Origin of the sequence: Marinomonas shanghaiensis (assembly GCF_003259175.1) — a bacterium.
In the GTDB taxonomy this organism is placed as follows: Bacteria; Pseudomonadota; Gammaproteobacteria; order Pseudomonadales; family Marinomonadaceae; genus Marinomonas; species Marinomonas shanghaiensis.
On the sequence record NZ_QGOK01000008.1, the window covers coordinates 57,672 to 115,342 of the forward strand.

Below are 57,671 nucleotides of genomic sequence, written 5' to 3' on the forward strand. Positions count from 1 at the left end.
TCTCCTTGATTTAAACGCAGCCACTTCTCACCGCGTACAGCCAAAAGACCATTCGGATAAGTTCGAAACACGGTCACTGAAATGGTTCCGCTCAAACTGTTATTTTGATTAGCAGAAGCATTACCGGAGAAGTCTGTTCCTTGCTGTGGAAGTGTCGTATCCACCTTGAGCTCTTGTCCCAGCACCGTTGGATTCTCAATGGTAGCAGAAGAAGATTTGGAAACAGTCGCCGCATTGGCTTTTGTTGACGTCGTCGTTTCATTCAAATTTATTGTGAGGATATCGCCAACTTTACTGGCCTTTTGGTCACCGAAAAACACATCCCCCATACTAGCCTGATAAATCCCCCCAGTTGGCGCTTGAGAAGGCGTCATGCCATTTGGGTAAACGGGCGCATAATAAGGGTCATCGGATTGAATCGATTGACTGATTTGTGGTCCGTTCAACGGATCATTTGGATCAGGCACGTAACCTTTACGCGGTACTTCAGCAGCCTCTTCAGGTGGCGCCTCTTCGTCGGTTACCGCATCAATCACAGCATCCGTCACGGCCGCTGCCGCACCCGCCGCAGCGGCATTGGCTACCGCTTGCTCGTTAACATCCCAAGAAAGACAGCCTGACAAGCAAGCGCTGAACAAAATCAAGAAAACAAATTTAATCTTCATCATATTCCACACGTTATTATAATTGCTGTATTGCAAAACTCATCATACCGTCGGCAGAGGCAATCACTTTGGAGTTCATCTCGTAAGCTCGTTGAGTCGTAATCATGTTCACCAGCTCTTCAATAGAATTGACGTTCGACGCTTCCAACATCCCCTGAGCAATCGTACCCAATGAATCCGTGCCAGGTACACCTACAATCGGGGGACCGCTCGCATTCGTTTCCGTAAACAAATTCTGTCCTGCGGCATTAAGCCCGGTTGGATTGATAAAACCAGCGATATTGATGGCACCAACTTGCTGAGCATCGACATCACCACTGTTTCGCACTGAGACAATACCATCTTCGGAAATCATAATTTCAACCGCACCGGGATCGATCTGAATGCCTGGCTCAACCACTAAACCACCAGACGACACCAATTGCCCCTGACTGTTAAGCTGAAGGCTACCATCGCGCGTATAAGCGATGGTACCATCGGGCTGCAGTACTTGTAAGAAGCCTTTTCCTTGGATAGCGATATCAAGCTGCCTATCCGTCATATTGTAGTCACCGTTCGAAAAATCTTTTTGAGTCGCCCCAACTTTTACCCCTGTGCCTAACTGCAGACCAGAAGGTAATTCCGCATTCTGAGCACTCAAACCACCTGGCGCACGAACGGTTTTGTACATCAGATCTTCAAAAACCGCTCTGTCTTTTTTAAACGCCGTTGTTGATACGTTAGCCAAGTTATTGGCTACTACGTTTAACTGCTTATCCATCGCACTTAAACCTGTCTTACTCACCCACAATGCTGAATTCATAATCGCCTCTGTTACATTCCGTTATTCTTTATAGATTGATGATACTTAAACTGAACGCTGTAAGATTCGAGCAGAAGAGTCCGCATTATCGCGAATCGTATCCATCATTTTCACATTCATTTCAAAACGTCGCGCAAGGTTCATAATGTGGGTCATCTCTTCAACCGCATTAACATTGCTGCCTTCAATAAATCCGCTAACCAACTGCACATTTGGATCAGGATCAAACTCTTGACCATCTCGAGAATGTATCAAACCATCCTCTTCTTTGCGTAAGTTCTGCGGGTCGGGATTAACCAACTTAATCTGGTTAAGTACAGCGACTTCATTTTCCGCGCCACCTTGAGGAACAATCGAAATAGAACCGTCTGCTGTAATATTAATATTGTTAAACGGTGGTAGAAAAATCGGGCCATCCACACCAGCAACAGGCAATCCCCGTCCTGTCACCAATTGCCCCGCGGCATTAATTTGCAAGTCTCCAGCACGAGTATAGGCTTCCTGACCACTTTCGTCGTACACAGTAATAAAACCATCGCCTGTTACCGCAACATCGAGATTTCTCCCCGTTTGTATCATGTCACCCTGAGTATATCGCGTCGCGGGATTTTCAGTCATGGCATACACACGGCTTGGGTAATAGTCCCCATAGACCTGCATGGAGCGAGCCTGCTCAAAGTCAGAACGAAAACCCGTCGTGCTGACATTGGCCAAATTATTAGCATGTATTGTTTGGGCATTCATGGTTTGCACACCACCACTCATTGCCAAATATAAGGCTTTATCCACCGCGACACTCCTCAAAAATTCACATCACATTGCTAACTACTATCAAAAATCGTACCAACTTACACAGAGCATAAAAAAAGCAAAAAAAAAGCCGGAACAGCAAGGCCGTTCCGGCACCAAATCTTCTCTCTCCAGAAAATTAGCGGAGGTTAATTATCGTCTGTGTGACAGTATTTTCTGTTTCTAATGTTTTACTGTTTGCTTGGTAATTACGCTGCGCCTCAATAAGCGCAACAAGCTCAGACGTTAAGTCAACGTTAGACTCCTCTAACGCGCCCCCTTGAATTTTTCCAAATGTTCCCGTATTCGGACGGCCAATGTCAGCGGGGCCAGACCCCTTGCTTGCTAACCAAGAAGTGTGGCCAGTCGGCATAAGACCGTCAGTACTATCAAATGTTGCCAAGGCAATCTGGCCAAGTGTTGCCGTTTGTTGGTTGGTGTAATTAGCCATTAGAAAGCCGTCGCTATCAAAAGAGACACCCTGCAACTCTCCAGCCGAAAAACCATTCTGCTCAAAACTGTCTGTATTATTTAAAGCAAACTGCGTCGAACCCTTCAAATCTAATGGCGTAATTTGACCACGATTAGTAGGATCCACACCCATAATTTCTAATGTAATCGGCTGCGGAACACCAAAAGGAGGAAGCCCACGATAAGCCCCCAGCAAATTACCTGCTGGATCAAAAGAGACGGTCGTATTTTTTTCTAAAAAGCGCGTATCTTCACCCGTAAAAGGATCAACATAACTTTCCTTTCCATCCAGAGTGATTCGAAGCTCGTAGGTGTTATTTTCACCCTGCTTAATAAAGTAATACCCCATCGTGTGCGGTTCGCCCAAAGAGTCAAAAACCGTTCTGGTATTGCCATAATTATAAGTTTCAGGACTTAATGGATCGAACACTTCACGGGCCACTGCAGTAGGCTCTCGCACTTCTTCTGGCGCAAGAGCTGAAGCAATCGCCACACCACCCAATGTACCAGCTACTGCTAAAGGTGTTTTTGTTGCAGCGGCTATGTCTGCTTCACTAGGCTCTGTAGCACCTAGATACAGAAGCTCAAATGGCTGCTCCGCTACACCATCACCATTATAATCCGTACCACCTTCTGCAGAGTTAAAGGTTGCAAAAGTTTCCCCCAGAAACGCGGCGCCTGTCTCATCCGTCAAATTACCATCTACTGTCGCATGAACTTTATAGGTGTTTGGCAACTCACTTTTTGCATAATAATAAGTCACTATATGACTTTGTCCATTACCGTCTACAACGCCCTGAGTTTGCGTAAAATTATAGGTATCTGGATTCAGTGGATCAAAATCAGCTCGAATAAAAGCCGGCACATCGTCATTTTCTGAGTTCAAGTTGACCTGTAACTCCATTGCCGTGGTTGGCTCTGGCGGAATCCTATCGGTTGGCACCTTTAAGTCTTCCAAATTGCCACCAACAACACCATCTACCGCATTAAATCCTAAAACATTACTGCCAGTATTCGTGACCAAAAAACCATTTTCATCTAACTTAAAATTACCTGCACGCGTATAGGATTGAGCAATACCAGAATCTAAAACAAAGAAACCACTACCATCCACAGCAAGGTCTAGATTGTTATCTGTATAAGATATGTTACCCGCCGAAAACTCTTGGGAAACCTTACTCACACTGACACCAGAACCAATACTATTACCACTACCGGCACCCAGTACACTGGTGTTATATAGATCATCAAACTCAATACGCGACTTCTTGAAGCCTGTAGTATCGGCGTTGGCAATGTTATTACCGGTAACACTTAAATAATCAGCAGAAGCCTTAATGCCAGACAGTGCAGTATTGAATCCCATAATGCTCTCCAATTACCCTAATATTTCTAATTCGTTAGTAAGTTTGATTTTTCCGTGGTTTTCCACATTTAAAACCGTGCCATTTTCACCGTTAATGGTGACACCCTGAATCCGAGTGGGTAGCTGAGTGGTAAGTGCTGACACCTCACCCTTTTCATTGGTTGACGAAGCGGCAAAACGGTATTCACCAGGCGGCAAAGGATTTCCTTCATCATCCAGTTTGTCCCACTTAAACTCCCCTGAGTTCAGCGCAGCGGTACGGACTAAACGATTGTCTGCATCGTATATTTTAACGCTGGCAGATTGAGAACCATCCGGTATCACTGTTCTCAACTGAACGGACTCAAGACCCTCTGTCACTTTCACCTTACTTCCGTCCATTAAAATAGACTTTCCAACCAGAGTTGAGGCGCTAAGCGCCTGATTGGACGTCAACGAAGTAGCCATGTTTTCCAGTTGATCAGAAATACTGGTAAGCCTTTCCAACGAACTAAACTGAGACATTTGTGCCACCATGTCATTCGCGTCTTGTGGAGAAGTAGGGTCTTGCCCTTTCAACTGCTCAATATAAAGCTTCAAAAAAACATTTTGATCGGCTAGTGCGCTCGCTTCTTCCGCTTTAGACACATCAGGCTTTTCAATACCTGCTTTGGATTTAGCGGCATCGGTCCCATACTGGGAAATTAACCCGCCCAGACCTTTGGTATCAGATATGTTTGCCATATATCAGCTCCTATGACTGACCAAGCGTGAGCATTTTTTGCATCATACTTTTCGCTGAGTTCATAATTTCTACGTTTGTCTGAAAAGATCTGGAAGCGGACATCATATCGGCCATTTCTTCCATCGGATTGACGTTGGGATAAAAAACATAACCTTCTTCATTTGCCATCGGATGATCTGGTTCATATCTTGGTTGCAAAGGTGCGTCAGACTCCACAATGCCATCAATTTTCACTCCAACACCAGCACCACTGTTATCAGTATTAACATTGCCCCAGCCGTTTTCACGCATGCTGTCATTCATCATTTCTGAAAATACTGGTTTACGAGCACGGTATGTCTGATCCGCGGAACTTGCAGCACTGTCTACGTTTGCCATGTTGCTCGCAATTGTATTCAAACGAACCGTTTGGGCGCTCATCGCAGACCCAGAAATAGTGAAAATGTTACTTAATGACATAGTTATTAATTCCCAGTAAGCGCTTTTTTCATGCCGCTAATTTTTCTATCCAAGAACATAAAACTCGTATCAAATTGCAAAGAGTTTTGCGCATATTCTGCCTGCTCTCTTTGCATATCGACCGTGTTACCGTCTAACGATGGTTGATTCGCATTACGAAAAAGTAATTCTTCCGACTCACTAGCAACCCCTTCCCCTGATATATGCCGAGGATTGCTACCCGCAAGCTTCAATCGGCTACTTTCAGCGTTTAATAATGAATCAAATGAAATATCTCTGGCCTTATAGTTTGGCGTGTCAGCATTGGCGATATTATTGGCTAGAACCGCTGCCCTTGCGCTACGAAACTCAAGTGTTTTGTCGTGCCCCGCAAAGGCACTTGCAAAAGATATGGCCATTTGATCCTCAAAAATACGTCATCTATCTGATCTGTATTAAGCAATTATGGTGCCAAAATAAAAAACACTTAAAAATCAAAGACTTAAATTATATTCATCAAAGAGTGGCAAAAAGCGGCAATATCTAAAAGTAGAACAAAAGAAACAAAAAAGCCCATCCAGTTAAATCTGATGGGCTCTTTAGACAATAGACGAATATGCTTTGTCGTATTACAAGGACTTGGCTTTGTACACTATTCCTGGGTGACACTGTACGATTTCAAAGTAATCGGATAAACCGCTTAGCGCTTCTGAACCCCCAAGGAACAGATACCCTCCTGGCTTCAAACAAGCGTGCATTCTTTTCAAAATATCCAACTTCAGATCAACAGTAAAATAAATCAGCACATTTCGACAAAAAATCACATCGAATTTACCTAACGCAGAAAAAGACTCAATAAGATTCAAATACTTGAATTCAACTCGAGAACTTAGGTGTGGCTTAATCTTCCACGTTAAATCGTTTATCTTATCGAAATAACGTCGCTGCAAATCTGGACCAAGACCACGCGCAATGGCCAAACTATCATACTCACCTTGTTTAGCGTGCTGAAGAATATTAGTGCAAATATCCGTGGCCACTATTTTTTCACCCGCTTTTAATACGCCAGGGCGAGCCGACTTAAACTCTTCAATCACCATACTAATGGAGTAAGGTTCTTGGCCTGTTGATGAGGCCGCTGACCAAATTCTTAAAGGGCCAGACGTCATTTCCGGCAAGACTCTGTCTTTTAGTATGGTAAAAGGGTGAATATCTCTAAACCACAGTGTTTCATTGGTTGTCATCGCATTGATGACTTCTTCTTTCAGCTTGGAACTTCCGTATTTCTCTAACGCATCAACAAGCTGCTCAATCTTAGAAAAACCCTCTCTTTCTAAGACTTTACCCAAACGACTGGCGACCAGATACTGCTTGTTATCACTCAATGAAATACCACAAGCTTTCTGCAGATAGTCCCTAAACCTAATATACCCATTAGGTGTGATTGCATTTGTACTACTGAGCATTAAAACTCCATATTTTACAGGTTCCATTTAAGGCTAGACAAAGCATCTAGCCCAACCATTATTCAGACTGAACCTGTACCGTTTCTATCGCTAATCGAGCCAGCTCATCTGGCTGAAATTTCGCCAAGAAACCATCCGCACCGACTTTTTTAACCATTGACTCATTGAACACGCCACTCAATGATGTATGAAGCAGAATAAACAAGTCTTGCAAACGACTGTCATTACGAATAGAAGTCGTTAGCGTATAACCATCCATCTCTGGCATCTCTATATCAGAGATAACCATTGAGAATTCCTTCGTTACATCTTTCCCTTCCGCTACCATGTTTTGTAGGTAGGTAAGCGCCTCTCGTCCATCACAAAGAACCGTCGTTGAAAACCCCACTTGCTCCATACAGCGCTTAATTTGCTTACGCGCTACAGAAGAGTCGTCCACGATTAGTATATGATGTTTCTGCGCATTTTCTGTGACACCCGCATTCACAATACCTTCTGAGATATCCTGGCGAGTTGGTGCCACTTCTGAAAGAATTTGCTCAACGTCAATAATTTCAACCATTTCCTTATCGACTTGACAAACAGCCGTTAAATAATTGTCATTCGACAATCCTTTTGGTGGTGGCTGGATATCGCTCCAATTCATGTTAACAATGCGCTCTACGCCACGCACTAGAAATCCTTGAATACGACGGTTGTACTCCGTAATAATCACAAAGCACTGGCTGATATTTTCCATTGGGCTTGCTCCGGTCGCCAACCCCAAGTCTAAAATAGGAATGGTGCCACCGCGTATATGAGCAACGCCCCTAACGACTGGCGAGCTGTGCGGCATAGTCGTTAATTTAGGGCACTGAAGCACTTCTTTGACTTTAAAGACGTTAATGCCATAAATTTGCTTACCATTTAAGCGAAACAACAGCAATTCAAGTCGGTTTTCTCCTACAAGCTGCGTACGTTGGTTAACAGTATCCAGAACTCCAGCCATAAACGCCTCCAAAATGTGTAAACATTATAATGAGGTATCACCTCAAAATTGTTAAAATGCATCATCCAATGATAAAGTGATTTTTACTTTTTTACTAACTATCTTATTTATAACCCAATCATAAACAAAGAGAGTGAATCATGCGAATAATAAGGCTAACACTAGCCTTCATTTGTCTCCATACAGGCCTATCATTCGCCTTATCCACTGAAGAACAAATTAATCACTACATCAATCAAGTAGAAATCCCTCGATTGACAAAAATATACTCCGAGGCCGATATCAGCATCACCTTAAATAATCTCGCTGCGCTAAATTATCTACCCGAATGTGAGGACGAAGCAATTCAAATCAGCAACCAAAGACCCGAAGCCATCAAACGCACAAACTATGAGATCAGCTGTAACTCACCTACTTGGAAATCCTACATCCCCGTCACACAGGAAATTTTGATTCCCGCTATCAAGACCACAACTCCGATTAATCGTGGACAAGTTATTACTCAATCCAACACAGACATAGGTAACGTTGATATATCCAGCCTAAGAGGACAAGTTTACACCAAAAATAACCCACCCTACGGTCTGGTCGCTTCACGCAATTTACGCATTAACACCTTCGTAACCGACGCGCTTGTAGACCAACCTACGCTGGTCAAAAAAGGCGATCTCGTTTTAATTACCGCAAGCAGTGGCACTATTATAGTCAGAATGAACGGTGTTGCTTTGGAGAATGGCGTAAAAGGACAACAAATACGTGTCCAAAACACCAGCTCTGAACGAATTATATACGCCAAAGTTGTAACTGACAGTGAGGTTCTTGTAAACTATTGAGTACAGACTGATCGGCGACTTATCTAAATGCTTTTTTTCTGGGCTTTTCATTAAAGTTTCTGTAGACCCAGCCGACAATATAGACAGGCAAATCATAAAAGGGCGGAAAACCCAATGGCAATACACTTTACAGGTCTATCAAACCAGAGCACGATCAATAAAAGCGAACGATCGCAAAAAGACGATGCGACAGGTAGTGCGACAGAAAAGCAAAGTACAGTACAAAGTGGCGGTACTTTAGCTAAGGATACCGTTAGGCTAAGCGGTACGGCACAGATTTTGCAAAATCAGCAATCTAAAATTAATAGCATGCCTGATGTCGATATGGATAAAGTTGAGAAAATTAAAAGTGCAATCGCTGCTGGCGAATACAAAATTGATACACAGAAGCTAGCGAATAATATGGCTTCTATGGACTCGCTATTCTAGACTGTGATTTAAACACAGTCTCTAAACGGTTTGTCTTATGATCCCCATTGCCCCTATATTTGTCAGAAGCAAAGAGATATTAGAAAAACTCTCCTTGCTTCTTGATGATGAGCGTTCTGCCTATGGTGAGTTAGACAGCCAGACCATTATAAGTTTGGCGGAACAAAAACAAGCACTGTTAGATGAAATGAATCAACTTAATGAGAAAAGGGTTAATATTCTCATTAAATTTGACGTTGTTGACCGAAAAAAGCCCACCGAAGAAGCCTTCAAACACTGGCTTAGCTTGCAAGATAGCGCCATGGACAATGTGCGCCTACTTATGCAAGAGTGCGAAACCTTATTAAGACAATGTAAAACCAAAAACAATACCAATGCCCGTATTTTAAATACTCTACAGAAACGCAACAAACATCTCTTCGAACTGCTTCAAGGCCATAATAGTAAAAATAAAGTGTATACAGCCAGAGGCTCTACTCGCCCTATCAGCAGCAAACACACCCTAGGAAGGGCTTAAAAAGCCATACGAATCAATACTATACTTGGCTCTAATTTGTATTTTAGGCAAAAGTAAGGTATAAAACTCTCTTTAAAATACGTCCTCATAGGTAAACGGGATATACCGGCCGCCTCCTAAGCAGCTATTCCAGGTTCGAGTCCTGGTGAGGACACCATTTGCCATCCGTTTTCTGGCAAACTAACAACAAAAAAAGAGCCTAAAGCTCTTTTTAATGAAAAACACTTTTCAACGCAGAAGTTTATTCCACTTCAATCACTTCAAAGCTATGAACAATCTTCACGCCGCCTTTCTCCAGCATAAGAGAAGCAGAGCAATACTCTTCTGCTGACAGTTTTACCGCGCGAGCCACCACGCTTTCTTTTAAATTACGACCCGACACGACAAAATGCACTCGAATTTCTGTAAACACAGCAGGCACAGAATCAGCACGATCTGCATCGATTTGCGCAACACAAGAAACCACATCCTGACGAGATTTCTTCAAAATCCCCACCACATCGTAAGACGTGCAACCACCAAGACCTGCCAATATTAGCTCCATAGGTCTCGGTCCAGCTAATTGATTACCATCAATTTCTACCTTGAAGCCTGAGCCTGTTTCAGCGGTAAAATGCACATCTTCTTGCCAACTCACATTCGCTTTCATATTTTGACCTTATATTCTTCTATTATGACTGCCGCCCTCATCACTAGGACTGAAACAGCTCAGCTAATTTTTCACCTGGATCATCAGCGCGCATAAAAGCTTCGCCGACTAAAAACGCATGAATCCCTTTTTGACGCATCAGGGCCACGTCATCACGAGTGTGAATACCACTCTCAGTAACAATAAGTCGATCAGAGGGGACATCGCGCATCAACTCAAATGTGTGATCAAGACTTAATTCAAAGGTATGCAAGTCTCGATTGTTAATACCAAGCAACTCAGTCTGAGTATATTCCAACGCCAAATCTAACTCGGAACGATTATGCACCTCAACCAAAACATCCATCCCCAAGTCGCGCGCCATTTGATCCAACTCACGCAACTTATTACCACTTAAACAGGCCGCAATAAGCAAAACACAATCAGCTCCAATCGCCCTAGCCTCAAGAACCTGATATTCGTCAACAATAAAATCTTTACGAATAACCGGTAATTTACACGCTGCTCGCGCTGCAACTAAAAACTCTTCGTGGCCTTTAAAAAAATCACTGTCTGTTAAAACTGACAAACAAGCTGCACCGCCTTTTGCATAGGACTTTGCAATATCGGCAGGAATAAAGGGAGTACGTAAGATTCCCTTGCTCGGAGACGCTTGTTTCACTTCAGCAATAACAGCAGCCTTACCAATGGCAATTTGGTGCTTTAGTGCATGAGCAAAACCACGAGGAGCGTTATGGACATTCGCCACTGACGCTGCCACTTCTAAGTTTCCGTATGGTGTGTGGGATTTACGCTCCTGAATTTCTTCGTATTTACGAGCGACTATTTTCTTTAAAATGGTGGGTGTCTCTATTTGCATTAGGCTACTGCTCCTATTATTAAAGTGAGTCAGGACTCATAAAACAACGCGTAAAACTCGCTAACTCAGACATCTTAACCTTGGCGGTACCTCCACCGATCACATCTTCGGCGATATTAACCCCTTCCGCTAATGTGTCAGCAATGCCTGAAACATAAATTGCTGCTCCAGCATTCAAAGCAACAATATCTCTCGCCGGATTAACTTTTCCTTTACCCTCTAAGGCGGTCTTCACCAAAACAAGACTTTCTGAGGCATCGGCGGCTTGAATCGTATCAATGGACTGCAGCGGAATGCCAAAATCTTCTGGAGAAATTGAGTATTCGGTAATCTCTCCGTTTTTTAACTCAGCAACAAAAGTTGGCGCGGCAATACTAATTTCATCCAAACCGTCTTCAGAGTGAACGACCATCACATGTTCGCTGCCCAGAGCCTTTAGCACTTCAGCAATCGGACGCACCCATTTCTGATGAAATACCCCCATCACTTGGCGCTTTGCATTAGCCGGATTCGTTAATGGGCCAAGCAAATTGAAAATAGTACGAGTCGCCATTTCTTTTCGAGGCCCAACTGCGTATTTCATAGCAGAATGGTGATTCGGCGCAAACATGAAACCTAAACCAATCTCCTCAACACATCGACATACTTGTGCAGCATCCAAACCAAGATAAATACCCGCCTGCTCCAATACATCGGCACTACCAGATTTAGAAGACACAGACCGACCGCCGTGCTTTGCCACTTTGCCACCCGCGGCAGCAACGACAAAAGCAGACGCCGTCGACACATTAAATAAATTACCACCATCACCGCCGGTACCACAGGTATCCACGACATGCTCAAGAGGCAAACGCACCTTACTGGACAACTCACGCATGACCTGTGCTGCCGCCGTGATTTCCTCGACGGACTCACCCTTCATTCTTAGGCCAATAAGAAAACCACCTATTTGTGCTGGTGTGGCTTTTCCCGTCATGATGTCATTCATTACTGTGCGCATCTCGGCACCACTTAAATCTTGGCGCTCAACAACAGCAGCAATCGCCTTTTGAATATCCACCAGCCTCTCCTATCGTATTAAAATTATCGTGTTAAGAAATTGGCCAATAAAGCATGGCCCGCCTCGGTCAAAATCGACTCAGGGTGAAATTGCACCCCTTCTACGGCAAGCGTTTTATGTCGAATTCCCATAATCTCGTCTCTTTCACCCGTTGCCGTTTGGCTCCACGCCGTCACTTCTAGACAGTCCGGCAAAGCGTCCGCCGATATCACCAATGAGTGATAGCGCGTTGCTGTTTGGGGATTCGGTAACCCCGTAAACAGCGACGTATTTTGATGGTAAATAGATGAGGTTTTACCATGCATGACATTTTTAGCACGAATCACTTCGCCACCAAAGACTTGACCAATACTTTGATGACCTAAGCAAATACCCAATATAGGAATTTTGCCAGCAAACGCCGCAATGGCTGCCAATGATATACCCGCTTCATTTGGCGTGCAGGGACCAGGCGAAATGACTAAGTGAGACGGTGCAAGACGCTCAATATCCTCAATCGTAATTTCATCATTACGAAATACCTGCACATCTGCACCCAACTCACGGAAGTACTGCACTAGGTTATAAGTAAAAGAGTCGTAATTGTCGATCATCAATAACATAAAGAGGAAACGCGCCTAAAAGCAAGAAAACATCGGAATGTAAAATGCGGTAAATTCTACACTGTCATGAACACGGTGTCTCGCATACGAAGGATAGGATATGCCATCGCTTTCCCGTAAGGCCTTGTTTCAATGCATACGGTTATGCGGCAAAGCTGAAAGCATGTTATCTTTACCGTCATTATTTTGTGTTTTAAGGATACGCAGTGCACAGCCAAGTCGCCGACCTCATCGAAACCCTCATTCATGACGAGCATTCACCTGAGTCAATCAATAAGGCCATTTCTGAGCTAACGCCCGATGATGTGGCTTTAGCACTTGAGTCTATTCCCTTGGCTCAACGTAAACAAGCATGGGCTAATATTAAGCAGGCGAACCGCCTTGATATTCTCGTTGAAATGCGCGGTGAATCTCGTCAATTGCTTTTAAAAGGTCTAGATGATACCGAAATTGAAACCTTGTTCACCGATGTAGACGCAGAAGATCTTCTTGAAATAACAGACTCTCTTCCTGATCGCCTTGTTGATATCGCCCTCAAGCAGATGGACAATAAGCAACGAGAATATTATCAACAAGGTATTGTCTACGATGACGATGTTGTTGGCCGTTGGATAGACCACGAACTGCTTATTGCCTCTCAATCCATCCGAGTATCAGAAGCACTAAGACTGCTGAAAAAGAATACCCCCGCCTACACAGATATGGTGTATCTCGTGAATCGAACGGGGCGTTGGGTGGGTTGCGTAAAATTCGACCAGCTATTCAAAGCTCAAGGACATGAACCCATCTCGGGCCTTATTGATGAAGAATGCTCCTTTATTCACGCGGATACTGAACTTACTAAAGCCGCTGAACAACTAGAGCGATCCGCCTTATCAGCACTCCCTGTGGTCGATGATAATCATGTTTTATTAGGCCGCTTTCATGCTGGACTTGCCATGGAAACATGGCGCCTAGAAAACGAAGCGCAGCAAATGTCCACTGCAGGCCTTAACGAAGAATCTGATCTATTTGCCCCCGTCAAACGAAGTGCGGCGACTCGTGGCATCTGGCTTGGTATTAATTTGCTAACGGCTTTTTTGGCTTCCGCTTTTATTGGTCTGTTTGAAGCCACACTGCAGCAGGTCGTTGCATTGGCGGTATTAATGCCCGTTGTCGCGTCCATGGGCGGGATTGCAGGCAGTCAAACACTCACGTTAATCGTCCGAGGTCTTGCGTTAGGCCAGATCACCCGCAGTAACTTAAAATCGTTATTAGCAAAAGAATTAAAAGTCGGTGGGTTAAATGGCCTGCTATGGGCCATTGTCATTGGTGTCGTCACACTGTGGTGGTTCGAAAGTCCCATGCTTGGTGCCGTCATTGGCCTTGCTATTATTGTCAATATTTTTATGGCCGCGCTTTCTGGTGTGCTCATCCCCGTTTTGCTGGATAAATTACGCATTGACCCAGCACTATCTGGCTCGGTGATTTTGACCACTGTAACGGACATTGCAGGCTTCGTCGCCTTCTTGGGACTGGGCACACTATTACTGCTTTAACCCTTTTAGCTTCACCCCTTTAACAATTCATATGACAAAGAGATTAGAAAGAAAATGAACTGGGACACAATGCAAATCTATTTAGGCCTTGGAGATACCCAAATGCACTGGGTGGTCAGGGTATTCTTGGTCGTGTTGGGAACACTTATCGCCAACTTTGTTGCTAATCATATTTTGACACGCATAGACAAACAGCTAGAACGCACAAAAACGCCTTGGGATAACGTACTGATCCATGCAGCACAAAAACCCATTGGAGTTTTCATATGGTTAGTAGGTTTGAGCGTTGCTGCAGAGATATCTGGCTCGGAAATGGATCCTGCGCTGTCTTCGCTCATTAAGTCCATCAGAGAAATTGGCGTTATTGTTATTCTTACTTGGTTTATTCTGCGTTGCATCTCAGAGTGTGAAAGAACGCTTACCAGTTCAGATAAAATCACCACTAATGTAGACTACACGACCGCCAGCGCAATCAGTAAATTATTACGCGCGTCTGTGGTTATCACCTCGGCTCTCGTCATCCTGCAAACCTTAGGTTACAGCATTTCTGGTGTCTTAGCGTTTGGGGGGATTGGTGGTATCGCGGTTGGTTTTGCCGCAAAAGACCTATTGGCTAACTTTTTTGGTGGATTAATGGTGTATTTAGATCGCCCTTTTGCTATTGGCGATTGGATTCGTTCACCGGATCAAAATATTGAAGGTACAGTCGAACACATAGGCTGGCGTCAGACGCGCATTCGTACTTTTGAGAAGCGTCCGCTATACGTACCAAATGCGACCTTCTCAACCATTTCAGTGGAAAACCCTTCACGCATGACCCATCGCCGTATCAATGAAACAATTGGTGTCCGTTACAGTGATTTTGGTGTTTTACCAACGATTTTGGCTGACATAAAAAACATGGTGGCCAACCACGAAGATCTTGATACAAACCAAACCTACATGGTGAATTTTAATCAATTTGGCCCTTCCTCTTTGGACTTCTTTATTTATGCTTATACAAAAACGGTAGACTGGCGAACTTACCATAATGTCAAAGAAGATGTTTTGTTTAAAGCCATGCAGATAATTGAATCTCACGGAGCGGAAGTCGCGTTTCCAACCCACACCCTTCATATGGCAAAAGGCAGCCAAATGTCTGTATTATCCGAACAAGAAGGCTTACCAGAAGCGACAGCAACAAAATAGCCCCCAAAAAATTTGCTCAAAAAAAGGCCAAGTGTTACCACCTGGCCTTTTAAACTGACTCACAGCAGAGCTGCAGGCTTACACCAGCAACTCAGCCAAATCATCAATAATCGCATCGGCACCCAAGGAAACCAAGTCCACACCTTGATGATAACCATAAGTGACCAAAACACATTTAAAGCCTGCATTATTTGCGGCCTTAAAGTCCGTAATAGAATCCCCTATCATTAGGCAATTTTCTGGCAACGCCTCGATCGACTCACTGCAATGCAGCAGCGGCATAGCAGAGGGTTTCTTCTCTTCTAAAGTATCGCCACCCAATAACCAGCCAAACTGCTCCGTCAACTCAAAATGATCCAACATAGGCTTAACAAACACACTGGGCTTATTGGTAATCAAGGCAACTGGCACATTATGGTGCTTAAGCGCTTTTAATAAGGCTCTTACATTAGGGTACAGTGTCGTTTTATCTGTCAGATGAGCACGATAATGCAGTAAAAAAATTCGATAAGCTTCTTCATGCTTGCTGGCTTCAATGCCCGCCCATTCTAAGGCTTGCTCTATCAATTTAGCCGAACCAAATCCCACCCAGCTTCTGACTCGCTCCTCACCAGCCAAAGGGGCACCCAATTCCGTTAAAAAGGCGTCAACAGCGCCTACTATATCTGGCACACTGTCAACTAAAGTACCATCTAGATCCAAACACACCAGTTCAGGCCAACCATCAAACCAGGCAGAAAAATGTTTAGGCGCTCTCATTAACGGACGCTCGCTAATTCTTTGCGCATGGCATCAATGACAGACTTGTAATCAGGCTTACCAAAAATGGCCGATCCCGCAACAAAAGTATCTGCACCCGCACGTGCAATCTCAGCAATGTTCTTTTCACTGACCCCACCATCCACCTCAAGGCGAATGTCGTAACCGCTTGCGTCTATTAATGCACGCGCTTCACGAAGCTTATCTAGCGTTCCAGGGATAAAAGACTGACCACCAAAACCTGGGTTAACAGACATCAGTAAAATCATATCCACTTTATCCATCACGTGTTTTAGGTAATGCAAAGGCGTCGCTGGGTTAAACACTAAACCCGCTTTACAACCACCGTCTCGAATCATCTGCAAAGAGCGATCTATGTGTTCACTGGCTTCAGGATGAAACGTAATGAAAGAGGCCCCTGCTTCAATGAAATCACCAATCATACGATCCACTGGTTTCACCATCAAATGAACGTCGATATCGGCTGTCACACCATGTTTGCGCAACGCTTTACAGACCATAGGTCCAATCGTTAAATTGGGAACGTAATGATTGTCCATTACGTCAAAGTGTATGATGTCTGCACCCGCGTCTAACACATTGTCAACTTCTTCGCCTAATCGAGCGAAATCGGCAGAAAGGATAGAAGGGGCAATGATAAAATCATTCATATCTGACTCCAGCAGTGACACAATAAAGGTCTCATAATGAAAATTTACATGGCATTTTACCAAGACACTTAAAAGAAGTATTGAAAACAATGAAGAAATTTACTGCGCTAAGCCACGCTATCATGACACTTCTTTTCTTAAGTAAAAGCCTTACCGTTTTAGCGGAAGAGCCGCAGGCGGCGAACGAGGGTACGCCTGAAACACCCTCAACACAAACAGAAAGCACGCCAAGCGAGAACACACCAACAGGCAAAAACAGTGAGTATGTTGTTCCTCAACCACAAGCCTCGCGCATCGACGCATTAAAAACGTCATTAATGTTGCGGAAACTCAATCACCAGATACAAACTTTAGAGGCAAATGGTGAGCCCTTCCTAGTCCTTTACAGCGCAGCGATAACCAGTGACACACAAGGCTGTCTAATCTTGCTACATTCGGATAACGAACACCCAGATTGGCCCGACGCTATAGCGCCTATACGCGATGCCATGCCTGAATACAGCTGGTGCACCCTATCGATTGAAGTACCAGATATTATAAAACGCGCAGAACCTGTAAAACCGAACACAGGCGATGCCTCTTCTGTCAACAATGCACAACCGACATCGGCCGAGCTGCCCAATCAAGCCATGGTTTTTGCCAGAATAGAAGCCACTATTGCGTACGCGGAAACGCAAAACATTGAACAATTTAGTTTTCTTGGCTATGGAACAGGTGCCAGCTACGCTCTCAGTTACCTAGCCGCCAATCAAAGCGCAGGCAAGGCTTTGATGCTTATCAATATTGAGTCGCCTGCCAACATCTCCTCTTATGAGATGGCTCAAACAATCCGCCAAGTACCGCAACCTATTTTAGACTATTACGTAAGCACCAGTGGCAGTGATCAATTCGCGCTATGGCGCAAACAGGCGGCCAATCAGAGAGCAGAAAAACAAGGGGATTTTATTCAGCTGGATGCCTTGCCCGATCGAGTCACAGGAAAAAACAGCAAACGACTCCTAGTGCAGCGAGTACGAGGCTTTCTAAAACAAAATACCGATCAAATCAATCAGCAAAAAACATTACCCAATGTAAAAAAAGGGCTTTTTTATGAAAGCCCTGTTAAATAACTGATGTCCAAAAAAGCACTATTTGCGTGTTTTTTTAATCATTTCATACGCGGCTTGAATTTCTTGGGTACGCTCTTTCGCTAACTCAATCATTTCGTCCGGTAAGCCTTTTGAGCTTAATTTGTCTGGATGATGTTGACTCATTAAACGACGATAAGCCTTTTTAATCTCGGAGTCCGTCATGTCAGGCGTAACACCCAATGCTTCATAGGCCGCTTTGAGTAAGTCTTTTGAGCCCATACTATTTGAAGAAGACTGGTAACCTTGACTGAAATGAGCTTGCTGTTTTACCTGAATATGTAGGGCTTCAAATTCAGCCTCTGACACCCCAAGGTGAAAACAAACCTGAGAAACAAATGACCTTTCCTCTAGGCTAAAATGCCCATCTGCGTAAGCCGACACCAGCAGCACTTCCAAAAGAGTACGTGTTAAATCGCCAGGACCAACCACTTGTTTAAAGGTATTTAGGACAGAGGCAAGGTCAAAATTTTCAGATTTTCCCTCATTAAACAGGCGCTTAGCCTGATCCTGTGCCGCAGGCGACAGCCTTAGACGCTGCATAACAGATTGGGCCAACTGAATTTCAGCTTCTGTTACTTGACCGTCGGACTTAGCAAGCCGCCCCATCAAAAGAAATAATGTACGAAAAAAAGTTTCCTGTTGCAGGCGCACATCGGCTCGACTGCGAATACGGCTGAAAGCCCCGCCAGTCTGGGCTCTGTCTATCATACCGCCGACAAAGAAACCCAGCAAAGCCCCCACAAAACCCGCTAAAATGTAACCCAAAATTGCACAAACAATCTTCCACATAAAGATATTTCTCCAGAATCGGTAGCCCCTATGGGCCTGCTTAGATTATCATTTGTCTCTCAACATGGACCCGCTTGTGGGCAGCATCCGATTTCGGACAATAACTTTTGGTAGCAAGTATACCCTGCATGGTTAAGCATTTACGAACATACGCCTTATTTTTTCAAAGTCTTTTCGTATTGCCACTGGCACACGGACAAGTGGATCAATGGGACTGGACACCAAGAGAGTCCTTGACTAAAGAGCAGCAATCCCAGCTCAGTCGATACTGTCAAGGATCCTATATCAATAGCTGGCAAGCAACCGATGTGAAAGGAACCGATCTATCCGCCGACCTTATTACGCGTGACGAGAATGGTGTGATTCATCTTCAAGGGGCAGCTGAAATACGCCAACCGGGGTCCACCTTGTCCGCTGACAAGATTGAAGGCGTTCCAGATGAGTATTATCGCGCAAACGGTAACGTTACGCTTCGCAGCGAAAATCAACTCATTCGTAGCTCAAACAGTTATATTGCCAATAACAGTAATGCACCCACTGAGTTCAACGATGCCCAATTCCTCAGCCACAAAACCGGAGCTCGGGGTGAAGCGAGACTTTTGTCACGTAGCCAAGACGGCGTCATTTTTATTGAGGAAGGCTTTTTCACTACCTGTGAACCTACTGAAGAAAGCTGGCAGCTTTACGGAAGCACCATAAAGCTCGATACAAAAAGTGGTTTTGGTACAGCAAAACACGTACAGATTCGGGTCGCTGGATTACCTGTTTTCTATTTCCCTTGGTTGCGTTTTCCTATTGATAATTCTCGTCAAACAGGCTTCTTATTCCCTAGCTTTAGCTATTCAGGTTCCGATGGACTCAGTCTTTCAGCGCCTTTTTATTGGAACATTGCGCCGAACTATGATGCCACGATTACACCACAGTTTATCCAAGAGAAAGGCGAAGGAATTGATTTAGAATTGCGTCATTTAAGCCCTTACGGCGAAACCACTTATGAGCAATCCACTTTCTTTGATAATGATGAAAATGAGCAAACACTGTTAAAGCTCACCACAGCACAGAGACTAAACGATTATTTTAGTGCTGGCTTTTTATTGGAAGACAATCCAACGAAAGACAAATATCCGGAAGCAAACAGCACATCGATTGGTGAAAAAGATCATTATCAACGTAGCGTTTATTTTGGCTTCAATAATGGAAACTTCCATAACAAGGTGACCTACTTAACCTACCAAACACCTGATAGCACGATAGACCAGCCTTTTGAATGGCTACCGCGTATAGACAGTTCTTATCGTTTAGCCACTCCTCTTATAGATTACGGTATTGATGTGCAATACACGGATTTCTACGATCCTGCACAAGATGATTTTGATGGTCAGCGCATAGCATTAAATCAAGATATTAGCTTAAACATTGATAATTCTTGGGGAAGCATTACACCAGGGATACTGGCACAATATCGTGATTATGACTTACAAGATTACACCACAGATTCAGAGCGCTCTGTCTCTCTTGGCCATATCACGCGTTATATCGATTCCTCATTGATGTTTGAACGTCGATTTGAAAGCGGCTATCTACCTTGGCGACAAACACTTGAACCAAGATTGAGCTATTTGTATTCCCCACTTGAAACGCAGAATGATATCCCTAATTTTGATGCCAGTGAGCCGACAATGACGTATTCACAAGCGTTTAGTCACAAGCGTTTTAACGGCAACGATAGAATTGGTGATACTGAGCAAGTGACACTTGGTCTAGAAAGTCGTCTATATGATGCAAACAATAATGAAAGATGGGCATTCAAAGCCGGTCAGATCTTTTATTTAGAGGATCGTTATGTTGGTATTGAAGGCAACACTGACAGTGGCAGCGCCTTTGACAGCGCGGAACGAAGTGATTTACTTACTTCGGCAAACTACAATGGTCATCGCTATAGTTTGACAGGAAATTTGAATTACGACCTAGACAATAGCGAGGTAAACTTAGCTCAACTTGTTGCGTCCTTAGAACCCGTTGATGACATAAAAGTAAACCTAAGCTATTTATACTCGATCAATAACACAGACTCAGACGACGATGCCAAACAAGCAAGCATAGGGACAATTTTTCCAATCAACCAAAATTGGTCCATGTTCACACAGTACACTTATGATTTCCTAAGAGAGGATGGCACCAAAGAAATCGCCGGATTAGGTTATGAGAACTGTTGCATAAAGGTTTCGATGAGCTATCAACACTGGCTCAACGATGACAATGAGTTTGACAGAGGCGTCTTTTTACAATTTATTTTACGTAGTTTAAGCAGTGCTGGTCGCGCTAATACCGAAGCCAATAATATTGCTGACAGCTATTGGAACCAAGGAAAAGTTGGATATTAATCATGAAGTTGTTTTCTTTTTTTATTTTCGTTGCATTGCTACCTCTACAAACCTTGCATGCTGAACCAACAAAAATTGACGGTATTTCAGCCATCGTCGATTCCAAACCTATTTTAGAAAGCGATATTCAAAACCGTTTTCAGATTGTCAAAGACCGTGTACCTGGCGGGGTGATGACAGATAACATTCATCGTCAAATTCAAAATCAGATGATTGACGAAGCGCTTCAGGTAAATTATGCCCGAAAAATTGGTATGCGAGTCTCTGGCACCGACGTTGATAACGCCATTCTTGGCGTGGCCCAAAATATGAACTTAGATTTGCAAGGCTTAAAAGAAGTGCTTGCCAGTAAGGGCATTAACTATTCACGCTACCGTGAACAAATTGAACAAGAAATCCTGATTAATAATGTAAAACGCGAAATCCTAAAAAAACGCATTGTTATTTCTGATCAAGAAATTGACGACTACTTAAGTTCCGATACCAGCATCACCAAAGAAAAAGAACAAGTGCGTCTGCGTCACTTACTGATCCGAGCCAGCAACCCCGAAGAAGCGGAAGCCAAAATCCAATCTATTAGGCAAAAAATCAATACCGAAGAGGACTTTATCCAGCAAGCGGTTGAAAACTCAGACGGTCAATTTGCTATTGAAGGCGGTGACCTAGGTTGGCGTCCACTCAACCAACTGCCACCATTATTTGTACGTGCTCTAGAAACCGACAAAGGCCCACTTATTGGACCACTACAAAGTAATGCAGGTTTTCACTTACTGTGGCTTATCGAAAAGCGCTCACCAGACGTTACCTTGCAACAACAAACGAAAGTGCGCCATATACTGGTTCGGGCTAATGAAATCCGTAATATAGAACAGACTAAAGCATTAGCAGATGATCTTTATAACAGACTTGAAAACGGAGCTGATTTTGCCCAGTTGGCGAAAGAGCAAAGTGAAGACCAAGGCTCCACTTTACAAGGTGGCGATCTAGGTTGGGTAACACCTGGCACCATGGTGCCTGAATTTGAAGAGATGATGAACCAAACCAGCATTGGCGGAACGAGCAAACCCTTCCGCACCCAATTTGGTTGGCATATTTTGCAAGTAGAAGGCCGTCGTGAAGCAGACATCAGCGACAAAGTAAAACGCAGCAATGCAGAACGCGCTTTAACGGCTCAAAAACAAGACGTTGTGCTTGGTAACTGGCTTGACGAGCTGCGTGCAGATGCCTTCATAGATCTTAAGAAATAAGAGAACATCATGGCCAATAATCCGGTAGAGTCACTTCCTATTATTGCCATCACCTCTGGTGAACCCGCAGGGATAGGCCCAGATATTATATTAAGCGCACTAAACGAGCAGACCTTTTCTGCTCGTTTAGTGGTTCTTGCAGACCCGCAATTACTAAAAGACAGAGCCTCAACTCTAGGCTTAAATATCGATATTCGAACACTCAATGATTCAAGCGACATTACCGCACATCAGCAAGGCGTGGTCAGCGTCTTGCCCATCCAGCTGGCAAAGCAAGCCACTGCCGGCGAGCTTGATATTGCCAATTCTCCCTACGTCTTAGAAACACTAAAGCAAGCGGGTGAGGGCTGCATTCGAAAAGAGTTTGATGCGATTGTCACCCCTCCCGTACACAAGGGTATCTTATGTGAAACGGGGGTGCATTTTTCTGGTCATACAGAGTTCTTTCAAGCTCAATGCCAATCCCCCCATGTGGTTATGATGTTAGCAACAAACGCCATGAAAGTAGCGCTTGTCACCACCCATTTACCACTAAAAGATGTGTCTGCCGCGATCACAGAGCAAAGCATCAGCCTTGTTGTCAAAGCACTCAATAAAGATCTACAAGAAAAATTCGGCATTACACAACCCAAAATTCTAGTCTGTGGTTTAAACCCCCATGCTGGGGAGGATGGACACCTTGGCAGAGAAGAAATGGATGTTATCATTCCAACACTCAACAAACTCCGCCAAGAAGGCTTAAACTTGATTGGTCCTCTTCCGGCAGACACGCTGTTTACTCCAAAATACCTAAATGATGCCGACTGCGCCTTGGCTATGTATCACGATCAAGGTTTACCTGTGTTAAAATACTCAGGTTTTGGTAATGCTGTTAATATCACATTAGGCTTACCCATTATTCGAACATCTGTCGACCACGGCACAGCCATTGATTTGGCTGGCACAGGCAAAGCAAATAACGGCAGCCTTAACGTGGCCATTCAACATGCTATTAACATGGCAAATAACGCGAAAAAGTTTTCTAAATGAGCAAACAACAACCCCATAAAGCCAGAAAAAGATTCGGCCAAAACTTCCTTCATGATCACGGTGTTATTCGACGCATTGTGGCCTGTATTGGCCCCAAAAAAGGCCAGCGTATTGTTGAGATTGGACCGGGTAAAGGCGCTTTAACAGAAGGCATAATCAGTGTTACCGAGCGCATGGACGTGGTTGAGCTTGACCGTGATCTGATTCCGATTTTGAAGGTAAACCTCTTCCGCTTTCCTGAACTTACCGTTCATGAAGCCGACGCGATGAAGTTTGATTTTGCTTCACTTAGCACCCCAGAACAAGCCATTCGCGTTGTGGGTAATTTGCCCTACAATATTTCAACGCCGCTTATTTTCCACCTATTAAGTCAAGCCGATGCCATTGAAGATATGCACTTCATGCTACAAAAAGAAGTTGTTGATCGCTTGGCCGCACGACCCGGTGATAGCCTCTATGGGCGCCTCAGTGTCATGGCGCAGTATTACTGCTCTGTCGAATCACTTTTTATTGTTGGACCAGAGTCATTTGACCCTGCACCAAAAGTCGATTCCGCCATTGTAAGAATGACACCACATAAAACACTGCCCTACCCAGTTAATAACATCAAAATGCTCGAAGACATGGTCAGAATCGGCTTTCAACAGCGCCGCAAAACCCTACGTAATAACTACAAAGGGGTATTAGACACCGATGATTTTGCTGCCTTAAACATTGATCCCACATTACGTCCAGAAAGACTTGACGTGGAAGACTTCGTTCGAATCACCAACTACGTCCTCAAAAAGGAAGGGTAAATGCAAAAATATGACGTCGTGGTTTCTGTTCGTACAGAATATCTCGCAAGCCAATCAACACCAGCTGAATCGCGTTACGTATTTGCTTATCACATCTCTATTACCAATTGCGGAACAGAATCAGCCAAACTTCAAACTCGCCACTGGATCATCACCAATGGCAATGAACAAGTACAAGAAGTGAAAGGCAGCGGCGTCATCGGAGAATATCCGCATTTGGAACCTGGGGAATCTTTTCATTACACCAGCGGTACGGTCATGGATACCGTTGTTGGCAGTATGCAAGGCAGCTACCAGTTCCTCGCGGACGATGGCACAGAGTTTGACGCTCCAATCCGCCCCTTTACATTGTCCGTACCCAATCAGGTTCATTGAGGCGACTTATGGCAACCTATGTTATTGGTGATTTACAAGGCTGTCTTACGCCTCTGGTACAGCTTTTAGAGAACATTCACTATCATCCAGAACAAGACAAACTTTGGTTTGCTGGTGACTTAATCAACCGTGGCGAAGAGTCATTAGAAACGCTGCGCTTCGTCAAATCACTGGGCAACAATGCAACCGTTGTGTTAGGCAACCATGATCTGCATTTACTGGCGGTTTCTCATGGCCACGGAAAATTAAAGCGTGGCGACACATTAGCCGAGATACTCACGGCGGCTGATCGTGATGATTTAATGAACTGGCTACGCCAACAGCCCTTATTTCATTACGATGAGCAGCTCAACACCGTGATGACCCATGCGGGCATCCCTCCCTGCTGGGATCTGGCTAAGACTCAATCTCTCGCCAGTGAAGTCGAAGCCAAACTTAGATCCGACCGTGTTGATGATTTTTTTGCGACCATGTATGGTAATACACCAGACAAATGGCGCGATGATCTGACGGGGTTAGATCGCCTTCGTACCATCACTAACTATTTGACACGCATGCGCTTTTGTGACGAAAACAGCAAGCTTGACCTTAAATCTAAAGAAGGCATTAATACCGCCGAAAAAGGCTTCGCGCCTTGGTTTAATTATCCCTCTAAAGTTCCTGAAGGTTGTCATATCGTTTTTGGTCACTGGGCGGCTTTAGAAGGAAAAACTCAGCTAGAACATATCCATGCACTGGATACCGGCTGTGTTTGGGGAGGAAGCCTGACCGCATTGCGCTTAGAAGATAAACAGCGTTTTAGCACACCTTGTACACTTAATCGGAAGAATTCATGACTTTTCACTGTATTGATATTTCAGATGCTCTACCAATTATCGAAAACAATGCCACCATTGTCGATATTCGCGATCTGACCAGTTTCCATAATAGCCACATGGCAAACGCAGTCCGTTTGACCAATGATAACGTTCAAGACTTCATTGATGGCACAGCAAAAGACCAACCTGTTATTGTTTGCTGTTATCACGGCAATAGCAGTAAAGGCGCGGCTGAATACTTAGCGTCACAAGGCTTCAAAGAAGTGTATTCTTTAAATGGCGGTTTTAGCCAATGGAGCGCCATGTTCCCAGAACAATGCGAAACAGGTAGCTAGATAGGCATGACAACCTCGTATCAAGTGTATCTCGTAGGTGGCGCGGTCAGAGACGCCTTACTAGAACTCCCTGTCAAAGACCATGATTGGGTCGTCACAGGCGCGACACCAGAGCAACTTGAGGCAAAAGGTTATCAACAGGTAGGCAAGCAGTTTCCGGTTTTTCTTCACCCCAAAAGCAAAGAAGAATACGCCCTTGCCCGCAAAGAAAAAAAACAAGGGCAAGGCTACACAGGCTTCATTTGTGACTTTTCGCCAGACATACGACTAGAAGAAGATTTAGAGCGCAGAGATCTAACCATCAATGCCATTGCACAAAACCAAGATGGCGTGTTGATTGATCCCTTTCACGGGCAGCAGGATTTGCACGATCGACTGCTCCGTCATGTCTCTGACGCTTTTGTAGAAGACCCATTACGGGTATTGCGTGTTGCCCGCTTTGCCGCCCGCTTTCACGATTTTGGCTTTACCGTTGCTCCAGACACGCTGTCCCTGATGCAAAAAATTAGCGCATCTGGAGAGCTTTCTACGCTGAGTGCAGAGCGCATTTGGAAAGAATTAGAAAAAGCACTCAACACGCGTCATGCCTCTGTCTTCTTTTCAGTATTAAAACAGGCCAATGCACTGGACAAGCTCTTTCCTCAGTTTCTTTGGGAAGACAATCAAGCCTCTGCTAATACCTTACACCAAGTAGAATTCACACCTGCTCAGCGTTGGGCCATTCTTTGCAAACAAACACCGATGGCAGCGTTGACTCAATTACATCAACGCCTTCGCAGTCCAAATCAATTCAAAATTCTCACGGAGCAAACCCGCTCATTCTTAGAAGATCAGCGAATTCCAATGGACTCTGCCGCCTGGGAGAACTGGTTAACCTCTGTTAACGCCATCAAAAAACCCCAACCTTTTGTATTACTGATTGAGGTTCTAAGCCATCTAACAAATAGCAAGATGAAGGATTGGCAAGATTTAAGAAATGCGGTTGCCACCATCAACGCAGCCCCTTTAATCAAACAAGGCCTAGGCGGCGCAGAGCTAGGACAAGCATTGAAAAAAGCGCGTACAGAGGCTCTCGATAAAACCCTATCCCCTCTGATTAATTAACGCGCCGAATATTAATACGTGACCGCAGACTTTCGATGAATTTTCACGCCAACAGCTTGAGCAGCTGGTACAGCGCCTGGCTTGCGAACAGTGAGAGTCATCGCATTTAGCTTAAAACGCCCAATCAACTCTCCCACCAAATGCTCTGCCAAGGTTTCAATCAACTCAAACTGACGTTCGACGCAAAATGCCAAAATATAATTGGATATCGCCTCGTAATCTAACGTTTTAGAAAGATCATCGTTTTCAGCAGGAACACGATTATCGTGCTCCATCTCTAGATCAAACACCAAATCTTGCTGTATTTTTTTTTCCCACTCATACACACCGATAACAGCTTGTGTTTTTAGCCCCTCAATAAAAACGAGGTCTTTCATACTAAGATTCCTTTAAGGGTGGTAATTCAGATAACGGCCAGCGGGCACGTATCGACAAACTGAGTTCAGAAAATTGACCACTGACCAAACGCTGAGCGCCAGCATAGGCAATCATGGCACCGTTATCGGTACAAAATTCTGGTCTAGCATAAAACACACTGGCTTTAATTTTTTTCAACTGACTTTCAAGCTGCTCACGCAGTCTTTGATTTGCACTCACGCCACCCGCAATAATCAATTGTTTCAAACCTTCCGCTTCCAATGCTCGGCGACATTTAATCACTAAAGTATCTACCACAGCGGTCTCAAACGCCAAAGCGGCGTCGGCTTTAAACTGTTCGTCACAGCGATCATTGTCCAGCGCATCATGTACTGCTGTTAAAAAGGCGGTTTTCAATCCACTAAAACTAAAATCCAAACCAGGACGGTCTGTCATAGGACGCGGGAATGTCAACCCAGACTCAGGGTTGCCGCGTTTTGCTAAAGCGGCAATATAAGGCCCTCCCGGATAAGGCAAGCCGATCATTTTGGCGGCTTTATCAAACGCTTCCCCAGCAGCATCGTCAAGAGACTGACCTAAAAGACGATACTCTCCGATTGCATCAACACGAACCAACTGAGTATGGCCACCTGATACTAACAGCGCAACGAAGGGCATTTTCGGCTGTGACGCTTCTAACATTGGTGCCAAAAGATGGCCTTCCATATGGTGCACTCCCAAAGCAGGAATACCCAAGGCATAGGCTAATGAATGACCAATGGTCGCACCAGCCATCAAAGCCCCCACTAGACCGGGACCGCTCGTATAAGCAATCGCATCCAGTTCCGATTTTTTCATGCCCGCGGCCTGCAACACCTCATCAATAAGTGGCAAGGTTTTACGAACATGATCACGAGAAGCCAATTCGGGTACAACACCACCGTATTCAGCGTGCTGAGCGATTTGAGAGTAAATCTTGTGTGCCAAAAGACCTTTCTCGGTATCGTAAATAGCGATCCCCGTTTCATCACAAGAAGTTTCTAATCCCAATACTTTCATCAGAATAATCTCATTAATAATTTGCGTATATTGTACCTTATCTGTTCAGACCATTGCAGAGCAAACCGCAACTTAGTTCGTATTCAGCGTAAATGAGATTAGACACCGCTAGGTAAAAGCTTTATAATGCGCGCGTTTTAAATGTTTAAATAAAAAGGCAGGTGATTTTTCTAGCTTAACCCATGGCTTCCATGTAAAGAGAAGCAAAATGGCGAACAAGCACCCTATGAAAAAATGAATACCGTTACAGACGCGATAACAGTCTGTTCAGGGTTAAGCCTTTTGGCTTAGGCTTTTGATTTAGGGAAATCGATCCATACTGGATCACACTCTGTTCAACAAAAGCGCGCTTTGAAAGCCCATTAAATACGGGTATAGTTCACGCCGTTTTTGTGAATACTTAAACGTTTTAAAAATATTCTTAAAAGGTAAAAACATGCCAGCAGTAAAAGTAAAAGATAACGAACCATTTGACATCGCTCTACGTCGCTTCAAACGCTCTTGTGAAAAAGCAGGCGTTTTGGCTGAAGTTCGTCGTCGTGAATGCTACGAAAAACCAACAACTCTTCGCAAACGTGCTGCAGCCGCTGCTGTTAAACGTCACGCTAAGAAAGTTTCTCGTGAGCAAAAGAAATTCCAACGTTTGTACTAGGCCAATCTGCCGTTTGGCACTTTGCAAAAAACAAATGTTTGCCTAGACGTTTCTAACTTTTAGGCTTATAAAAAAACGGCTAGTTAACCAACTAGCCGTTTTTTTTGCTTATCTGTCTACCCGACAGCTATCTACCGAAAGTAAGAGGATCCCATGTCAGACCTAAAAAAACACATCTCAGATACATTGAAAGACGCTATGCGTGCCAAAGAAAAACAACGCGTTACGGTCATTCGTACCATCTTATCTGAGTGCAAAAAAATTGAAGTAGATGAGCGCATCGAATTAGACGATGCCCGTGTGTTGGCTGTTCTTGACAAAATGAACAAACAGCGCAAAGACTCAAACCAGCAGTTTATTGATGGCGGCCGTGAAGATCTGGCAGCCATTGAACAAGAAGAGATGGCAATCATCAGCGAATTCTTGCCTACCCCATTGACTGATGAGGAAGTTGGCGAGATTGTTAAAGCCGCTATCACAGAAACAGGCGCCACCTCTATGCAACAAATGAGCGCAGTAATGGCGATTGTCAAACCACAGGTTCAAGGCCGTGCCGATATGGCACAAATCAGCAAACAAGTTAAAGCACAACTAGGCTAATATAATGGCGGGACGTATTCCTGATCAGTTTATTGATGAGCTTTTGGCTCGAACCGACCTGACCGACGTGGTTGCGTCTCGCATTAGCCTAAAAAAAACCGGACAAAATTACAGTGCTCTGTGCCCTTTTCACAATGAAAAAAGCCCTTCCTTTAGTTTAAACCCAAACAAACAGTTCTATTACTGCTTTGGTTGCGGTGCAGGCGGCAATGCAATTTCCTTTGTGATGGAACATGACCATCTAGACTTTGTCGACGCCATTGAAGTATTGGCAAAAGACGCCGGCATGGAAGTGCCACGAGAACAAGGCGCACCAGACAGATACGAACAAAACGCAGAGTTACTCAAACGCTTATCCGAAAGCTCGCAGTTTTATCAGCAACAACTCACCCAGCACCCCGATAAGAAAAAAGCCACCGACTACCTCTCAAAGGAACGTGGGCTATCAGGTCAAATCGCCAAAGTATTTGGTTTAGGCTATGCCCCTCCTGGATGGGACAACCTACTCAAAAAAGTGGGCACGCGCGCCGAAAGCCAAGAACAGCTTCTATTAGGCGGCATGCTGATTGAAAAAAAAGATCAACCCGGACATTACTATGATCGCTTTCGCGATCGTATTATTTTTCCCATTCGCGATTCGCGAGGCCGTGTCATTGCCTTTGGCGGACGCGCATTTGGCGATGAAAAGCCCAAATATCTCAATTCGCCAGAAACCCCAGTTTTTCAAAAAAGCCAAGAGCTATACGGTCTATTTGAAGCAAAACAAAATACCCCGATACTCAACCAAATCTTGGTAGTAGAAGGCTATATGGATGTCATCGTATTAGCGCAACATGGCATTACCAACGCGGTCGCTACGCTAGGCACTTCCGTTAATAGCCAGCACATCCGCAAACTCTTCAAACTGGTTAGTAAAATTGTACTTTGCTTTGATGGCGATAAAGCTGGCCGCGCCGCCGCCATTCGGGGTTTAGAAGCCTCCTTGCCGGTTATGCAAGATGAAAAACAAGTACGCTTCCTGTTTTTACCGGAGGGGGAAGACCCAGATTCACTGGTCAGAAAAGAAGGCAAAGACGCCTTTAATCGCCGCTTAGAAGATGCCTCCTCGCTATCACATGTCCTATTTGACCACGCCAGAAATCAAGTGACACTCGGCGATGAAGAAGGCGAAGCACAGTTCGCTCGCAATGCCATGGAAATGATTACACAAATCCCCAAAGAGCTCACCTTTCGCTCCGTATTAATTCGCCAACTAAGCGATCAATCTGGCATCGACAGCGAAACCTTAAGCAACACCGTCTTTAAAACACGACGCCAATACATATCAACCGAAGAACAGACGCCCGCATACCCTAATCACACACAACAAACACCTCATTATGATGGTGAAAACCCCGACCTCAGTCACTACGAATACGAACCACCTCATAGCGACTATGATGATTTTCACCCGGCCGATTACACAACCCCGTCGTATCAACCAAACCCGACAGGCTCATTTAAAAAACCATTTGGGAAAAAACCCTTTTCAAAAGGCAAATTTTACAACGACGAGCCAGCACTACCACCCGCCGCCCCTAGTCTAAGTCGAATTAAACAAGCTTCTCTGTGCCTGTTATTGCACCCGCACATAGCAAAAGACATTGACCTACCGGATCCTTTGATAAATCAAGCCAATGATGAGCTGCAAATATTCTGCAAAATATGGCGATATTTCACAAAATACCCCAATAAAAACACAGGCCACCTTTTAGGGGAAATGACAGATAAAGTCGCGATGTCATCCATTTACGCACTGTTAAACCATAAAGATGCGATAACAAAGCAAAAAATAACCAACGCACAACAAGAAGTGCTCGATACTGTTTTAGCGTTAGAAAAAAATCTTGGCCTAAATAGCAGCATTGCACGGTTGAAAAGTAAGGGAAACGAATCCATAAAGGATAATAGCAGTAAGCAGGAATTACGAAATTTAATGGATCTGATCCGACAAAAAAAATCATAATGGTTGCTTAATTTTCACACACAAAAGAAAGGATTCGGTGGATAAAAGCGATAGATTTTGTTATAATCCGCGGCTTGCTAAACTCCCAAATGAATTTCTAACGATAGGTTGTCGAATGCCAGACACTCAACAGTCACGTCTCAAAGAGCTGATCACCAAGGGTAAAGAACAAGGTTACTTAACTTTTGCTGAAGTTAACGACCACCTCCCTGATGACCTTTCAGACCCGGAGCAAGTAGAAGAAATCATTGCCATGATCAACGACATGGGCATTACGGTTTCCGAAGTTGCACCCGATAAAGATAGCCTTCTTATGGAAGAAGGTGATGCGACAGATGAAGCCGCCGCGGAAGAAGCCGCTGCCGCTTTAGCCGCAGTAGAAGGTGATATTACCCGAACCACTGACCCTGTCCGTATGTACATGCGTGAAATGGGGACAGTTGAACTATTGACTCGTGCCGGTGAAATTGCCATCGCGAAGCGTATCGAAGAAGGTACTCGCGAAGTCATGGCGGCGATATCTTATTTCCCTGGTGCGGTAGATGTATTGCTCGACGCCTACTCAAAAGTGCAGGAAGAAGAAGGTCGTCTAAGCGACATCTTTAGCGGCTTTATCGATGGCGACGGCGAAGAACCTATTTTCGAAGACACCACGAACGATGAGCCACTCATCGACGAAGATACGATCGATGGTGACGAAGACGATGATGATTCAGAGACCACCGAAGAAGAAACGGATAACGGTCCTGATCCAGAAGAAACTGCTCTACGTTTCAACGATATCACGCGTATTTATAATGAATTAAAAGTGTTATTAGAAACACGCGACCGACAAGACCCTGAAGTAAAAAACAAGCAAGAAGAGTTAAGCATTAGCTTTGCTCCTATCAAGCTTGTGCCAAAAATGTTCGATGAGCTGATTGAACGCGTACGTTCACGCATGGAAAAAATTCGTGACCAAGAACGTCTTATCATGCAAGTGTGTGTGCGCAAATCTGGCATGCCAAGAACCGAATTCTTAAAACGCTTCCCAAGCAATGAAACCAATCCTGATTGGTTGAAAGAGCAAATTGCTTCTGGCGCAGATTATGCCGCAGCATTGGAAGAGAACGAAGCTGAGTTTATGCGCAGTCAGCGCAAGCTTCGTGCGGTTTCCAAAGAAACAGGCTTAACGATCGCAGAACTCAAAGAAATCAATCGTCGCATTTCAATCGGTGAAACTCGTGCTCGCCGTGCGAAAAAAGAAATGGTCGAAGCCAACTTACGTTTGGTTATTTCTATTGCGAAAAAATACACTAACCGTGGCTTACAATTCTTGGATCTTATTCAAGAAGGCAACATCGGCTTAATGAAAGCAGTGGATAAATTCGAATACCGTCGTGGTTATAAGTTCTCTACCTATGCAACTTGGTGGATTCGTCAAGCAATCACTCGCTCCATTGCCGATCAAGCACGCACCATCCGTATCCCTGTGCACATGATTGAAACGATCAATAAATTGAATCGTATCTCTCGTCAAATGCTACAAGAAATGGGACGCGAGGCGACGCCTGAAGAACTGGCTGCTCGCATGGACATGCCTGAAGATAAGATTCGCAAAGTATTGAAGATCGCTAAAGAACCGATTTCAATGGAAACACCGATTGGTGACGATGAAGATTCACATTTAGGCGACTTCATTGAAGACGATGGCGCTGAATCTCCAATTGATATCGCGACAATTGAAGGTTTGCGTGAATCAACCACTATGGTACTTGCAGGCTTAACCGCTCGTGAAGCCAAAGTACTGCGCATGCGCTTCGGTATCGACATGAACACCGACCACACTCTTGAAGAGGTTGGTAAACAATTTGATGTTACGCGTGAGCGTATTCGTCAAATCGAAGCCAAAGCACTGCGTAAGCTACGTCACCCTAGTCGCTCGGAGCATCTAAGAAGCTTCTTAGACGACTGAGACCAGCCTAGCACAAAAAAAGCCGCTGCCATAAACAGCGGTTTTTTTATAACTAAAAATTGCTAAAAAAGTCTATTAGAACAAGCATAAGCAACAAAACTGTCATACACTCTAATTAGAGTATGGATAAAGACAGTGAGGTTTAACTTGCCAAAAAACCATAATCGCAACCATTACAACACCATCTTCCAACCTTCTTTGGCGAATTCAGACGCCCATCAAACAACGCTCAGTACATTACAGCTCATCACTAAACTAAGTACGACCCTTTACAATAAATCTCTAAGCACTATGCGTTTCGTTCGTTTCTTCCCTATTCAAAAGCACACTTCATGTGCATTGCAGGAGTAATACTCTATGGAAAAAATCTACGTTCTCGACACCAATGTGCTATTGCACGACCCATTGGCAATTTATGCTTTTGCCGAACACAAAGTCGTCATTCCTATGACGGTTCTCGAAGAATTGGATGTTATCAAAGATAGAAGAGATAAAGACGTTAGTAGAGAAGCGCGAGTTGCCATTAATACGATTGACAAAATAGTCGGTAATGCTTCCCCTCGCGACCTACAAGCAGGCGTGCCAATACGCATCATTAACAACGATACTGATCAGGAGCAAAATAAGCGCGTTGAAGGCTCCCTCGCCATCTATCCAGACCAACAAATCACTCTGACAGACAATGTTCCCTTTCTAAACGGCAATCATGATCACGCCAATGACAACCGCATCATCAACGTGGGTTTAAGCCTACAGGCAACACACCCACGCTCCGCAGTTTGCCTAGTCACAAAAGATATCAATATGCGGATCAAGGCAAAAGGCTCAGGATTAGAACGTGTAGAGGATTATAGAAAAGACAAAGTACTTGATGACTTGGACTTAATGAGCAAAGGCTACATTCAGTTCAGTGGCAGTTTTTGGTCAACGATCGAGAGTGTTAAAACAGAATCTCATGGTCGCCATACTGTTCATGTTATCGACAAAAGCCATCTACCCAATATTTATTTCAATATGTTTGTCATTGACGATGAAGACTTCATTGGTTTTGTCGTTAACCTTGATCAAGAACATGTCTATCTACTCGACATAAACAAACAACACCTAATGAACCAAAACTTCTGGGGCATACTGCCACGCAACCTAGAGCAAGCCATGGCATTTTACTTATTACGCCATGACAACTCAGATCTCATGGTGATGACAGGGCCAGCAGGCTCAGGAAAAACACTACTGGCCTTAGCCTATGGACTACAGGTCACCATGGAAGAAAAACGCTTTAATAAAATTATCGTAGCGAGGTCTACGCCTCCAATGGCCGAAGACATTGGCTTCCTACCCGGAACCGAAGAGGAAAAAATGGCACCATGGTTGGCAGCCTTTGACGATAACTTAGAAATTTTGCATGGTGCTGACGAACATTCTTTTAGCAGCATTGACTACGTCAAGCAAAAAGCCAACATTCAATTTAAGTCCCTAAACTTTATGCGTGGCCGATCATTCAATAATGCTTTAATCATCATCGATGAAGCTCAAGGGCTCACACAATTCCAGCTCAAGTCCATCGTGACACGAGTCGGCAGCAATTCGAAAATCATTGTACTCGGCAATTTGGCACAGATTGACAATAAGTACATCACCCCACTAACCTCAGGATTAACTTACCTAGTGGAGAAAACAAAATCCTTTAAATACGCCAGCATCATGCACGTCAATGGTATAGAAAGAAGCCGACTTGCAGAGTTTGCTGAAGAAAACTTATAAATTCTTTGCAAGAAAAAAGGGAAGAACAAACGTTCTTCCCTTTTCATATTTGTACAAAGAGCCTTCACTGAGTCAGTGTTTATGCGACCGATTTCGCCAACTCAGTAATCTCATCCCACTTACCGGCACGCACTAAATCTGTCGGTACAATCCAAGAACCACCTACACATAGCACATTTGGCAAGGCTAAATATTCACGGAAGTTTTCCGCTCCAATACCGCCAGTCGGGCAAAATTTGATTTGCGGTAGTGGACCACCAAATGCTTTCAACGCTTTAACACCGCCGTTCACTTCAGCAGGGAAGAATTTAAAACGGTCATAGCCGTATTCCATTCCAAGCAAAATATCAGAAATAGTCGCTACGGCGGGCAAGTAAGGCACATCGTACTCTTTCCCCACTGCCAATAGGTCCGCGGTCATACCTGGGCTAATAATGAACTGAGAGCCTGCCTCGATTGCTTGAATATATTGCGCACGAGAACAGACCGTTCCAGCACCAACAATCGCCTCAGGTACTTCTTTACGAAGCGCTGTAATTGCCTCTAAAGCAGCCGGAGTACGCAAGGTTACCTCTAAAACAGGCACGCCACCAGCAACAAGGGCTTTGCCCAGCGCAACTGCTTGCTCAACACTGTCCACAACAATGACAGGAACAACAGATGTGGCTGTCATCACCTGCTCAGCAGTATATGAAGTAGTCATTTTATTTTCCTTTTATTAAGACTTAATAATCATGCCAATTACGACCGTCTTTGATCGGCAACGCCATTGACGCTGCTGGCCCCCAAGAACCAGAAGCATACTCTTTTGGGCGTTCGCTGGTTTGGTTCCAAGCGGACATAATCCCGTCCACCCATCGCCAAGCCGCCTCTACTTCATCGTAGCGCATAAACAAAGTCGCATCGTTACGCATCACATCAAGCAACAATCGCTCATACGCTTCGGGACTGCGCTTATCATTAAAGGCTTCGGTCAAACTCAAGTTCAAATCTACAGGCTGAAGAACCATGCCTTCACTCACACCGGGAACCTTATTCATCACCGTTAGCGAGATTTTTTCTTCTGGCTGAAGACGAATAATTAGCTGATTGCGCTGAAGCTGACGATTGCTTTCATCACTAAAAATACTGTGCGGAACGGCTTTATACTGAATAACAATTTCAGAATAACGCTGACCCAAACGCTTACCGGTTCTGAGATAAAACGGCACGCCAGCCCAACGCCAGTTATCAATATCCGCGCGCAAAGCAACAAAGGTTTCCGTTCGAGAATCAGGATTACTTCCTTCTTCATCGAAATACCCTTTTACCTCTTTCCCTTTGATCATGCCTTTCGCATATTGACCACGAACGGTTTTGGTATAAGCATTTGCTCCAGCAATAGGACGCAAGGCTTTCAATACTTTAATCTTTTCATCACGGACTGAATCCGCATCCATTCGACCAGGTGGCTCCATAGCCACCAAGCACAATAGCTGAATCAAGTGATTCTGCACCATATCACGCATGGCACCAGCATTGTCGTAATATCCCCAACGCCCTTCTACACCAACCGTCTCAGAAACAGTAATTTGCACATTGTCAATATGCGCACTGTCCCACAAAGGCTCAAACAGTGTGTTACCAAAACGTATCGCCAATAAGTTCTGTACGGTTTCTTTGCCAAGATAGTGATCAATACGGAAAGCTTGCTGCTCATTGAAGTTTTTCATTACTTCATCGTTGATTGCACGAGAAGAAGCCAAATCTCGACCAAGTGGCTTTTCTAGCACCACACGCATACGCTCCGCATTCAAACCATGGGCCGCGAGCGAAGAACAAATCGAACCAAATAAATCAGGCGATGTAGCAAGATAAAATACGACATCACGGTTATCGCCACCAACTTGATGATCATTGAGTCGTGAGAAATCAGACGCTTCTTGCGCATCGACCGACACATAACTCAAACGCTCTTTAAAACGCGGCCATGTTTTTTCATCACCCACACTAGAAGGTACAAACTCATCCAGCGCGGCTCGAATTTTTGTTTGGTATTCCTCTGTACTCACTTCTCGTCTCGAAGCACCAATAATACGCGTCGTTGGAGCAAGCAAACCATCCATATCCAAATGGTACAAAGCAGGCAATAACTTACGCATTGCAAGATCACCGCCGCCACCGAAAATTACAACATCACAGGCTTTTAAACTGGCCTTCATATATTCTTTCTCCAACTATTTAGGCTTTCGACACAAGATGAGACGCATAACAAGCGCATCCCATCAGCCCTGGGTATTCAGACATCACGACAAACGTCGGAATAGGTGAGACAAATTCTTTCATGCGCCCTTTATCTTGCATGGCATCACGAAAACCACTTTTCAGGATGTCATTAACATAACGCGGCACAATCCCCCCAGCAATATACACACCACCACGGGACTCAACCGATAGAACAAGATCACCAATTACTCGCCCAAGAAACACAAAGAATTGCTCTAGAGCGGCTTTGGCTATCGGGTCGTTACCTTGCTTTAAAGCGTCACCAATTTCTGGTGCCGTTAAACGTTTTTCGATCCCTTGTCGTCGCGCCATGGCCTCATATATATTTTCAAGGCCCATTCCTGATAGCACACGCTCCGCCGACACACGTTTATGACGAGTGCGTAAGAATTTTAAAATATCATCTTCGAGGTCATTACAAGCCGACAAATCGACATGCCCACCTTCGCCTGGCAATACCATGTTCGGCCCGTTATCCTGAGGAACAACACAGGAAATACCCAATCCCGTTCCCGCCCCAACGACCCAGCATGGTGCCTTTGGATCAACTGTAGAATGCTCACCCAAAACCACCATATCGCTTTTAGGCAAAACCTCCAAGCTGTAACCTACGGCATCAAAGTCATTGAGTAAGGCGACGGGCTTGTCATCACCAAAATAAGACTGCACTTCTGCACGGGTAAAGTGCCACGGATTATTAGAGAAGCGAATAACGGCTTGATTGACAGGACCTGCAATGGCAAGTACCACAGCATCAATATTTTCCATATCAACACTGCAATGCTCGATGTAATCCGCCGCAGCGTCGAAAAAATTCGCATAATTCTTACAAGGGAGCACTCTAATTTCAAGAGGCTCATATTGATGGATAGGAACCAAAGCAAAGCGCGCATTCGTTCCACCAAGATCGGCGATTAAAGCATGGGACATAGACGAACCCTATTTAATTTTTTTGAAATTTTACAACAAAATTGAGGGGAAAAATACCGCAACCCTGAAAAAACAGCCGCTAAAATGTAATAAAATTACAATACTATCTCAGTCTATTTAAAAACTTAAAGACCTTAGTCGGCACCAATCTTTTACGGTTATTCTTATAATCATAAAGACGCTCATCCGCTACTTTGAGCAGATGTTTGTAGTTGCTTGGTCTATCAGACATCACACTGGCCCCACCATAACTAATGGTGATTGGCACAAGATTCGATTTATACCTCAATGGGTTAGATTGAAGGTATTCCTGGATAGACTCTGCGACCATTATGGATTGTTCATAGCTTTTACCCGGCATGACAAAGACAAACTCATCGCCAGCAAAACGAAACGCCAAGCCCTGTTTATGCACGTATTTTAGCAAACGTTTGGCAATGTATTCTAATACCTCATCGCCACAGTTGTGACCCAGGGTATCATTGATCGACTTAAACGCATCACAATCGAGAAATACAACGGTTAAATCACGCTCTTGCAACTTGGATCGAGCGAATTCACGCTCCAACATCAGCTCAAGCTGCCGACGATTCAACAGCCCGGTCAACGGATCTCGAGTCGCTAAGTATTCAAGCTTTTCTCTTGCCGTTACGTTACTCAAACAGATTGAAATTTTTATGGCAAGCTGATCCAGCAAAAAAGTGTCTTTGGTCATTGCATCATAACGCGTGCTATCAGAGTCGGCTTGACAAAAAAGACCTACCAATTCTCCATCAATCGTCAGAGGAGAAATCGCCACCGAAGAAATAATATCACGATACACAGCCGGAATAATTTCCCAACAACGACCCAAATTGGTATTTACCAACACCGTTTTATTGCTGGCTTTGATGATATCAATCATAGATCGACGTCTGGTGAATAATACCCGATCGCGTAAATCTGGCATTTTCTCTAAACTTTCTATGAGATGAGAAAGAGGAGCTTCATTGATTAAATTTACCCATACATAGGGCACATTAAATTGCTTTTGCACTTCTTTTGTTAGTGTAGAAACAAACTGGTCACAACGACCAATAGAAAGAATGCAACGCTCTATTTCAAAAAATTTGCGCGCGATTTCTTCATTGCGTCTCACATTGTCGATCAGTTCGTTAATATCATGCATGCACTATGCCCCACCGCACTGACAGTTAGCGGCCCACTTTTCTGAATAGAAAGCAACAGATCCTAAAAAACATTATTGATCTGTAATGCATTATAGTACGATGCTTACACAATTTGAGCTATACATCGAATAAAATTTGCCGCCTTAACTGCATAAAAAATCACAATTAAAAACCGTCCGCAAACACACCCTACCTTATTTTAATTAATTCTTTGTTTTCTTAAGAAAAATCATTCTGTGCCGATAGCGTCTCGTAGATGATTCAATAGGCTTGTAAATGAATATAAGAGAAATTGTTGAAACCCAGGTAACCCAAAGCAGTCGAGCGGGACAAGCGGTTTCTGGCAATGCCAATTTTGCCTTATTAATGAGCCTGTTCAATCAGCCAGGTCCATCCTTGATGGATACGCCCGATCAATTAAGCCAACATCAGCCTCACGCTATCACACGCCCCATACAGTTTTCACACAGTATCGGAGAAAACCCACTTGCAAACATCGCCTTATTAAAAGCATTGAGTTTCGAGCCGTTAGCTGAAGGCCCAGCTTACCAATACGACGCGGTCGAAAGCCTAGAAAGGCAACTCAACACTCACCTCTAAGATTCCCCTCCGACCGACATAGCGCATCGCCCAAAAAGCGCACTCCATTGCCGTGCATGCCCTTGAGACGCTTGTTGATAACGCTGCCAACGGCTATCGGCAGCAGTTAATGAAAACTGCTGAGAAAAAACTCGCATTTCATTGCTTAATGGCGCACTCAACTCAAACAATGTGTTTAAAAGTGGTAATACCTGATAAGCGCTACGATTAATGCGTCCCATATAAGGTTGGACACTCTCTACATAATGGCTTTCGAATTGCTGCTTGAAGTACCCCATTGGCGCGCCACAAATCGGCTGATCAAGCCCATCTATTGTATGGGTTACACGATCCAAATAATCCGTTAGTCGAGTAATTGTATATAAAAGCCTGCCAGCGTACTCACTGTCCATGAGAATCTTTAAATCCCCCTCAAATACGCTGGCGTCAACAACAGGTAAACGATCAAGACTGTCACCAATAACAACCAATCGATTCAATGCATTCATTAGCTCTTGCTGTTGTGCCGTTGAATAATTCAATGGCAAAAAGCCATTCGATAAACTAAAAAAAGCCTCACTTTCCGCCCCATTGAAAAGAGCATTCCCAAACGCCATCGGCAATTCAAGACGTTTTTGCTGCGCGATATGACGTAACTCATCCGCCAAAGTGTCGCTTTGAATATCACAGGACTCTATGGCTCGAATGATATCTAGCTCATATAAAAAACGCTGACTATCGGGCATCACTTTACCCAAAATGCTGTTTTTTCTTCCGGCCACCACGCCAACATTGCATTGCTGCAAAGACAAATAATCCAATAAACCAATATCAAATTGTGTCAAACTTTGTTGACGATGACGAGATGATGGCAGACTAGCTGGCATTACGATTGCAGGAGAAGACACCGACACAAACTGCGAGCGATTTAATCCAGCCGTGTATTGGGATAAAACGTCTTCAGCCTGAAAACGTGTATCACACCCACTCACGCCAGCGAGTATAATGCCACCTAACAGAATCATTGAAATAAAGGTTTTTATTAACATGAACAAGCTACTCATCCAAAAACGAGAAGAAATATCAGAGACACGCGTCGCGAAAATGGTGTTTCCAGCCACCACCAACCATTACGATACCTTATTTGGCGGCATCGCCCTACAGTGGATGGATGAAGTGGCCTATATTGCGGCTACTCGCTTTGCCAGAAAAACCATGGTCACTATTTCGACTGAGCAAGTTGACTTTAAACAACCTATCCCATCAGGCATTCTCGTCGAATTAATCGCTCGCGTAGTGCATGTTGGACGAACGTCACTAAAAGTAGAGGTATCGATTTTTCTAGAGCAACTGGACTCTGATAAACGCACCAAAGCGGTAACAGGTCATTTCAACTTTGTTGCCGTAGACAGCAACAAAAAGCCGACTCCAATTTTTGATGAAGAACAACAAAGTTAACAAACATGTCCTATTGATAAGCAGCAGCGATGTGCTGCTGCTTATCAGGTTTGCCTTAATTAGTTAGCGTGACGCTTAGCAATTTCGGCAGCCAGCTCGTCAAAACTTTTTTCAGATTCTAACTTTTGAAACAAGGCTGCTTCATTTCTCATTGAAGAACGCAAAATACTCTCTGCAACACCTTGCGCTTGGGCAGGATCCAATCCAACCAATACCACTAAACCGCCCGATGGCGTTGGCATTTGACGGATGATTTTTGAACCTATTAATTGCTGTTCCGTAATTTGCTTAGTAACAACACTGTTAACACGATCGACTGTTTCTGAATCGCCCGCTCCCGTCGTTTCGACGTATTGCTTAACCATGTTTTGCAAATCAATACTAAGCACTTGAGCCAGCTCAACACGCGCTGCCGTGGCTGCCATTTGCTTCATATAATTCACCCCAGCGGCGGATTTTTCACTATAGCCAGCAGCCGACAAAGCAACACCGTCAATAGGAGCACCACATACCCAATCAGGCGCGGGTTGGTTAGAGCCATCCGCAAAAACACAGTCAGGAATCGCCGACACCGGCGTATTCACCACGTCTTTACTGCATGCCACCAACACAAAACTCGCTACTAATAACCCTACCACTTTAAACATCATGATTCTTTCCTTTACTTTCGCCAAGACAATCAGCACACAGAGCATCAATATCAGCCACATAATGCTGTTATTCTAGTCTATACATACCATTAAAAACAAAAAAAGGCGCTAATAAATAGCACCTTTTTTGATCAATCCCATTACACAGAATTATTCCGTGTAAGCGGCTTTTTCTTCTGCTGTAACGTCTTTCATAGACAATTTGATACGACCACGAGCATCAACATCCAGTACTTTAACGATGACATCTTGACCTTCAGAAAGGAAGTCGGTTACCGCACGAATACGCTCTTCAGCGATTTGAGAGATGTGAACCAAACCATCTTTACCAGGTAAGATATTTACGAATGCACCAAACTCAGCGAGACGAACCACTTTACCTTTGTAAAGTTTATCAACTTCTGCTTCAGCTGTGATTTCATGAATCTTCAGCAATGCGGCATCAGAAGACGCTTTATCAGCCGCGTAAATACGAACAGTACCGTCGTCGTCTAGATCGATAGAAGCGCCAGTTTGCTCAGTGATAGAGCGAATAGTCGCGCCACCTTTACCGATAACGTCACGAATTTTCTCTGGATCAATTTTGATCGTCGCCATAGAAGGCGCGTTTGGAGACACTTCTGGACGAGCGTAACCAATGACTTTCGCCATTTCACGAAGAATATGAGTACGAGCTTCAAGCGCTTGGCTCAAAGCGATATCCATAATTTCTTCGTTGATGCCTTCTATTTTGATGTCCATTTGAAGCGCTGTGATACCTTCTGCCGTACCAGCCACTTTAAAGTCCATATCGCCAAGATGATCTTCGTCACCCAAGATGTCCGTCAATACAGCAAAGCCGTCGTCTTCTTTGATAAGACCCATGGCGATACCTGCCACTGGCGCTTTCAAAGGAACACCAGCATCCATCATAGACAAAGACGCACCACAAACAGACGCCATAGAGCTTGAACCGTTAGATTCAGTGATCTCAGATACAACACGAATGGTGTATGGGAACTCGTCTTCAGAAGGCAATACTGCTTGAACACCGCGACGAGCCAAACGACCGTGGCCAATCTCACGACGACCAACACCGCCCATACGACCACACTCACCGACAGAGTAAGGAGGGAAGTTATAATGAAGCATGAAGCTGTCTTTGCTTTCGCCAGTCAAGCCGTCTGTCATTTGCGAATCACGGCTAGTACCTAGTGTACAAGTAGCAATCGCTTGCGTTTCACCACGAGTAAACAATGCAGAACCGTGAGTTTTGCTTAACAGACCCACTTCAACACTGATAGGGCGAACTGTTTTGTTGTCACGACCATCGATACGTGGCTTACCGTCGATAACACGACGGCGCACGATACGTTTTTCTAGTTTAGAAAAAGCGCCCGTTACGTCTGCTTCTGAAAATTCGCCACCTTCGGTCACGAGTGCCGCCACAGCGGCATCACGCACAACACCTAGTTGCGCATAGCGAGCCATTTTCTCACTGATACCGTACGCCTCTTCGATTTGAGCCGCGTAGCCAGACTGAAGAGCATCAGCCAAAGACACATTTGCCGCTTCCGCTGTCCAATCCCAACGAGGCTTAGCGCACTCAGCTGCGAATTCAGTGATAGCAGAAATAGCCGCTTGCATTTCTTTATGAGCATAAAGAACCGCACCTAGCATTTCGTCTTCAGTCAGCTCTTGCGCTTCAGACTCAACCATCAATACAGCGTCTTTCGTACCCGCTACCACCATGTCTAGCAAAGAACCTTCTAGATCAGAGTAGCTTGGGTTAAGCACGTAGCCAGACTCATCGTTGAAACCAACACGCGCCGCACCAATTGGGCCATTGAATGGGATACCAGAAATGGTCAATGCAGCAGACGTTGCAATCATTGCGGCGATATCTGCGTCTAAGTTGGTGTTAGTAGACATAACCGTACAAACAACCTGAACTTCATTCATGAACCCTTTAGGGAACAATGGACGAATTGGACGGTCGATCAAACGCGACGTCAGTGTTTCTTTTTCAGAAGGGCGACCTTCACGCTTTAAAAAGCCACCTGGAATTTTACCAACAGCATAAGCTCGCTCTTGATAGTGTACAGACAGTGGAAAAAAGTTTTGACCAGGTGTTGCTGTTTTTGCACCAACAACCGTTGCCAGCACTTGTGCATCACCAATAGTACACAGTACAGCACCCGTTGCTTGGCGAGCAATGCGGCCTGTTTCTAGTGTGACGGTATCGTTACCGAACTGGAAAGTTTTTGTCGTAATACTCACGCGTATTCCTTTTATTAAAAAAATTTCTTCTCCCAAAGACCTCTTTTTAAGCCAGTACTCATATGAACTCTTTCAACCTTTCTCTCTCATGAAAAGAAAAGTGCATATGAAGTACAGGCTGTCCCTTGGGAGACCAATAAAAAAAGGGCCATAATAATTTATGGCCCTTTCTCAGTCTTAGCGACGCAGACCTAGTTTTTTGATCAAACTAGTGTAACGAGCTGCATCTTTACGCTTAAGGTAATCCAACAACTTACGACGTTGGTTTACCATGCGGATTAGACCGCGACGAGAATGATGGTCGTGGATATGAGCTTTAAAGTGATCTTGAAGACCTTCGATGTTCTTAGTCAACAATGCTACTTGAACTTCAGGAGAACCAGTGTCACCTTCTGCTACTTGAAACTCTTTTACCAACGCTGCTTTTGATTCTGCAGACAATGCCATAATCTTAATCTCCAAATTAATATGCTATTAAAAGTAAAGGATAGCCGAGCATATTTTCAGTCATCCTAGACCAGCAAGTTTAGCACTTTTTTTAGCAGAACTCACTGCTATTTATAAAGAGAACTCACTAGTATTTACCAATCGATAAGGACGAATAGACGTTCCTTTTATCTGCCCAAGCCCCAAAAAGCGCTGTGATTGTTGATCGTACATTCTGACCACAGTTTCGTGCTCTAATGAAACAGGGCTAGAAACGGTCCGACCAAACATCATATCTAAGGTGTCCACCTCCGCTAAATCCACTTTTTCAAAGTGTTTTACGGCGGTATCCATTGAAATCAGATGAGAATCCAACGCCTCGTAACCTTGCTCCGCTATCGCCTCAAATTGTTCTAGGGTCATCATATTTTCAGGCAAATACCCTGCCGTCGAAATACGATGCAAAGAATGCAGATGTGCGCCACACCCTAACGCTTCGCCAATATCCTCACCAATGGTTCGAATATAGGTCCCTTTAGAACACTGAATATCAAGCGTTAACGTATCGTCCGTTCTGGAAACAAGGGTGAGATTTGCAATCGTGACGCGTCGACGTTTTCTCTCGATGACAATCCCCTGACGAGCATACTCGTACAAAGGCCTGCCCTCATGCTTCAGAGCAGAATACATAGGCGGTATCTGCTCAATGTCACCACGAAATCTATCTAAAATCGCTTCAAGCGAGTCATCAGTAAGGGTAGGAACTGACTCTTCCGTTAACACCTCACCTTCACGATCACCCGTTGTGGTTCTTTTGCCCAACTGAATACAGGTCAAATAACGCTTATTTGCATCCAATAGATATTGAGAAAACTTTGTCGCCTCGCCAAGACACAGTGGCAACATTCCTGTTGCCAAAGGATCGAGCGCACCAGTATGGCCAGCTTTCGCCGCTTGATAAAGACGGCGAACACGCTGCAATGCCTGGTTTGAACTAAGACCAATCGGCTTGTTCAGTAAAACAATCCCGTCTACCGAACGCCATTTTGCTTTAACCATACGACTTTATTACTCGCCTTCGTTACCGTTTTTCGTCTCATCATCACGAATCGCTTCGTCAATCAGAGCCGACATACGCGAACCATTGACCACACTTTGGTCATAATGAAAGCGCAAATGCGGCATAACACGAAGTTTAACTTCTTGTGCTAAACGACGACGTAAAAAACCTTTCGCGCTGTCAAGAGCCGCTTGGTTCTCTGCCAATACTTCTGGCTGATCGTCTTTACCCAAAACAGTGTAATAAATATCTGCATAGCCTAAATCTTTTGCTACACGCACTTCGTTGACAGTAACCAACCCTAAACGCGGATCCTTTACTTCAAACTGGATCAAGGACGCCAGCTCCTTTTGGAGCTGGTCACCAATCCGACTAGTACGACTAAATTCGCCTGCCATGATCTTGTCCTATTATAACGTACGCGCAACTTCGATGGTTTCAAAAACCTCGATCTTATCGCCTACTTTTACGTCAGTGTAGTTTTTAACACCGATACCACATTCCATGCCTCGGCTAACTTCATTGACCGCATCTTTAAAGCGACGAAGAGATTCAAGTTCACCTTCATAAATAACAACATCATCACGCAATACACGGATCTGTTTGTTACGGTAAACCGTCCCTTCTACCACCATACAGCCGGCAATCAAACCAAACTTAGGCGAACTGAACACATCACGTACTTCGGCCGTACCTTTGATGTCTTCACGAAGATCTGGAGACAACATACCTGACAACGCAGATTTCACATCGTCAATAATGTTATAGATAACACTGTAGTAGCGAAGATCAATACTTTCACGCTCAATGAATTGCTTAGCAGAATTATCTGCACGCACGTTGAAACCGAAAATAACCGCATCAGACGCTAGCGCTAACGTTGCATCCGTTTCCGTGATACCACCAACGCCACTAGAGATAACGTTAACTTTCACTTCATCTGTATTCATGTCAGTCAATGACTTGATCAAGGCTTCAAGAGAACCACGAACGTCCGCTTTGATAACAATGTTCAGAGTACGAACTTCGTCTTTGCCCATCTCAGAGAATAAGTTCTCTAATTTAGCAGAATGCTGGCGAGCAAAACGCACTTCACGGTATTTACCTTGACGGAAGTTCGCCACTTCACGCGCCTTACGCTCATCCGCTACAACGATGAACTCTTCACCTGCTTCTGGCGTTCCATCAAGACCAAGAATCTCAACAGGAATAGAAGGACCTGCAGAATCAATTGTCTTACCAGTCTCATCCAACAAAGCACGTACACGGCCCATCTGAAGACCAGCCAACACGATGTCGCCTTTCTTCAAGGTGCCATTTTGTACCAACAAGGTCGCTACAGAACCGCGACCACGATCCAAACGCGCTTCAACCACCACACCTTTTGCTGGTGCGCTCGGAACCGCTGTCAATTCAAGTACTTCTGATTGCAACAACACGGCTTCTAGAAGCGCTTCAATACCTTCACCAGACTTAGCCGACACACCGACGAACTGAACGTCACCGCCCCATTCTTCAGGAATAACACCTTGCGCCACTAATTCGTTTTTAACACGATCTAAATCCGCGCCTTCTTTATCGATTTTAGTCATGGCAACGACCATTGGAACACCAGCAGCACGAGCATGCTGAATAGCTTCAATTGTCTGAGGCATAACGCCATCGTCTGCAGCACACACTAGAATAACAATATCGGTTGCTTTCGCACCACGTGCACGCATCGACGTAAACGCAGCGTGTCCAGGTGTGTCCAAGAAGCTGATCATACCGTGCGGAGTCTCAACATGGTAAGCACCGATATGCTGAGTAATACCACCAGACTCACCCGCAGCGACGCGAGTCGTACGAATATAATCAAGCAAAGACGTTTTACCGTGGTCAACATGGCCCATTACGGTAACGACTGGTGCACGTTTAATCGCTTCACCTTCGTAGTCAATGGCTTCGATCATGTCATTTTCAACGGCATTTTCGTCAATCAACTTAACCGTATGACCCATTTCTTCAACAACAAGTGTTGCCGTATCACGGTCAATGGTTTGGTTAATCGTTGCCATGGCGCCCATTTTGAACATGACCTTGATGACTTCTGCGCCTTTCACTGCCATTTTTTCGGCAAGATCTGCCACAGTGATACTTTCTGGCAAAGCGACTTCATGAATCATTTTAGCCGTAGGCTTTTGGAAACCGTGCTCTTGTTTTGCCGGCTTCTTATTTTTGCGACCTAACTTGCCGCGACGAGTGAATTCATCTTCGTCGTTGACATTAACGCGTGAGGTGCGCTTGTTATCTGGGTTAATACGACCACGAGGTTTATCTTTATCGTTGTCATGTCTCACTGGGCCTTTTTTGCCTTTTGGTGCAACCGTTGATTTTTTACCGTCCATCGCTGGTTGAGACATTTTTTTCGCTGCTTTAGGCTGCTTCGGTGATTCCACGGGTTCTGCCGCTCCTATATCGGAAACATACTGCTCCGTATAATTTACCGCGTCAGCATCCGCTACGGCGGCTTTTGCCGCTGCGTCTTGACGCGCTTTTGCTTCGGCTTCAGCTTTCGCTTTGGCCGCCTTCTCTTCTTCAAGTTTGCGCTCAGCGTCTAAACGAGCCTGCTCTTCAGCAGCCAAACGCTCTTGCTCTTCAGCAAGACGCTGTGCAAGCAATAACTCTTCTTGCTTTTGTGATTCACTGTCTGAATCGTCACGTTTTACGTATGTACGCTTTTTCTTCACTGCAATATTAACTGCTTTTCCGCCATCGCGCGACAATGTACTTGTTGTCTTTCGCTGCAGAGTAATTCTTTGGCTATTACCACTGTCTTCGCCATGCTGACGTTTCAGATAATTCAGCAACGCTTGCTTTTCAACTTCAGAGACTTCTTGTCCTGCACTCGTTTGAGGCAGACCAGCGTCTTTCATCTGAGCTAGTAGCTTATCGACTGGCGTATTGACCAGCTCGGATAATATCTTTACGGTTTGAACTGTCATTAAGTTCCCCCTTATGTACTCAGATTTTATTCAGATTCAGCAAACCAAGGTGCACGAGCTGTCAATATAAGACTCGCTGCGCGCGCTTCTGTCATACCTTCAACGTCTAGCAATTCATCTACCGATTGCTCTGCTAAATCTTCCATGGTGATCACTCCCATAGAAGCCAAAACTAAAGCAAGATGATTGTCCATACCGTCCATTGCTAACAAATCAGCAGCAGGCTTGGCATCATCCAATTGCTCTTCAGCTTGTAGAGCTCGGTTTAATAAGGACTCTTTTGCACGTGAACGTAGTTCATTTACTAAATCTTCATCAAATCCGTCGATGTCTAACATTTCTTCCATCGGGATATAGGCCACTTCTTCTAAGGAAGTGAATCCCTCTTCAACCATCTGAATGGCTAAATCGTCATCAATGTCTAAACCAGAAACAAAAATATCAATGAGTTTTTGCGACTCTTCTTGCTGTTTTGCTTCTGCGTCTTCGCTGGTCATTACATTCAATGACCAACCCGTCAATGTAGAAGCCAAGCGCACGTTTTGACCGTTACGACCAATGGCTTGCGCCAAGTTGTCGCTCTTAACCGCCACATCCATAGAATGCGCGTCTTCATCAATAACGATAGAATCAACTTCAGCAGGCGCCATAGCGTTAATCACTAATTGAGCTGGGTTATCATCCCAAAGAACGATATCGACGCGCTCGCCATTCATTTCATTTGACACAGCTTGAACACGTGCACCACGCATACCAACACACGCACCAATTGGATCGATACGACGGTCATTTGTTTTTACAGCGATTTTTGCACGCAATCCTGGATCACGCGCCGCACCACGAATCTCAATCACTTCTTCTGCAATTTCTGGCACTTCAAGACGGAATAGCTCAATCATGAATGCAGGTGCATTACGAGAAAGGATCAACTGCGATCCACGATTATCTTCACGAATTTCAAGCAATAAAGCACGAATTCGATCGTTCATTCTGAAGCTCTCACGAGCAATCAGCTGATCTTTTGGTAAAGACGCTTCAGCGTTCTCACCCAAATCGATAATCAAACTATCACGTGTCACTTTTTTCACTTGACCATGAACAAGCTTGCCTACTTTTTCAGTGTAAAGCGCAACCATTTTTGCACGTTCCGCTTCACGCACTTTCTGTACAATCACTTGTTTCGCTGTTTGCGCGGCAATACGGCCAAACGCTTCAGACTCGACTTCTTCTTCGTAAATCTCGCCAATGCCCAAACCAAGATTCTGCTCTTCAGAGTCATCGATTGTTAGCTCTGAAGCTGGCGCTGAATATTCTTCATCTGCAACGATGTGCCATTGACGGTACGTTTTATAATCACCTGTACGCTGATCAATAGAAACACGAATTAATGCATCTTCTTCAAAACGACGCTTGGCAGCACTTGCTAAAGCAATTTCAACGGCTTCGAAAATAACTTGTTTCGGAACATCTTTCTCGTTGGAAACGGCTTCCACTACCAAAAGAATTTCTTTGCTCATCCTTTTAGCCTCTCTTCAAGGTTAATTTTAAAATTGTGGAACAACATTTGCCTTATCAATTAACTCGATAGGCAATAGGTATTCTTCTTGATCTACACGAATCACAATATCTTCGCTTTCGATCCCCATGAGTTGTCCTTTAAATTTACGTCGTCCGTCGAAAGGCACTCGTAAACGCAAAGAAACAATAGAACCGATATACGCCTGATACTGAGCCAAACTGAATAAAGGCCGATCTAAACCTGGTGATGATACTTCTAGGCTATATTCCCCAGTAATAGGGTCTTCAACATCTAAAATGGAACTTACTTGACGACTAACTCGAGCACAATCTTCGACATCAATGCCTTTTTCATCGTCTGTTTCAATATAAATACGAAGCACAGAATCCTTACCTAAAGATAAGTACTCCATTCCCCAAAACTCTAACCCCAAACCTTCAACGACTGGTCGAATAAGTTCTTCTAAAATCGTATATTTTGCTGACAATCGTTTTCTCCGAAAACCTATTTTGTAAAACGCAGAAACAAAAAACGGGCTCAAGGCCCATTTTCATTAAAACATAGTGCACGGTGCAGATAACAAAAAACCCCATATAGGGGTTCTCAGTACTCTATTCAATGAAGCATTGAAAGAGCATCCTTCACAAGGAAGGCTGTCAATCCTGACACCAAATACTAAGAACAAACTGCTGCGGATACCTAAATTAGGAAAACCATGAGAAGAATAACTCGTTAAAGCCAGTCTCACCTCAACAAACCAGATTGCTCTGCATCAATATGACGACATCATACACAAAATACGACACCAGTTCAATATTGGTGCGGATGGGGGGAATCGAACCCCCACGAGCGTTGCTCACCACCCCCTCAAGATGGCGCGTCTACCAATTCCGCCACATCCGCAAAACCTTTAACCAAACACAACAACAGAACACTCAACGACTGAAATTACTCAGTTACTGGTATATCCGATGCTGTGTCTTTTTTACCACCCAAATCAGGCAAACCAACTGTTTCTTCCACTTGAGGTGCTGAAGGAACAAAATCAAGGGCACCAGAAACACTTTTTGCTTGTTCACTTGCAAAGTAAGCCAAACCAAAGCTAGTCAAAAAGAAAATCAATGCAAAAAGCGCCGTCATCTTTCCAAAAAAACTGCTACCACCTTGACTTCCAAATACTGTCTGGGACGCACCGCCACCAAAAGAGGCACCCGCATCCGCACCTTTACCTTGCTGTAACAAGACCAACGCAATAATTACTACTGCCGCCAGTACATGCAAAACTAAAATAAGTGCTTCCATTAATTAACCTGCTGCTTTTACTATTGCTATAAATTCTTTTGCATCAAGAGATGCACCACCAACAAGAGCACCATCTACATCAGGCATTTTGAACAAAGCCGAGCTGGTTGATGCCTTAACACTTCCACCATACAAAATCTGCACTTTCTGAGAAACAGATTCGGATGATTGAGCTAAAAAAGCTCTGATTGCTTTGTGCACATCTTGTGCTTGCTCTGCACTGGCTGACAAGCCTGTACCTATCGCCCATACAGGCTCATAAGCGATAACCAAATTATCAAATGCAGCAATACCAATAACATCTATCACCGCTTGAATTTGTCGTTCACAAACCTCAAGCGTTTTGCCTGCCTCACGCTCTGCCAGCGTTTCTCCAACACACAGAATGGGAGTCAAGCCAAATTCTAATGCCAGCTTCACTTTTGATGCGACAATTTCATCTTCTTCATTATAAAGAGAACGTCGTTCAGAGTGACCAAGCAATACATACTTAACGCCAAAATCACCTAACATGGAAGCAGAAACTTCCCCAGTAAAGGCGCCTTTCACTTCTTGGCTTATATTCTGAGCAGCTAAAACAATAGCACTACCAGAAACCAAACTCTCAACCTGAGATAAATAAGGGAAAGATGGTGCAACAACCACTTCAGAGTTAGAACCTTCCATCTCAAGCAAACCATTAATCAGCAAAGATATGGACTCTTTAGAGCCATTCATTTTCCAATTTCCAGCCACTATCTTTTGACGAATCATATTCTAACCCCTAAATTCGAGGCGCCCATTCTATGGAATGGACGCTTTGGTTTCAAGTTATTTCTTGCTATTCAACCCATAATTTTCGCTTTAGGCGTTTGCTTTTGCCAAAACGACAGAATTCACTTCCTCGACCAAATAATCGACAAGTTCATCCACTGTTGCATCGTCTCGACCTTCCACCATGACACGAATTAGAGGCTCAGTACCAGAAGCTCTAAGCAACACCCTTCCAAGGCCATTTAAACGCTCATTTGCTACCGCAATCGCCTTTTGCAAAGCAGGCTCTTCATTTGGCACAAAGCGCTGTGCCACGCGTATATTTTTTAGTTTCTGTGGAAATTTAACCAGTCCAACCAAAAGCTCGTCAAGAGACTTACCTTCTTCCACCATGGCACGAAGCACTTGAAGGGCAGCAATAATACCATCTCCAGTGGTGGTAATAGAGCGACACACTATATGACCAGAAGGCTCTCCACCCAATACCCAGCCATGCTGCATCAGCTTCTCATTCACATATCGGTCACCCACCGCCGCTCGACTAAAACCAATACCCGTTTCAGAAAACGCCAATTCGAGGCCAAAATTACTCATGAGCGTACCCACAACACCACCGCTAAAACGCCCGGTACGCATCAGATGGTTTGCAATGATATAAAGAACGTCATCCCCATCGCGGATCACCCCATGACGATCCACCAAGATTAAACGATCACCATCACCATCCAGTGCGATGCCAAGATCCGCCTCTTCCGCTAAAACGTTTTTACGCAAAAGCTCGGGCTTTGTCGCCCCACTGAATTCATTGATATTGAGACCATCAGGGTTTACACCTATGGCAATAACTTCAGCACCCAGCTCCGAAAACACTCGTGGAGCAACATGATAAGTAGCGCCATCAGCGCAATCGACAACAATCTTCAACCCACTCAGCTGCAAGCCGATAGGAAACGTCCCTTTACAATATTCTATGTAACGCCCAGCGGCATCATCAATGCGTTTAGCACGCCCAATAAGACTGGATTCAACCACAACCATGGGTTGTTCCATAAAATATTCAATTCGCTCTTCTACCTCATCCGATATTTTCCCGCCTTCGGCAGAAAAAAACTTAATACCATTATCCGTGTAAGGATTATGAGAGGCACTAATGACGATACCCGCGCTGGCGCGAAACGTTCGCGTCAAATAGGCAATCGCAGGCGTTGGCATAGGACCAACCAAACGCACATCTGCACCAGCCGCAACAATGCCAGACTCAAGAGCTGACTCAAACATATAACCAGAAATGCGAGTGTCTTTACCGATCAAGATCTTTTTATCGTTTTCCTTAAAAACTTGCCCAGCGGCCCACCCTAGCTTAAGCATAAACTCAGGCGTAATAGGGGTCGTACCGACTTTGCCACGAATTCCATCTGTTCCAAAATACTTACGCATCAAATTTCTCTCTCAATACGAGACATTAACGCCAACATTTCAACATGCGGCCTAACATCATGAACCCTAAATATACGAGCGCCTTGTGAATAAGCAGAAGCATTTGCTCCCATCGTGCCATAAAGACGCTCATCAACTGGTAGATTTAGCACATCCCCTATCATGGTCTTTCTAGAAAGACCAATAAGGACCTCAAAACCCATCTTTTTAAACTGAGACGTGTGATTTAACAAGGATAAATTATGAGACAGTGTTTTTCCAAACCCAATACCCGGATCCAAAATGAGACGTGAACGATCAATCCCAGCACGCTCACACTCAGCCACCCTAGACAGTAGATAACGCATTACGTCATCCACAACCGAGCCATAATCCGGCTGATGCTGCATTGTTTGCGGCACACCTTTCATGTGCATTAAACACACTGGCAAGGCAGTTTCAGCAACAGCTTGTAACGCACCATCACGCTCAAGTGCACGAACATCATTAATCAAACCCGCACCTAGGCGAGCTGCTTCACGAATAACATGAGTGCTACTGGTATCAACAGAAACGATCGTGTCGAAGCGCTTCTTGATTGCTTCGACAACAGGCAAAACACGATCCATTTCTTGTTGAATACTAACAGGAGCCGCACCGGGACGCGTCGACTCTCCACCGACGTCGATGATACTGACACCCTCTTCAATCATTTTCTCAGACTGACGTAGAGCAGCATCTAGGGAGTTAAAAACACCACCATCAGAAAAAGAATCCGGGGTGACATTGAGGATGCCCATAACATGAGGAAGGGACAAGTCTAACGACTTGTCCCCGAATGACATTAACGACATGAAAAATCCATATCAGTAAATTAACAAGGAAAAATTACTCACTCGTAGGCTTTGGAGAAACTTGCCCAGCAGAATGATCAGCATCTAAAGAATCATCTGCAGGATCAGCAACGCCATCATCCTTTACCATTTCTACATCATCACCTTTAGGTGAATTTGCACCAGGGTCAGACCAACCCTCAGGGGCAGAAGGCTTGTTACCATCCATAATTTCTTTAATTTGCTTAGCATCAATCGTTTCATACTGCATCAAAGCTTCCGCCATCACATCCAGTTTAGAACGATTGTCCTCTAGAATCTGTGTCGCTTTGGCGTAACAACGAGTAATAATATCCTGAACTTCCGCATCAATGATCTTGCCAGTTTCTGGTGAGAAATAATTCGCCTTACTGCCTGTAGGCCCAGAAATATAGCTACCACTACTCTCATCTTCTTCGTAAGCAAATGGACCTAATTTTTCAGACAAGCCCCACTTCGTAACCATGTTACGAGCAATGCTCGTGGCCCGCTCAATATCATTCGACGCACCAGTAGAAACACCATCAAAACCATGAATCATCTCTTCAGCGATACGACCACCGTATAAGCTACAAACTTGGCTTTCAAGACCACGCTTACTGATGCTGTATTTGTCTTCTTCAGGTAAATACATGGTCACACCCAGCGCACGACCGCGAGGAATGATAGACACCTTATAAACAGGGTCATGTTCCGGCATCAAATAACCAATGATAGTGTGACCAGCCTCATGATAAGCCGTATTTAGCTTTTCCTTATCACTCATCACCATGGTTTTGCGCTCTGCGCCCATGAGGATTTTATCTTTCGCGAGTTCAAGCTGCTCCATGTTCACTAAACGACGATTAGAACGCGCTGCAAACAACGCAGCTTCGTTAACCAAGTTAGCAAGATCAGCACCAGAGAAACCTGGGGTACCACGAGCAATGTTTTTTGGCTCAACATCATCATCGCAAGGCACTTTACGCAAATGCACTTTCAGAATTTGTTCACGGCCACGAATGTCCGGCAAACCCACTTGTACCTGACGATCAAAACGACCTGGACGCAATAATGCTGGGTCTAACACATCAGGACGGTTTGTTGCTGCAATAACGATAATACCTTCGTTACCCTCAAAACCATCCATTTCCACCAAAAGCTGGTTCAACGTCTGCTCACGCTCATCATTACCGCCGCCCATACCGGAACCACGGTTACGACCTACCGCATCGATCTCATCGATAAAGATAATGCATGGCGCGTGTTTCTTGGCTTGCTCAAACATATCACGGACACGAGAAGCACCCACACCCACAAACATTTCAACGAAATCAGAGCCGGAGATAGTGAAGAAAGGCACTTTTGCTTCGCCCGCAATGGCTTTAGCCAGCAAGGTTTTACCCGTACCTGGAGGACCACACATCAAAATACCGCGTGGAATTTTACCACCAAGGCGCTGAAACTTGCTTGGCTCACGTAAGAAGTCAACAAGCTCTTCCGTGTCCTCTTTCGCTTCGTCACAACCCGCCACATCCGCAAAAGTCGTTTTAATCTGATCTTCTGGTAATAGGCGTGCCTTGGATTTACCAAAAGACATAGGACCGCCCTTACCACCAGCACCGCCTTGCATTTGGCGCATAAAGAACATGAAAATGGCAAGTATAAGAAGAATAGGGAAACTGGCGACCAGCAATTGAGTCCAAATGCTCTGTTGTTCAGGCATACGCCCTTCAACAATGACATTATTACTCAACAAATCATCCATTATTTTCGGATCAGCTGCCGCAGGACGCACAGTGTCAAAGGTATCACCGCTTGTTCGGCTACCGCTAATGGTATAACCATCCACCACGACTTTCGCTATACGACCATCTTGCACTTCTTTTACGAATTCAGAATAGGAAATCCGATTCGTATCGGCCGTTGTATTAAAATTGTTAAACACAGTTAGCAGTACAGCAGCTATCACTAACCACAACAGTATATTTTTCAGCATATCGTTCAAGAGCACACCTCTTAAAGGTTATTTTTAATATCTCTGGTAATAATACCAGAACATACCCTATTAACCCTTATATTGTCTTCCTAATAAGTAAACTTCGCGACTTCTTGCTCGCGAGGCATCCGGCTTACGTGTTACAACAGAATCAAATTGAGCCCGCATGGCTTTGAGGTATTCTTCAAACCCCTCCCCCTGAAACACCTTCACTAGAAAATTTCCGCCCGGACGCAGCACTTGAGATGCCATATCCAAAGCAAGTTCTACAAGATACATAGCTTGTGGCTGATCAGTAGAACTGTTCCCACTCATATTGGGGGCCATATCGGAAATTACAAGATCTGCTTTTTCATCTCCGATCTCCCTTAAAATCGCTTCGTATACTTCCTGTTCAGTAAAATCACCCTGAACAAAACGCACACCCGGCAAAGGCGCCATTTCCAATATGTCCGAAGCAACAATCGTTCCTTTATCTCCTACCAGTTTCGCCGCCACCTGAGACCAGCCACCTGGTGCCGCACCTAAATCAACGACACGCATCGTGGGTCGAAATAACTTGTCCTTATCGTTAATTTCTATCAGTTTATAACTGGCTCTGGAGCGATAACCATCTTGTTGCGATTTTTTGACATACGGATCGTCAAAATGTTCCTTCATCCAATTATTACTACTTTTTGATCTTGCCACGTTTTCATCATACCTAAATCAGTCAATATTCCGCTATAATATCGCTTAACCTCTTCAGCCTCCAATAAAGAGGATCAACTAATATGAGAAAATTTTACTATGAGTCTTACAAACGCCCAAAAAAAGCAATATCGCCTAATCGGACACG

Annotated in this window: 59 protein-coding genes and 2 tRNA genes (2 of these 61 cut by a window edge); 23 read left to right on the top strand and 38 right to left on the bottom strand. The window is 44.4% G+C overall.

Annotation, left to right across the window (positions count from 1 at the left end; all coding sequences use genetic code 11):
* From DKT73_RS08230 to DKT73_RS08270, 9 genes are all read right to left on the bottom strand, one after another.
* On the bottom strand, positions 1–668 hold the 5' portion of the coding sequence (locus DKT73_RS08230) for a flagellar basal body L-ring protein FlgH (RefSeq protein WP_111638081.1). The gene continues 178 nt to the left of window position 1, outside the view; 668 of the gene's 846 nt are visible here — the first part of the coding sequence; its start codon is at positions 666–668; its stop codon lies off the left edge, out of view.
* A gap of 13 nt (positions 669–681) precedes the next feature.
* A complete protein-coding gene (gene flgG / locus DKT73_RS08235; protein WP_111638082.1) occupies positions 682–1,467 on the bottom strand; it encodes a flagellar basal-body rod protein FlgG in 786 nt (261 codons plus the stop codon).
* Between the two features lie 45 nt (positions 1,468–1,512).
* The gene (gene flgF / locus DKT73_RS08240; RefSeq protein WP_111638083.1) at positions 1,513–2,256 is read right to left on the bottom strand and encodes a flagellar basal-body rod protein FlgF; all 744 of its coding nucleotides are present in this window, start codon (positions 2,254–2,256) and stop codon (positions 1,513–1,515) included.
* 139 nt (positions 2,257–2,395) lie between these two features.
* The gene (locus DKT73_RS08245; RefSeq protein ID WP_111638084.1) at positions 2,396–4,093 is read right to left on the bottom strand and encodes a flagellar hook-basal body complex protein; all 1,698 of its coding nucleotides are present in this window, start codon (positions 4,091–4,093) and stop codon (positions 2,396–2,398) included.
* 12 nt (positions 4,094–4,105) lie between these two features.
* Complete coding sequence (locus tag DKT73_RS08250; RefSeq protein WP_111638085.1) at positions 4,106–4,816, bottom strand: flagellar hook assembly protein FlgD; 711 nt, start codon at positions 4,814–4,816, stop codon at positions 4,106–4,108.
* A 10-nt stretch (positions 4,817–4,826) separates the two neighbouring features.
* A complete protein-coding gene (flgC, locus tag DKT73_RS08255) occupies positions 4,827–5,276 on the bottom strand; it encodes a flagellar basal body rod protein FlgC (protein ID WP_111638086.1) in 450 nt (149 codons plus the stop codon).
* Between the two features lie 5 nt (positions 5,277–5,281).
* Positions 5,282–5,674, bottom strand: a complete 393-nt coding sequence (flgB, locus tag DKT73_RS08260; RefSeq protein WP_111638087.1) for a flagellar basal body rod protein FlgB — start codon at positions 5,672–5,674, stop codon at positions 5,282–5,284.
* Positions 5,675–5,884: 210 nt separating this feature from the next.
* Positions 5,885–6,721, bottom strand: a complete 837-nt coding sequence (locus DKT73_RS08265) for a CheR family methyltransferase (RefSeq protein ID WP_111638088.1) — start codon at positions 6,719–6,721, stop codon at positions 5,885–5,887.
* A 58-nt stretch (positions 6,722–6,779) separates the two neighbouring features.
* Positions 6,780–7,709, bottom strand: a complete 930-nt coding sequence (locus DKT73_RS08270; protein ID WP_111638089.1) for a chemotaxis protein CheV — start codon at positions 7,707–7,709, stop codon at positions 6,780–6,782.
* A gap of 140 nt (positions 7,710–7,849) precedes the next feature.
* Between DKT73_RS08270 and flgA the strand changes: the two genes are divergently transcribed.
* From flgA to DKT73_RS08290, 4 genes are all read left to right on the top strand, one after another.
* On the top strand, positions 7,850–8,542 hold the full coding sequence (flgA, locus tag DKT73_RS08275) for a flagellar basal body P-ring formation chaperone FlgA (RefSeq protein WP_111638090.1): 693 nt from the start codon (positions 7,850–7,852) through the stop codon (positions 8,540–8,542).
* Between the two features lie 114 nt (positions 8,543–8,656).
* Positions 8,657–8,971, top strand: a complete 315-nt coding sequence (flgM, locus tag DKT73_RS08280) for a flagellar biosynthesis anti-sigma factor FlgM (RefSeq protein ID WP_111638091.1) — start codon at positions 8,657–8,659, stop codon at positions 8,969–8,971.
* A 37-nt stretch (positions 8,972–9,008) separates the two neighbouring features.
* Positions 9,009–9,488, top strand: a complete 480-nt coding sequence (locus DKT73_RS08285) for a flagellar protein FlgN (RefSeq protein WP_111638092.1) — start codon at positions 9,009–9,011, stop codon at positions 9,486–9,488.
* An 81-nt stretch (positions 9,489–9,569) separates the two neighbouring features.
* Positions 9,570–9,645: transfer RNA gene (locus tag DKT73_RS08290), tRNA-Arg, on the top strand.
* A gap of 84 nt (positions 9,646–9,729) precedes the next feature.
* On the opposite strand, the gene DKT73_RS08295 is transcribed toward DKT73_RS08290, so the two are convergent.
* From DKT73_RS08295 to DKT73_RS08310, 4 genes are read right to left on the bottom strand one after another with little or no spacing between them, the layout of a single operon-like run.
* Positions 9,730–10,137 (bottom strand): OsmC family protein, encoded by a 408-nt coding sequence (locus DKT73_RS08295; RefSeq protein ID WP_111638093.1) that lies wholly within the window; start codon positions 10,135–10,137, stop codon positions 9,730–9,732.
* A 43-nt stretch (positions 10,138–10,180) separates the two neighbouring features.
* Entirely contained in the window at positions 10,181–10,996 is an 816-nt protein-coding gene (trpC, locus tag DKT73_RS08300; protein ID WP_111638094.1) for an indole-3-glycerol phosphate synthase TrpC, read from the bottom strand.
* 19 nt (positions 10,997–11,015) lie between these two features.
* The gene (gene trpD / locus DKT73_RS08305) at positions 11,016–12,056 is read right to left on the bottom strand and encodes an anthranilate phosphoribosyltransferase (RefSeq protein WP_111638095.1); all 1,041 of its coding nucleotides are present in this window, start codon (positions 12,054–12,056) and stop codon (positions 11,016–11,018) included.
* A gap of 23 nt (positions 12,057–12,079) precedes the next feature.
* Positions 12,080–12,658: an anthranilate synthase component II gene (locus DKT73_RS08310; protein WP_111638096.1), complete on the bottom strand. Its 579-nt coding sequence runs from the start codon at positions 12,656–12,658 to the stop codon at positions 12,080–12,082.
* A 206-nt stretch (positions 12,659–12,864) separates the two neighbouring features.
* Between DKT73_RS08310 and DKT73_RS08315 the strand changes: the two genes are divergently transcribed.
* On the top strand, positions 12,865–14,196 hold the full coding sequence (locus DKT73_RS08315) for a magnesium transporter (RefSeq protein ID WP_111638097.1): 1,332 nt from the start codon (positions 12,865–12,867) through the stop codon (positions 14,194–14,196).
* 54 nt (positions 14,197–14,250) lie between these two features.
* Positions 14,251–15,384 (top strand): mechanosensitive ion channel family protein, encoded by a 1,134-nt coding sequence (locus tag DKT73_RS08320; RefSeq protein ID WP_111638098.1) that lies wholly within the window; start codon positions 14,251–14,253, stop codon positions 15,382–15,384.
* Positions 15,385–15,462: 78 nt separating this feature from the next.
* Here the strand turns inward: DKT73_RS08320 and DKT73_RS08325 are convergent, their stop codons facing one another.
* The gene (locus DKT73_RS08325) at positions 15,463–16,143 is read right to left on the bottom strand and encodes a phosphoglycolate phosphatase (protein WP_111638099.1); all 681 of its coding nucleotides are present in this window, start codon (positions 16,141–16,143) and stop codon (positions 15,463–15,465) included.
* A complete protein-coding gene (gene rpe, locus DKT73_RS08330) occupies positions 16,143–16,814 on the bottom strand; it encodes a ribulose-phosphate 3-epimerase (protein WP_111638100.1) in 672 nt (223 codons plus the stop codon). Before rpe ends, DKT73_RS08325 begins: the two co-directional genes overlap by 1 nt.
* An 89-nt stretch (positions 16,815–16,903) precedes the next feature.
* Between rpe and DKT73_RS08335 the strand changes: the two genes are divergently transcribed.
* Positions 16,904–17,923, top strand: coding sequence for a DUF3530 family protein (locus tag DKT73_RS08335; RefSeq protein ID WP_111638101.1), 1,020 nt, complete (start codon positions 16,904–16,906; stop codon positions 17,921–17,923).
* Positions 17,924–17,941: 18 nt separating this feature from the next.
* Here DKT73_RS08335 and djlA read toward each other — a convergent pair whose 3' ends face one another.
* Positions 17,942–18,733 (bottom strand): co-chaperone DjlA, encoded by a 792-nt coding sequence (gene djlA, locus DKT73_RS08340; RefSeq protein ID WP_111638102.1) that lies wholly within the window; start codon positions 18,731–18,733, stop codon positions 17,942–17,944.
* A gap of 128 nt (positions 18,734–18,861) precedes the next feature.
* Here djlA and DKT73_RS08345 point away from each other — a divergent pair, with 128 nt between their 5' ends.
* From DKT73_RS08345 to DKT73_RS08380, 8 genes are read left to right on the top strand one after another with little or no spacing between them, the layout of a single operon-like run.
* Positions 18,862–21,117 carry an LPS-assembly protein LptD gene (locus tag DKT73_RS08345; protein WP_111638103.1) on the top strand — a complete coding sequence of 752 codons (2,256 nt, stop codon included), beginning with the start codon at positions 18,862–18,864 and terminating at the stop codon, positions 21,115–21,117.
* A 2-nt stretch (positions 21,118–21,119) separates the two neighbouring features.
* The gene (locus DKT73_RS08350; RefSeq protein WP_111638104.1) at positions 21,120–22,364 is read left to right on the top strand and encodes a peptidylprolyl isomerase; all 1,245 of its coding nucleotides are present in this window, start codon (positions 21,120–21,122) and stop codon (positions 22,362–22,364) included.
* A gap of 9 nt (positions 22,365–22,373) precedes the next feature.
* Positions 22,374–23,393 (top strand): 4-hydroxythreonine-4-phosphate dehydrogenase PdxA, encoded by a 1,020-nt coding sequence (gene pdxA / locus DKT73_RS08355; protein ID WP_111638105.1) that lies wholly within the window; start codon positions 22,374–22,376, stop codon positions 23,391–23,393.
* On the top strand, positions 23,390–24,190 hold the full coding sequence (gene rsmA / locus DKT73_RS08360; protein ID WP_111638106.1) for a 16S rRNA (adenine(1518)-N(6)/adenine(1519)-N(6))-dimethyltransferase RsmA: 801 nt from the start codon (positions 23,390–23,392) through the stop codon (positions 24,188–24,190). The genes pdxA and rsmA overlap by 4 nt, the downstream gene beginning before the upstream one ends.
* Positions 24,191–24,565 (top strand): Co2+/Mg2+ efflux facilitator ApaG/CorD, encoded by a 375-nt coding sequence (apaG, locus tag DKT73_RS08365; protein WP_111638107.1) that lies wholly within the window; start codon positions 24,191–24,193, stop codon positions 24,563–24,565.
* A gap of 8 nt (positions 24,566–24,573) precedes the next feature.
* Positions 24,574–25,401, top strand: coding sequence for a symmetrical bis(5'-nucleosyl)-tetraphosphatase (locus DKT73_RS08370; RefSeq protein ID WP_111638108.1), 828 nt, complete (start codon positions 24,574–24,576; stop codon positions 25,399–25,401).
* Entirely contained in the window at positions 25,398–25,718 is a 321-nt protein-coding gene (glpE, locus tag DKT73_RS08375) for a thiosulfate sulfurtransferase GlpE (RefSeq protein ID WP_111638109.1), read from the top strand. Before DKT73_RS08370 ends, glpE begins: the two co-directional genes overlap by 4 nt.
* Positions 25,719–25,724: 6 nt before the next feature.
* A complete protein-coding gene (locus DKT73_RS08380; protein WP_111638110.1) occupies positions 25,725–26,822 on the top strand; it encodes a tRNA nucleotidyltransferase/poly(A) polymerase-related protein in 1,098 nt (365 codons plus the stop codon).
* Positions 26,823–26,833: 11 nt separating this feature from the next.
* Here the strand turns inward: DKT73_RS08380 and folB are convergent, their stop codons facing one another.
* Together folB and tsaD are read right to left on the bottom strand one after the other, a co-directional pair.
* On the bottom strand, positions 26,834–27,199 hold the full coding sequence (folB, locus tag DKT73_RS08385; protein ID WP_111638111.1) for a dihydroneopterin aldolase: 366 nt from the start codon (positions 27,197–27,199) through the stop codon (positions 26,834–26,836).
* Between the two features lies 1 nt (position 27,200).
* Positions 27,201–28,238 carry a tRNA (adenosine(37)-N6)-threonylcarbamoyltransferase complex transferase subunit TsaD gene (tsaD, locus tag DKT73_RS08390; RefSeq protein WP_111638112.1) on the bottom strand — a complete coding sequence of 346 codons (1,038 nt, stop codon included), beginning with the start codon at positions 28,236–28,238 and terminating at the stop codon, positions 27,201–27,203.
* 436 nt (positions 28,239–28,674) lie between these two features.
* Between tsaD and rpsU the strand changes: the two genes are divergently transcribed.
* The 5 genes from rpsU to DKT73_RS08415 all read left to right on the top strand — a co-directional run bounded on the left by rpsU (position 28,675) and on the right by DKT73_RS08415 (position 35,213).
* A complete protein-coding gene (rpsU, locus tag DKT73_RS08395; RefSeq protein WP_009835737.1) occupies positions 28,675–28,890 on the top strand; it encodes a 30S ribosomal protein S21 in 216 nt (71 codons plus the stop codon).
* Positions 28,891–29,043: 153 nt separating this feature from the next.
* Positions 29,044–29,490, top strand: a complete 447-nt coding sequence (locus DKT73_RS08400) for a GatB/YqeY domain-containing protein (RefSeq protein ID WP_111638113.1) — start codon at positions 29,044–29,046, stop codon at positions 29,488–29,490.
* A 4-nt stretch (positions 29,491–29,494) separates the two neighbouring features.
* Positions 29,495–31,495: a DNA primase gene (gene dnaG, locus DKT73_RS08405; RefSeq protein WP_111638114.1), complete on the top strand. Its 2,001-nt coding sequence runs from the start codon at positions 29,495–29,497 to the stop codon at positions 31,493–31,495.
* Positions 31,496–31,610: 115 nt separating this feature from the next.
* Positions 31,611–33,449, top strand: a complete 1,839-nt coding sequence (gene rpoD / locus DKT73_RS08410) for an RNA polymerase sigma factor RpoD (RefSeq protein ID WP_111638115.1) — start codon at positions 31,611–31,613, stop codon at positions 33,447–33,449.
* A gap of 357 nt (positions 33,450–33,806) precedes the next feature.
* A complete protein-coding gene (locus tag DKT73_RS08415) occupies positions 33,807–35,213 on the top strand; it encodes a PhoH family protein (RefSeq protein WP_111638116.1) in 1,407 nt (468 codons plus the stop codon).
* 79 nt (positions 35,214–35,292) lie between these two features.
* On the opposite strand, the gene DKT73_RS08420 is transcribed toward DKT73_RS08415, so the two are convergent.
* From DKT73_RS08420 to DKT73_RS08435, 4 genes are all read right to left on the bottom strand, one after another.
* Positions 35,293–35,916: a bifunctional 4-hydroxy-2-oxoglutarate aldolase/2-dehydro-3-deoxy-phosphogluconate aldolase gene (locus DKT73_RS08420; RefSeq protein ID WP_111638117.1), complete on the bottom strand. Its 624-nt coding sequence runs from the start codon at positions 35,914–35,916 to the stop codon at positions 35,293–35,295.
* Between the two features lie 22 nt (positions 35,917–35,938).
* Complete coding sequence (gene zwf, locus DKT73_RS08425; RefSeq protein ID WP_111638118.1) at positions 35,939–37,414, bottom strand: glucose-6-phosphate dehydrogenase; 1,476 nt, start codon at positions 37,412–37,414, stop codon at positions 35,939–35,941.
* Between the two features lie 19 nt (positions 37,415–37,433).
* Entirely contained in the window at positions 37,434–38,408 is a 975-nt protein-coding gene (glk, locus tag DKT73_RS08430) for a glucokinase (protein ID WP_111638119.1), read from the bottom strand.
* A 103-nt stretch (positions 38,409–38,511) separates the two neighbouring features.
* Positions 38,512–39,576: a GGDEF domain-containing protein gene (locus DKT73_RS08435; protein WP_111638120.1), complete on the bottom strand. Its 1,065-nt coding sequence runs from the start codon at positions 39,574–39,576 to the stop codon at positions 38,512–38,514.
* Positions 39,577–39,853: 277 nt separating this feature from the next.
* Between DKT73_RS08435 and DKT73_RS08440 the strand changes: the two genes are divergently transcribed.
* The gene (locus DKT73_RS08440; protein WP_111638121.1) at positions 39,854–40,177 is read left to right on the top strand and encodes a hypothetical protein; all 324 of its coding nucleotides are present in this window, start codon (positions 39,854–39,856) and stop codon (positions 40,175–40,177) included.
* Here DKT73_RS08440 and DKT73_RS08445 read toward each other — a convergent pair.
* Positions 40,174–41,205 carry a DUF3080 family protein gene (locus DKT73_RS08445; RefSeq protein ID WP_232827822.1) on the bottom strand — a complete coding sequence of 344 codons (1,032 nt, stop codon included), beginning with the start codon at positions 41,203–41,205 and terminating at the stop codon, positions 40,174–40,176. The two genes, DKT73_RS08440 and DKT73_RS08445, sit on opposite strands and share 4 nt — an antisense overlap.
* Between DKT73_RS08445 and DKT73_RS08450 the strand changes: the two genes are divergently transcribed.
* A complete protein-coding gene (locus DKT73_RS08450; RefSeq protein WP_111638122.1) occupies positions 41,204–41,614 on the top strand; it encodes an acyl-CoA thioesterase in 411 nt (136 codons plus the stop codon). The genes DKT73_RS08445 and DKT73_RS08450 overlap by 2 nt on opposite strands.
* A gap of 59 nt (positions 41,615–41,673) precedes the next feature.
* On the opposite strand, the gene DKT73_RS08455 is transcribed toward DKT73_RS08450, so the two are convergent.
* From DKT73_RS08455 to rlmE, 15 genes are all read right to left on the bottom strand, one after another.
* On the bottom strand, positions 41,674–42,264 hold the full coding sequence (locus DKT73_RS08455; protein WP_111638123.1) for an LPP20 family lipoprotein: 591 nt from the start codon (positions 42,262–42,264) through the stop codon (positions 41,674–41,676).
* Positions 42,265–42,414: 150 nt separating this feature from the next.
* The gene (gene pnp, locus DKT73_RS08460; protein WP_111638124.1) at positions 42,415–44,523 is read right to left on the bottom strand and encodes a polyribonucleotide nucleotidyltransferase; all 2,109 of its coding nucleotides are present in this window, start codon (positions 44,521–44,523) and stop codon (positions 42,415–42,417) included.
* 177 nt (positions 44,524–44,700) lie between these two features.
* A complete protein-coding gene (gene rpsO, locus DKT73_RS08465; RefSeq protein ID WP_111605584.1) occupies positions 44,701–44,970 on the bottom strand; it encodes a 30S ribosomal protein S15 in 270 nt (89 codons plus the stop codon).
* Between the two features lie 111 nt (positions 44,971–45,081).
* Positions 45,082–46,008, bottom strand: coding sequence for a tRNA pseudouridine(55) synthase TruB (gene truB, locus DKT73_RS08470; RefSeq protein ID WP_111638125.1), 927 nt, complete (start codon positions 46,006–46,008; stop codon positions 45,082–45,084).
* 9 nt (positions 46,009–46,017) lie between these two features.
* Positions 46,018–46,407, bottom strand: a complete 390-nt coding sequence (gene rbfA, locus DKT73_RS08475; RefSeq protein WP_067013360.1) for a 30S ribosome-binding factor RbfA — start codon at positions 46,405–46,407, stop codon at positions 46,018–46,020.
* Between the two features lie 12 nt (positions 46,408–46,419).
* A complete protein-coding gene (gene infB / locus DKT73_RS08480) occupies positions 46,420–48,993 on the bottom strand; it encodes a translation initiation factor IF-2 (RefSeq protein ID WP_111638126.1) in 2,574 nt (857 codons plus the stop codon).
* Between the two features lie 26 nt (positions 48,994–49,019).
* A complete protein-coding gene (gene nusA / locus DKT73_RS08485; RefSeq protein ID WP_111638127.1) occupies positions 49,020–50,510 on the bottom strand; it encodes a transcription termination factor NusA in 1,491 nt (496 codons plus the stop codon).
* A 27-nt stretch (positions 50,511–50,537) separates the two neighbouring features.
* Entirely contained in the window at positions 50,538–50,999 is a 462-nt protein-coding gene (gene rimP, locus DKT73_RS08490) for a ribosome maturation factor RimP (RefSeq protein WP_111638128.1), read from the bottom strand.
* Positions 51,000–51,329: 330 nt separating this feature from the next.
* Positions 51,330–51,415, bottom strand: a tRNA-Leu gene (locus DKT73_RS08495).
* A 45-nt stretch (positions 51,416–51,460) separates the two neighbouring features.
* Positions 51,461–51,814 (bottom strand): preprotein translocase subunit SecG, encoded by a 354-nt coding sequence (gene secG, locus DKT73_RS08500; protein ID WP_111638129.1) that lies wholly within the window; start codon positions 51,812–51,814, stop codon positions 51,461–51,463.
* 3 nt (positions 51,815–51,817) lie between these two features.
* A complete protein-coding gene (gene tpiA / locus DKT73_RS08505) occupies positions 51,818–52,567 on the bottom strand; it encodes a triose-phosphate isomerase (protein WP_111638130.1) in 750 nt (249 codons plus the stop codon).
* Positions 52,568–52,657: 90 nt separating this feature from the next.
* Entirely contained in the window at positions 52,658–54,004 is a 1,347-nt protein-coding gene (gene glmM, locus DKT73_RS08510) for a phosphoglucosamine mutase (RefSeq protein ID WP_111638131.1), read from the bottom strand.
* Positions 54,004–54,837: a dihydropteroate synthase gene (folP, locus tag DKT73_RS08515; protein ID WP_111638132.1), complete on the bottom strand. Its 834-nt coding sequence runs from the start codon at positions 54,835–54,837 to the stop codon at positions 54,004–54,006. The genes glmM and folP overlap by 1 nt, the downstream gene beginning before the upstream one ends.
* Positions 54,838–54,871: 34 nt before the next feature.
* Positions 54,872–56,842, bottom strand: coding sequence for an ATP-dependent zinc metalloprotease FtsH (gene ftsH, locus DKT73_RS08520; protein ID WP_111638133.1), 1,971 nt, complete (start codon positions 56,840–56,842; stop codon positions 54,872–54,874).
* Positions 56,843–56,902: 60 nt separating this feature from the next.
* On the bottom strand, positions 56,903–57,523 hold the full coding sequence (rlmE, locus tag DKT73_RS08525; protein WP_111638134.1) for a 23S rRNA (uridine(2552)-2'-O)-methyltransferase RlmE: 621 nt from the start codon (positions 57,521–57,523) through the stop codon (positions 56,903–56,905).
* 99 nt (positions 57,524–57,622) lie between these two features.
* Between rlmE and DKT73_RS08530 the strand changes: the two genes are divergently transcribed.
* On the top strand, positions 57,623–57,671 hold the beginning of the coding sequence (locus DKT73_RS08530; protein ID WP_111605596.1) for a YhbY family RNA-binding protein. The gene runs 254 nt beyond the window's last position; only the first 49 of its 303 coding nucleotides appear in the window; its start codon is at positions 57,623–57,625; its stop codon lies beyond the right edge, outside the window.

What these genes read in the sequence shown, in the direction of transcription:
- DKT73_RS08420 (WP_111638117.1), bottom strand. Translation starts at nt 35,916, where the DNA reads ATGACTACTTCATATACTGCTGAGCAGGTGATGACAGCCACATCTGTT.
- folP (WP_111638132.1), bottom strand. Translation starts at nt 54,837, where the DNA reads ATGTCGTTAATGTCATTCGGGGACAAGTCGTTAGACTTGTCCCTTCCT.
- zwf (WP_111638118.1), bottom strand. Translation starts at nt 37,414, where the DNA reads ATGAAGGCCAGTTTAAAAGCCTGTGATGTTGTAATTTTCGGTGGCGGC.
- rpe (WP_111638100.1), bottom strand. Translation starts at nt 16,814, where the DNA reads ATGAATGATTTTATCATTGCCCCTTCTATCCTTTCTGCCGATTTCGCT.
- infB (WP_111638126.1), bottom strand. Translation starts at nt 48,993, where the DNA reads ATGACAGTTCAAACCGTAAAGATATTATCCGAGCTGGTCAATACGCCA.
- DKT73_RS08245 (WP_111638084.1), bottom strand. Translation starts at nt 4,093, where the DNA reads ATGGGATTCAATACTGCACTGTCTGGCATTAAGGCTTCTGCTGATTAT.
- flgA (WP_111638090.1), top strand. Translation starts at nt 7,850, where the DNA reads ATGCGAATAATAAGGCTAACACTAGCCTTCATTTGTCTCCATACAGGC.
- DKT73_RS08380 (WP_111638110.1), top strand. Translation starts at nt 25,725, where the DNA reads ATGACAACCTCGTATCAAGTGTATCTCGTAGGTGGCGCGGTCAGAGAC.
- truB (WP_111638125.1), bottom strand. Translation starts at nt 46,008, where the DNA reads ATGGTTAAAGCAAAATGGCGTTCGGTAGACGGGATTGTTTTACTGAAC.
- DKT73_RS08335 (WP_111638101.1), top strand. Translation starts at nt 16,904, where the DNA reads ATGAAGAAATTTACTGCGCTAAGCCACGCTATCATGACACTTCTTTTC.
- dnaG (WP_111638114.1), top strand. Translation starts at nt 29,495, where the DNA reads ATGGCGGGACGTATTCCTGATCAGTTTATTGATGAGCTTTTGGCTCGA.
- DKT73_RS08310 (WP_111638096.1), bottom strand. Translation starts at nt 12,658, where the DNA reads ATGTTATTGATGATCGACAATTACGACTCTTTTACTTATAACCTAGTG.
- DKT73_RS08445 (WP_232827822.1), bottom strand. Translation starts at nt 41,205, where the DNA reads ATGTTAATAAAAACCTTTATTTCAATGATTCTGTTAGGTGGCATTATA.
- DKT73_RS08440 (WP_111638121.1), top strand. Translation starts at nt 39,854, where the DNA reads ATGAATATAAGAGAAATTGTTGAAACCCAGGTAACCCAAAGCAGTCGA.
- DKT73_RS08270 (WP_111638089.1), bottom strand. Translation starts at nt 7,709, where the DNA reads ATGGCTGGAGTTCTGGATACTGTTAACCAACGTACGCAGCTTGTAGGA.
- DKT73_RS08435 (WP_111638120.1), bottom strand. Translation starts at nt 39,576, where the DNA reads ATGCATGATATTAACGAACTGATCGACAATGTGAGACGCAATGAAGAA.
- tpiA (WP_111638130.1), bottom strand. Translation starts at nt 52,567, where the DNA reads ATGATTCGTCAAAAGATAGTGGCTGGAAATTGGAAAATGAATGGCTCT.
- glk (WP_111638119.1), bottom strand. Translation starts at nt 38,408, where the DNA reads ATGTCCCATGCTTTAATCGCCGATCTTGGTGGAACGAATGCGCGCTTT.
- DKT73_RS08400 (WP_111638113.1), top strand. Translation starts at nt 29,044, where the DNA reads ATGTCAGACCTAAAAAAACACATCTCAGATACATTGAAAGACGCTATG.
- tsaD (WP_111638112.1), bottom strand. Translation starts at nt 28,238, where the DNA reads ATGAAAGTATTGGGATTAGAAACTTCTTGTGATGAAACGGGGATCGCT.
- rpoD (WP_111638115.1), top strand. Translation starts at nt 31,611, where the DNA reads ATGCCAGACACTCAACAGTCACGTCTCAAAGAGCTGATCACCAAGGGT.
- nusA (WP_111638127.1), bottom strand. Translation starts at nt 50,510, where the DNA reads ATGAGCAAAGAAATTCTTTTGGTAGTGGAAGCCGTTTCCAACGAGAAA.
- DKT73_RS08325 (WP_111638099.1), bottom strand. Translation starts at nt 16,143, where the DNA reads ATGAGAGCGCCTAAACATTTTTCTGCCTGGTTTGATGGTTGGCCTGAA.
- DKT73_RS08345 (WP_111638103.1), top strand. Translation starts at nt 18,862, where the DNA reads ATGGTTAAGCATTTACGAACATACGCCTTATTTTTTCAAAGTCTTTTC.
- DKT73_RS08295 (WP_111638093.1), bottom strand. Translation starts at nt 10,137, where the DNA reads ATGAAAGCGAATGTGAGTTGGCAAGAAGATGTGCATTTTACCGCTGAA.
- rpsU (WP_009835737.1), top strand. Translation starts at nt 28,675, where the DNA reads ATGCCAGCAGTAAAAGTAAAAGATAACGAACCATTTGACATCGCTCTA.
- glpE (WP_111638109.1), top strand. Translation starts at nt 25,398, where the DNA reads ATGACTTTTCACTGTATTGATATTTCAGATGCTCTACCAATTATCGAA.
- DKT73_RS08350 (WP_111638104.1), top strand. Translation starts at nt 21,120, where the DNA reads ATGAAGTTGTTTTCTTTTTTTATTTTCGTTGCATTGCTACCTCTACAA.
- DKT73_RS08450 (WP_111638122.1), top strand. Translation starts at nt 41,204, where the DNA reads ATGAACAAGCTACTCATCCAAAAACGAGAAGAAATATCAGAGACACGC.
- DKT73_RS08320 (WP_111638098.1), top strand. Translation starts at nt 14,251, where the DNA reads ATGAACTGGGACACAATGCAAATCTATTTAGGCCTTGGAGATACCCAA.
- rbfA (WP_067013360.1), bottom strand. Translation starts at nt 46,407, where the DNA reads ATGGCAGGCGAATTTAGTCGTACTAGTCGGATTGGTGACCAGCTCCAA.
- trpC (WP_111638094.1), bottom strand. Translation starts at nt 10,996, where the DNA reads ATGCAAATAGAGACACCCACCATTTTAAAGAAAATAGTCGCTCGTAAA.
- DKT73_RS08250 (WP_111638085.1), bottom strand. Translation starts at nt 4,816, where the DNA reads ATGGCAAACATATCTGATACCAAAGGTCTGGGCGGGTTAATTTCCCAG.
- DKT73_RS08285 (WP_111638092.1), top strand. Translation starts at nt 9,009, where the DNA reads ATGATCCCCATTGCCCCTATATTTGTCAGAAGCAAAGAGATATTAGAA.
- pdxA (WP_111638105.1), top strand. Translation starts at nt 22,374, where the DNA reads ATGGCCAATAATCCGGTAGAGTCACTTCCTATTATTGCCATCACCTCT.
- folB (WP_111638111.1), bottom strand. Translation starts at nt 27,199, where the DNA reads ATGAAAGACCTCGTTTTTATTGAGGGGCTAAAAACACAAGCTGTTATC.
- rpsO (WP_111605584.1), bottom strand. Translation starts at nt 44,970, where the DNA reads ATGGCATTGTCTGCAGAATCAAAAGCAGCGTTGGTAAAAGAGTTTCAA.
- rsmA (WP_111638106.1), top strand. Translation starts at nt 23,390, where the DNA reads ATGAGCAAACAACAACCCCATAAAGCCAGAAAAAGATTCGGCCAAAAC.
- apaG (WP_111638107.1), top strand. Translation starts at nt 24,191, where the DNA reads ATGCAAAAATATGACGTCGTGGTTTCTGTTCGTACAGAATATCTCGCA.
- DKT73_RS08265 (WP_111638088.1), bottom strand. Translation starts at nt 6,721, where the DNA reads ATGCTCAGTAGTACAAATGCAATCACACCTAATGGGTATATTAGGTTT.
- DKT73_RS08455 (WP_111638123.1), bottom strand. Translation starts at nt 42,264, where the DNA reads ATGATGTTTAAAGTGGTAGGGTTATTAGTAGCGAGTTTTGTGTTGGTG.
- secG (WP_111638129.1), bottom strand. Translation starts at nt 51,814, where the DNA reads ATGGAAGCACTTATTTTAGTTTTGCATGTACTGGCGGCAGTAGTAATT.
- flgC (WP_111638086.1), bottom strand. Translation starts at nt 5,276, where the DNA reads ATGTCATTAAGTAACATTTTCACTATTTCTGGGTCTGCGATGAGCGCC.
- flgG (WP_111638082.1), bottom strand. Translation starts at nt 1,467, where the DNA reads ATGAATTCAGCATTGTGGGTGAGTAAGACAGGTTTAAGTGCGATGGAT.
- glmM (WP_111638131.1), bottom strand. Translation starts at nt 54,004, where the DNA reads ATGCGTAAGTATTTTGGAACAGATGGAATTCGTGGCAAAGTCGGTACG.
- flgB (WP_111638087.1), bottom strand. Translation starts at nt 5,674, where the DNA reads ATGGCCATATCTTTTGCAAGTGCCTTTGCGGGGCACGACAAAACACTT.
- flgM (WP_111638091.1), top strand. Translation starts at nt 8,657, where the DNA reads ATGGCAATACACTTTACAGGTCTATCAAACCAGAGCACGATCAATAAA.
- DKT73_RS08370 (WP_111638108.1), top strand. Translation starts at nt 24,574, where the DNA reads ATGGCAACCTATGTTATTGGTGATTTACAAGGCTGTCTTACGCCTCTG.
- DKT73_RS08415 (WP_111638116.1), top strand. Translation starts at nt 33,807, where the DNA reads ATGGAAAAAATCTACGTTCTCGACACCAATGTGCTATTGCACGACCCA.
- djlA (WP_111638102.1), bottom strand. Translation starts at nt 18,733, where the DNA reads ATGTGGAAGATTGTTTGTGCAATTTTGGGTTACATTTTAGCGGGTTTT.